54 protein-coding genes (2 of these 54 cut by a window edge) are annotated in these 57,671 nt (G+C 40.3%); 36 read left to right on the top strand and 18 right to left on the bottom strand.

The annotated features are described in order from the left end of the window. Together VOI17_RS16555 and VOI17_RS16550 are read left to right on the top strand one after the other, a co-directional pair. Positions 1-515, top strand: partial view of a DASS family sodium-coupled anion symporter gene (locus VOI17_RS16555; RefSeq protein ID WP_323758340.1) — the final stretch only. 937 nt of this gene lie to the left of the window's left edge; the window shows 515 of its 1,452 coding nt (coding positions 938-1,452); the start codon falls outside the window, past its left edge; it ends in the stop codon at positions 513-515. After that, positions 508-1,245 (top strand): nitroreductase family protein, encoded by a 738-nt coding sequence (locus VOI17_RS16550; protein ID WP_323758339.1) that lies wholly within the window; start codon positions 508-510, stop codon positions 1,243-1,245. Before VOI17_RS16555 ends, VOI17_RS16550 begins: the two co-directional genes overlap by 8 nt. A gap of 9 nt (positions 1,246-1,254) precedes the next feature. Here VOI17_RS16550 and VOI17_RS16545 read toward each other — a convergent pair whose 3' ends face one another. Continuing rightward, positions 1,255-2,307 (bottom strand): WD40/YVTN/BNR-like repeat-containing protein, encoded by a 1,053-nt coding sequence (locus VOI17_RS16545; RefSeq protein WP_323758338.1) that lies wholly within the window; start codon positions 2,305-2,307, stop codon positions 1,255-1,257. Further along, positions 2,304-3,107: a hypothetical protein gene (locus VOI17_RS16540; RefSeq protein ID WP_323758337.1), complete on the bottom strand. Its 804-nt coding sequence runs from the start codon at positions 3,105-3,107 to the stop codon at positions 2,304-2,306. The genes VOI17_RS16545 and VOI17_RS16540 overlap by 4 nt, the downstream gene beginning before the upstream one ends. Before the next feature lie 194 nt (positions 3,108-3,301). Here VOI17_RS16540 and VOI17_RS16535 point away from each other — a divergent pair, with 194 nt between their 5' ends. The 16 genes from VOI17_RS16535 (at position 3,302) to VOI17_RS16460 (ending at position 21,035) form a co-directional block, all read left to right on the top strand. Next, positions 3,302-3,640: a PadR family transcriptional regulator gene (locus VOI17_RS16535; RefSeq protein ID WP_323758336.1), complete on the top strand. Its 339-nt coding sequence runs from the start codon at positions 3,302-3,304 to the stop codon at positions 3,638-3,640. Then, complete coding sequence (locus VOI17_RS16530) at positions 3,634-6,267, top strand: ABC transporter permease (protein ID WP_323758335.1); 2,634 nt, start codon at positions 3,634-3,636, stop codon at positions 6,265-6,267. Before VOI17_RS16535 ends, VOI17_RS16530 begins: the two co-directional genes overlap by 7 nt. Before the next feature lie 331 nt (positions 6,268-6,598). Next, positions 6,599-8,764 (top strand): TonB-dependent receptor, encoded by a 2,166-nt coding sequence (locus tag VOI17_RS16525; protein WP_323758334.1) that lies wholly within the window; start codon positions 6,599-6,601, stop codon positions 8,762-8,764. Between the two features lie 449 nt (positions 8,765-9,213). Continuing rightward, a complete protein-coding gene (locus tag VOI17_RS16520) occupies positions 9,214-9,858 on the top strand; it encodes a hypothetical protein (protein ID WP_323758333.1) in 645 nt (214 codons plus the stop codon). Positions 9,859-9,924: 66 nt separating this feature from the next. Beyond that, positions 9,925-10,626 carry a hypothetical protein gene (locus VOI17_RS16515; protein ID WP_323758332.1) on the top strand — a complete coding sequence of 234 codons (702 nt, stop codon included), beginning with the start codon at positions 9,925-9,927 and terminating at the stop codon, positions 10,624-10,626. A gap of 5 nt (positions 10,627-10,631) precedes the next feature. Then, entirely contained in the window at positions 10,632-11,660 is a 1,029-nt protein-coding gene (locus tag VOI17_RS16510) for a sensor histidine kinase (RefSeq protein WP_323758331.1), read from the top strand. Beyond that, positions 11,657-12,427 (top strand): LytTR family DNA-binding domain-containing protein, encoded by a 771-nt coding sequence (locus VOI17_RS16505; protein WP_323758330.1) that lies wholly within the window; start codon positions 11,657-11,659, stop codon positions 12,425-12,427. The genes VOI17_RS16510 and VOI17_RS16505 overlap by 4 nt, the downstream gene beginning before the upstream one ends. Positions 12,428-12,451: 24 nt before the next feature. After that, entirely contained in the window at positions 12,452-13,174 is a 723-nt protein-coding gene (locus VOI17_RS16500; protein WP_323758329.1) for a hypothetical protein, read from the top strand. Between the two features lie 79 nt (positions 13,175-13,253). Then, positions 13,254-13,892: a YkgJ family cysteine cluster protein gene (locus VOI17_RS16495; RefSeq protein ID WP_323758328.1), complete on the top strand. Its 639-nt coding sequence runs from the start codon at positions 13,254-13,256 to the stop codon at positions 13,890-13,892. Positions 13,893-14,224: 332 nt separating this feature from the next. Continuing rightward, positions 14,225-14,905: a GNAT family N-acetyltransferase gene (locus tag VOI17_RS16490; RefSeq protein WP_323758327.1), complete on the top strand. Its 681-nt coding sequence runs from the start codon at positions 14,225-14,227 to the stop codon at positions 14,903-14,905. Beyond that, positions 14,895-16,097 carry an argininosuccinate synthase gene (locus tag VOI17_RS16485; RefSeq protein ID WP_323758326.1) on the top strand — a complete coding sequence of 401 codons (1,203 nt, stop codon included), beginning with the start codon at positions 14,895-14,897 and terminating at the stop codon, positions 16,095-16,097. The genes VOI17_RS16490 and VOI17_RS16485 overlap by 11 nt, the downstream gene beginning before the upstream one ends. Then, on the top strand, positions 16,090-17,043 hold the full coding sequence (gene argC / locus VOI17_RS16480; protein WP_323758325.1) for an N-acetyl-gamma-glutamyl-phosphate reductase: 954 nt from the start codon (positions 16,090-16,092) through the stop codon (positions 17,041-17,043). Before VOI17_RS16485 ends, argC begins: the two co-directional genes overlap by 8 nt. Positions 17,044-17,052: 9 nt before the next feature. Then, the gene (locus VOI17_RS16475) at positions 17,053-18,180 is read left to right on the top strand and encodes an aspartate aminotransferase family protein (protein WP_323758324.1); all 1,128 of its coding nucleotides are present in this window, start codon (positions 17,053-17,055) and stop codon (positions 18,178-18,180) included. Between the two features lie 59 nt (positions 18,181-18,239). Continuing rightward, complete coding sequence (locus VOI17_RS16470) at positions 18,240-19,193, top strand: N-acetylornithine carbamoyltransferase (protein WP_323758323.1); 954 nt, start codon at positions 18,240-18,242, stop codon at positions 19,191-19,193. A gap of 2 nt (positions 19,194-19,195) precedes the next feature. Beyond that, the gene (argB, locus tag VOI17_RS16465) at positions 19,196-19,981 is read left to right on the top strand and encodes an acetylglutamate kinase (RefSeq protein ID WP_323758322.1); all 786 of its coding nucleotides are present in this window, start codon (positions 19,196-19,198) and stop codon (positions 19,979-19,981) included. A 1-nt stretch (position 19,982) separates the two neighbouring features. Further along, positions 19,983-21,035: a M20 family metallo-hydrolase gene (locus VOI17_RS16460; RefSeq protein ID WP_323758321.1), complete on the top strand. Its 1,053-nt coding sequence runs from the start codon at positions 19,983-19,985 to the stop codon at positions 21,033-21,035. Positions 21,036-21,777: 742 nt separating this feature from the next. Here VOI17_RS16460 and VOI17_RS16455 read toward each other — a convergent pair. Continuing rightward, complete coding sequence (locus VOI17_RS16455) at positions 21,778-22,290, bottom strand: SixA phosphatase family protein (protein WP_323758320.1); 513 nt, start codon at positions 22,288-22,290, stop codon at positions 21,778-21,780. A 61-nt stretch (positions 22,291-22,351) separates the two neighbouring features. Here VOI17_RS16455 and VOI17_RS16450 point away from each other — a divergent pair, with 61 nt between their 5' ends. Next, positions 22,352-22,543: a cold-shock protein gene (locus VOI17_RS16450; RefSeq protein ID WP_068418728.1), complete on the top strand. Its 192-nt coding sequence runs from the start codon at positions 22,352-22,354 to the stop codon at positions 22,541-22,543. Positions 22,544-22,676: 133 nt separating this feature from the next. Here the strand turns inward: VOI17_RS16450 and VOI17_RS16445 are convergent, their stop codons facing one another. After that, complete coding sequence (locus VOI17_RS16445; protein ID WP_323758319.1) at positions 22,677-23,504, bottom strand: hypothetical protein; 828 nt, start codon at positions 23,502-23,504, stop codon at positions 22,677-22,679. A 219-nt stretch (positions 23,505-23,723) separates the two neighbouring features. On the opposite strand from VOI17_RS16445, the gene VOI17_RS16440 reads away from it, so the two are divergent. Further along, entirely contained in the window at positions 23,724-24,104 is a 381-nt protein-coding gene (locus VOI17_RS16440) for a hypothetical protein (protein WP_323758318.1), read from the top strand. A gap of 219 nt (positions 24,105-24,323) precedes the next feature. After that, a complete protein-coding gene (locus VOI17_RS16435) occupies positions 24,324-24,599 on the top strand; it encodes a hypothetical protein (protein WP_323758317.1) in 276 nt (91 codons plus the stop codon). A gap of 161 nt (positions 24,600-24,760) precedes the next feature. Here VOI17_RS16435 and VOI17_RS16430 read toward each other — a convergent pair whose 3' ends face one another. The 5 genes from VOI17_RS16430 to rlmD all read right to left on the bottom strand — a co-directional run bounded on the left by VOI17_RS16430 (position 24,761) and on the right by rlmD (position 30,600). Further along, positions 24,761-25,714, bottom strand: a complete 954-nt coding sequence (locus VOI17_RS16430; protein WP_323758316.1) for an aldo/keto reductase — start codon at positions 25,712-25,714, stop codon at positions 24,761-24,763. A 104-nt stretch (positions 25,715-25,818) separates the two neighbouring features. Then, entirely contained in the window at positions 25,819-28,413 is a 2,595-nt protein-coding gene (locus tag VOI17_RS16425; protein WP_323758315.1) for an FtsX-like permease family protein, read from the bottom strand. Beyond that, positions 28,410-28,736, bottom strand: a complete 327-nt coding sequence (locus VOI17_RS16420) for a PadR family transcriptional regulator (protein ID WP_323758314.1) — start codon at positions 28,734-28,736, stop codon at positions 28,410-28,412. The genes VOI17_RS16425 and VOI17_RS16420 overlap by 4 nt, the downstream gene beginning before the upstream one ends. Positions 28,737-28,881: 145 nt before the next feature. Beyond that, a complete protein-coding gene (locus VOI17_RS16415; protein WP_323758313.1) occupies positions 28,882-29,061 on the bottom strand; it encodes a ribbon-helix-helix domain-containing protein in 180 nt (59 codons plus the stop codon). A 117-nt stretch (positions 29,062-29,178) separates the two neighbouring features. Further along, a complete protein-coding gene (gene rlmD / locus VOI17_RS16410; RefSeq protein WP_323758312.1) occupies positions 29,179-30,600 on the bottom strand; it encodes a 23S rRNA (uracil(1939)-C(5))-methyltransferase RlmD in 1,422 nt (473 codons plus the stop codon). Between the two features lie 162 nt (positions 30,601-30,762). Here rlmD and VOI17_RS16405 point away from each other — a divergent pair, with 162 nt between their 5' ends. Then, a complete protein-coding gene (locus VOI17_RS16405; protein ID WP_323758311.1) occupies positions 30,763-32,352 on the top strand; it encodes a SulP family inorganic anion transporter in 1,590 nt (529 codons plus the stop codon). On the opposite strand, the gene VOI17_RS16400 is transcribed toward VOI17_RS16405, so the two are convergent. Further along, complete coding sequence (locus VOI17_RS16400; protein ID WP_323758310.1) at positions 32,349-33,260, bottom strand: carboxypeptidase-like regulatory domain-containing protein; 912 nt, start codon at positions 33,258-33,260, stop codon at positions 32,349-32,351. The two genes, VOI17_RS16405 and VOI17_RS16400, sit on opposite strands and share 4 nt — an antisense overlap. 72 nt (positions 33,261-33,332) lie before the next feature. On the opposite strand from VOI17_RS16400, the gene VOI17_RS16395 reads away from it, so the two are divergent. Together VOI17_RS16395 and VOI17_RS16390 are read left to right on the top strand one after the other, a co-directional pair. After that, positions 33,333-34,142: an SDR family oxidoreductase gene (locus tag VOI17_RS16395; protein ID WP_323758309.1), complete on the top strand. Its 810-nt coding sequence runs from the start codon at positions 33,333-33,335 to the stop codon at positions 34,140-34,142. A 142-nt stretch (positions 34,143-34,284) separates the two neighbouring features. After that, complete coding sequence (locus tag VOI17_RS16390) at positions 34,285-34,836, top strand: hypothetical protein (protein ID WP_323758308.1); 552 nt, start codon at positions 34,285-34,287, stop codon at positions 34,834-34,836. A gap of 45 nt (positions 34,837-34,881) precedes the next feature. Here VOI17_RS16390 and VOI17_RS16385 read toward each other — a convergent pair whose 3' ends face one another. Further along, positions 34,882-35,403 carry a DUF4924 family protein gene (locus VOI17_RS16385; RefSeq protein WP_323758307.1) on the bottom strand — a complete coding sequence of 174 codons (522 nt, stop codon included), beginning with the start codon at positions 35,401-35,403 and terminating at the stop codon, positions 34,882-34,884. Positions 35,404-35,477: 74 nt separating this feature from the next. On the opposite strand from VOI17_RS16385, the gene lepA reads away from it, so the two are divergent. From lepA to VOI17_RS16350, 7 genes are all read left to right on the top strand, one after another. Beyond that, positions 35,478-37,265, top strand: coding sequence for a translation elongation factor 4 (lepA, locus tag VOI17_RS16380; RefSeq protein WP_323758306.1), 1,788 nt, complete (start codon positions 35,478-35,480; stop codon positions 37,263-37,265). Positions 37,266-37,275: 10 nt separating this feature from the next. After that, positions 37,276-38,157 (top strand): bifunctional methylenetetrahydrofolate dehydrogenase/methenyltetrahydrofolate cyclohydrolase FolD, encoded by an 882-nt coding sequence (gene folD, locus VOI17_RS16375; RefSeq protein ID WP_323758305.1) that lies wholly within the window; start codon positions 37,276-37,278, stop codon positions 38,155-38,157. Between the two features lie 88 nt (positions 38,158-38,245). Continuing rightward, a complete protein-coding gene (locus VOI17_RS16370; RefSeq protein WP_323758304.1) occupies positions 38,246-38,863 on the top strand; it encodes a 7-carboxy-7-deazaguanine synthase QueE in 618 nt (205 codons plus the stop codon). Between the two features lie 9 nt (positions 38,864-38,872). Beyond that, the gene (locus VOI17_RS16365; RefSeq protein WP_323758303.1) at positions 38,873-40,750 is read left to right on the top strand and encodes an OmpA family protein; all 1,878 of its coding nucleotides are present in this window, start codon (positions 38,873-38,875) and stop codon (positions 40,748-40,750) included. An 82-nt stretch (positions 40,751-40,832) separates the two neighbouring features. Further along, a complete protein-coding gene (locus tag VOI17_RS16360; RefSeq protein WP_323758302.1) occupies positions 40,833-42,047 on the top strand; it encodes an NAD(P)-dependent oxidoreductase in 1,215 nt (404 codons plus the stop codon). After that, complete coding sequence (deoC, locus tag VOI17_RS16355; protein ID WP_323758301.1) at positions 42,037-42,702, top strand: deoxyribose-phosphate aldolase; 666 nt, start codon at positions 42,037-42,039, stop codon at positions 42,700-42,702. The genes VOI17_RS16360 and deoC overlap by 11 nt, the downstream gene beginning before the upstream one ends. Then, the gene (locus tag VOI17_RS16350) at positions 42,683-42,952 is read left to right on the top strand and encodes an acylphosphatase (protein WP_323758300.1); all 270 of its coding nucleotides are present in this window, start codon (positions 42,683-42,685) and stop codon (positions 42,950-42,952) included. Before deoC ends, VOI17_RS16350 begins: the two co-directional genes overlap by 20 nt. Positions 42,953-43,027: 75 nt before the next feature. Here the strand turns inward: VOI17_RS16350 and VOI17_RS16345 are convergent, their stop codons facing one another. The 7 genes from VOI17_RS16345 to VOI17_RS16315 form a co-directional block, all read right to left on the bottom strand. After that, positions 43,028-43,600: a DUF4411 family protein gene (locus VOI17_RS16345; RefSeq protein ID WP_323758299.1), complete on the bottom strand. Its 573-nt coding sequence runs from the start codon at positions 43,598-43,600 to the stop codon at positions 43,028-43,030. Then, on the bottom strand, positions 43,597-44,715 hold the full coding sequence (locus tag VOI17_RS16340) for an ImmA/IrrE family metallo-endopeptidase (RefSeq protein ID WP_323758298.1): 1,119 nt from the start codon (positions 44,713-44,715) through the stop codon (positions 43,597-43,599). The genes VOI17_RS16345 and VOI17_RS16340 overlap by 4 nt, the downstream gene beginning before the upstream one ends. Before the next feature lie 276 nt (positions 44,716-44,991). Beyond that, positions 44,992-45,198, bottom strand: a complete 207-nt coding sequence (locus tag VOI17_RS16335; RefSeq protein ID WP_323758297.1) for a hypothetical protein — start codon at positions 45,196-45,198, stop codon at positions 44,992-44,994. Next, a complete protein-coding gene (locus VOI17_RS16330) occupies positions 45,195-45,701 on the bottom strand; it encodes a tetratricopeptide repeat protein (protein WP_323758296.1) in 507 nt (168 codons plus the stop codon). The genes VOI17_RS16335 and VOI17_RS16330 overlap by 4 nt, the downstream gene beginning before the upstream one ends. 286 nt (positions 45,702-45,987) lie before the next feature. Continuing rightward, the gene (locus VOI17_RS16325; protein WP_323758295.1) at positions 45,988-47,145 is read right to left on the bottom strand and encodes a 6-bladed beta-propeller; all 1,158 of its coding nucleotides are present in this window, start codon (positions 47,143-47,145) and stop codon (positions 45,988-45,990) included. Positions 47,146-47,289: 144 nt separating this feature from the next. Continuing rightward, positions 47,290-47,799 carry a hypothetical protein gene (locus VOI17_RS16320; RefSeq protein ID WP_323758294.1) on the bottom strand — a complete coding sequence of 170 codons (510 nt, stop codon included), beginning with the start codon at positions 47,797-47,799 and terminating at the stop codon, positions 47,290-47,292. A 108-nt stretch (positions 47,800-47,907) separates the two neighbouring features. Further along, positions 47,908-50,472: a M14 family metallopeptidase gene (locus tag VOI17_RS16315; RefSeq protein WP_323758293.1), complete on the bottom strand. Its 2,565-nt coding sequence runs from the start codon at positions 50,470-50,472 to the stop codon at positions 47,908-47,910. Positions 50,473-50,930: 458 nt separating this feature from the next. On the opposite strand from VOI17_RS16315, the gene VOI17_RS16310 reads away from it, so the two are divergent. From VOI17_RS16310 to VOI17_RS16290, 5 genes are all read left to right on the top strand, one after another. Then, a complete protein-coding gene (locus VOI17_RS16310; RefSeq protein WP_323758292.1) occupies positions 50,931-53,489 on the top strand; it encodes a TonB-dependent receptor in 2,559 nt (852 codons plus the stop codon). Positions 53,490-53,507: 18 nt separating this feature from the next. Beyond that, positions 53,508-54,653, top strand: a complete 1,146-nt coding sequence (locus VOI17_RS16305; RefSeq protein ID WP_323758291.1) for a hypothetical protein — start codon at positions 53,508-53,510, stop codon at positions 54,651-54,653. Positions 54,654-54,787: 134 nt separating this feature from the next. Next, positions 54,788-55,576 carry an alpha/beta hydrolase gene (locus tag VOI17_RS16300; RefSeq protein WP_323758290.1) on the top strand — a complete coding sequence of 263 codons (789 nt, stop codon included), beginning with the start codon at positions 54,788-54,790 and terminating at the stop codon, positions 55,574-55,576. Positions 55,577-55,588: 12 nt separating this feature from the next. Then, on the top strand, positions 55,589-56,674 hold the full coding sequence (locus tag VOI17_RS16295; protein ID WP_323758289.1) for an efflux RND transporter periplasmic adaptor subunit: 1,086 nt from the start codon (positions 55,589-55,591) through the stop codon (positions 56,672-56,674). 3 nt (positions 56,675-56,677) lie between these two features. Beyond that, positions 56,678-57,671 carry the start of an efflux RND transporter permease subunit gene (locus VOI17_RS16290; protein WP_323758288.1) on the top strand. Its footprint extends 2,078 nt past the window's final position, so the window shows 994 of its 3,072 coding nt (coding positions 1-994); it begins with the start codon at positions 56,678-56,680; the stop codon falls past the right edge of the window.

Here is a 57,671-nt window from a genome sequence, read left to right as displayed (position 1 = left end):
TTATGTTTGCAACTCCTGTAAGTTTGAAAAGAGGAGAATTCCTGTTGGATTGGCAATACACCAAAAAATTACCTTGGGGAATTTTGTTGCTTTTTGGTGGAGGTCTCACTTTGGCTAAGGCAATGGAAACTACCGAAATTGTTCAGATTGTGGGTGAGGCTATAGCACAACAAGGGAATGTTAGTAGGTTGTTATTAGTTTTAGGTCTAAGTGCGTTTATGCTATTTATGACTGAAATTATGAGTAATGTGGCACTCGCAGTTATTTTTGTTCCAGTAGTTTTGGGGATTTCGCTAAGCTTAAATATTAATCCAATGTATCTTTCGTTGCCTGTAACTTTGGCGGCAAGTTATGCCTTTATGATGCCTATTTCTACCCCGCCAAATGCCATTGTTTTTTCTTCCGGAATGATCCCCATGAAGGAAATGATTCGAGCAGGCTTTATACTTAATATTGTGGCAATTCTTCTTTTGGCTATTTTATCAGAAACCTTGATTCCTTTAGTATATGGCTAAAATGAGTGAGCGTGCAGAAGTTTTTAATAGGATTGTTGATGAAAGAAGGTCAGTTAGGATTTACGACCAGCAGGCTGATTTTGATCCAGAAGCGGTTCAGCGAAGTATAGAAAGAGCAATACTTTCTCCTAATAGCAGCAATATGCAGCTCTGGGAGTTTTATAGAATTCGTTCTGAGGAAGCACGGGAGAAAATCAGTTGGATGTGCATGAATCAGAAAGCTGCTAAAACTGCCAGAGAGCTGGTCGTTTTTGTAGCGAGAAAGGACCTTTGGAGAACAAGGCAAAGGGCTTTGGTCAAAGAAATGAAGCAGGTTTATGGTGAGCCTAAAACTAAAGGGGCAAAAAGAGCACTCAACTATTACGAAAGCCTAATTCCTAAATATTACTACAACGACCCATTTGGTGTCTGGGGCTTTATTAAGAAATGCATCTATTTTTTTGTAGGTCTAAATAGGCCAATGGTAAGACACGGAAATGCCACTGATGTGCGCATCAGTGTTCATAAAAGTGCGGCCCTGGCTGCCCAAACTTTTATGCTCAGTATGAAAGCCGAAGGTTATGATACATGTCCTATGGAAGGGATGGATTCACTTAGGATCAAGAAATTCCTTAAACTTCCACGCAAAGCCGAAGTAACCATGGTAATTGGTTGTGGCCCAGCAGCTGAGGGAGGAATCTATTCAGAACGTTTTAGAATACCGAATGACGAAGTTATTTTTGAGGTTTAGCTCTTCGTTTTATTCTTTAAAACTTAATTTGGCTACTGAACCTCCTGGGCCAGAAGCATAGGCAGCTTTATTGTCTTTGGTTACGCTTACAGAATAATATTTACCTTCCATTGGTGCATAACCTTCCATTCCTTCTCTAAAGTAATCGGAGCTTTGTCTGCCTACGGCCAAAACCAAATCATTAAAAATAGCAACACCAGATCTATAGCCCTGTGGTTTTAAAGAAGCCATGACAGGAAACCATGATTTGCCTCGGTCTAAAGTATAGGCACTGTTAATTCGGGTGAGCGAATCTCCACGATAGTCACCGCCCACCATTAAGCCTTCATTTTCATTTTTAAAAGCGATGGAAAAAATTCCAGCAGTGGATTCACCTGACTGAAGTGGTGTAATAGTTTTCTCCCAAGTTTCTCCCATATCATATGAATAGAAAAGGCTTGCTTCATCTCCGCCTAGTCCGATGTACACATCAGACTCTCCATTTGTAATCATGCACGTGCCACTGGCGGCAAAACCGCCTTGCCCGTCTTTGGCAATCGGTCTTTGTTCGAAAGGAAGTTCTTGCCAAGTCTCTCCACCATCTTTGGTTTTCAGAATAAGCAATCGGCTATCTACCGCATCACCAAAAATGATTCCGTTTTGATCGTCCCAAAAGTCCATGGCATCATAAAAAGTGCCCTCTTTCATAGAAAGATATTTTTGCTGCCAGCTTTGGCCGCCATCCGTGGTTTTGTAGATAACAGCTGGTAATCCTGCGCTCAGCACGATGGCCGTGTTGGCATCAAAACCTTGAATATCTCTAAAGTCTATGGTGTCAGCTTCATCAATACTTACATCATTCCAAGTTTCTCCTCCGTTAATCGTTCTGAGTACGGTGCCTTTAGTGCCACTGGCCCAAGCTACATTTTCAGTTACGGCATTGAGCCCTCGTAAACTGGCCTTCGAACCAGAAGTTTGGGCTTGCCAATAAGGCGTGAGCGCTTTGCTTTCTTCTTCCTTTTTTTCTGAACTTCCGCATGAGAATAAAAAGAGAACGGGCAATAAGTAGATCAGTTTTTTCATGGTTTTTTCATTGCAGCCAAGTCTGGCTTTTCTTTCGACTTATACACTGAAGAAGGTAATTCATCAAACACCATAATATCGGTCAATTGACGTTCTCCACGATCTCCTGAAATTAAGATATTTCCCATCTGTTGGTAATTCTTGAAAGGAACATTGAAACCTTGTGATGTATCTGCAGCATTGCGGTAATAGGCCCACTGCTTAACCAAATGATCGGCCTTGTCTACCCATACCCAATAGCGGTTATTTGGTGTGTTACCCACACCTTCAAAAGTGAGTTCTAACTTATCCGACATTACGCCTTCGTTTGTAGCTTCTTCGCCTTTGTATTTTAAGGTTACACCAGAGTCTTTCAGTTTAAAAGGCATAAGCAGCCAGTATGAATCATTGATCCAAGCACCTTTACCTCTGCCAATCAGATTGTTCAACGTATCGGAATCGGTAATTTCCCTTCCGTCAATAAATGCTTTTCCAGTATTGTCATTAATGTTGATGAGGAACGTGGTGTTGCGCATATCAACACGAACATCTCCTGTCCATTTATCCCAGACTAAATCACGTGACCCAAAGAAATTCCATGCAATATGGCGGGTGTTATCCCAAGCTTTTCGTCCACCCATCGCTTCCATTACTTGATCGGCCACTTCAATGGCTTTAGCATCCGAACCTTCAACATTAAAGCCTTCTGCGGGAGGATTGCCATATTCGGCCTCAGTAGTTTCTTGCGTGCTACCGGAACCACAGCTTTGTATTAAACAGACAAAGAAGAACGAAAGGAATAATAAGGTCTTGGTTTTCATAAGGTTTTGATTTGTAAACTAAGGTAGTGGTGATAAATTAAAAAAACCATTGGTTTTCTATCGCATTTCATGAAAATCGAAAAATCATTAAAACTACATTTAGGAACTTTTATTTTTTTATCACGTAATTTAAAAACTACATTTAGGAAATTAATAACAAACCCTCTTGAGTTTGAGGGCAACAATTTTATAAAATGAAGAAATTTCAGCTCGGAGAATTTGAGGAAATCGTTTTGCTAACAGTGGGTGTCCTTTATGGAGAGGCTTACGGAGTGGCAATTAAAGGAGAAATTGAAACCCGATTAAAGAGAAAAATTTCGGTGGGAGCTTTACAATCGGCATTGCGCAGAATGGAAAAGAAAGGCTTTTTGATTTCTGAACTTGGAGAAACTACAAGTGAACGGGGAGGTAAGCGGAAACGCTATTTCAAAATTACAGCTTTGGGTAAAAAAGCCATAGACTATAACATAGAAACCCGCTTGGAGCTTAGAAGTCAGATTCCAGATATCGCATTTGATTTTAAACTATGCTAAAAAAACTTGGAGAATGGATTTTTTCATTCTACTGTCACCCTGATTTCCAAGAAGATATTTTGGGTGATTTGGAGGAGCATTACAGGTCAAACTTTAAGGAAGTAGGAAAAAGAAGAGCTGATTTGAAGTTCTTTTTAAATACGGTACTTCTTTTTAGGTTTTCGCTTCTTCGAGATACTTGGTTGAGTCATAACTTAATACATACAACAATGGTCAAAAACAACTTTAAGATGGCGTATCGCAGCATGATGCGTCAAAAATTCTACTCATTTCTCAACCTTACTGGGTTGGCAATTGGTATGGCAGCCTGTATCTTCATTGCGATCTTCGTAAAGGAAGAACTAAGCTTCGATAAACACTTTAAGGATTCGGAAAGGATTTTTAGAATTGCTTCAAATCTTAAATTTGGAGATAATGTTTTCAATCTTTCTTTTGCACCTGATCCTATGGCCAAAACGGTCAAAGAAGAATTTCCTGAAGTGGAGGAGGCCGCAAGAACGAGGGGTAATTCAACCCAATTAATATCCTATAATAATAACTACATCCGCCAAGATCATATCACCTGGGTCGATCAAGAGTTCTTTTCAATTTTTTCTATTCCGCTTTTAAGGGGAGATAGAAACCATTTGCTCGATGAGCCCAATACGGCAGTGCTTACTGAAACTACCGCCAAGAAAATTTTTGGGGAGGAAGACCCATTGAATAAAGTGATAAGGGTGAATGATGAATTGGACATTAAGATTACTGGCGTAATTGCGGACATTCCTGACAACACCCATTTTGACTATAATATGTTCATCACTATGCTGAATAGAGATGATGCCCGTAGAAATTCTTGGTTGAGCAATAATTTTACAACTTATCTAAAATTGAATTCGAAAGAGGTGAAGGAAGTGGTGGATGGTCGTTTTCCAGCTTTTCTGGAAAGGCATTTTGCCGATCAAGTAAAGCAAATGATGGGGGTGGACCTTAAGGACGCTGTGGCCAGTGGTAATTTGGCCGCTACCTATTATTTACAACCGATTGAAGATATCTACCTCTATTCCAACCTAGATTTTGAGCTCCGTTCTGGCGGTTCTATCGAAAATGTATATCTGTTCAGTATCATCGGCTTTTTTATACTGCTGATTGCCTGCATCAATTTCATGAACATGGCCACCGCAAAGGCTTCCATCAGGGCCAAAGAAGTGGGAGTAAGAAAGGTACTGGGTTCGTTAAAGGGGCAACTGATCAACCAATTCTTAACAGAATCTATCTTAAACAGTCTGATTTCGGCCATTGCCGCAATAGCCATTGTTACATTGCTTTTGCCCTATTTTAATCAACTTACCAATAAGGAAATAGTAAACCCCATTTTTAGCTTATACGGGCTCTGGCCTTATGTTGCTGTGGCCACGCTTATTGTTGGCTTATTGGCTGGAATTTACCCTGCATTTATTCTGTCCTCTTTTATGCCCTCAAAGGTTTTAAAGGGGGAGGTTACTCAAGGAAAAAGAGCAGGGTGGATGCGAAACATATTGGTGGTGGTACAATTTTCAACATCGATTTTTCTAATTATTGGCTCGGCATTTATCTATAGTCAATTGGATTATCTTCAGCATAAAGAACTGGGTTTTAATAAAGAACAAGTTTTAGTGATTAATGAAACCCAGCTTTTAGGTGATCAGATTCAGGTTTTTAAAACGGAGTTAGAAAGAAGCGCAGTAATCGAAAGTGCGACCATAAGCGATTTTATTCCTGCGACAAATACTTATAATGACTCTCCCTTTTTAAGTGAAAATGCTACAAGTGCAGATGAGGCGGTTTCACTACAAATTTGGTATGTGGATGAAGATTATGCTAAAACTTATGATTTGAAAATGGCAGACGGAAGGTTCTTTTCTAAAGAATTTGCCTCAGACTCTACGGCCATGGTGTTAAATGAAGCTGCCATTAAGCGATTTGGCTACTCAGAGAACCCAGTTGGAAGACAAATTAAATCGATGATGGAAGACGGACGGGCCTATACAATTGTAGGGGTGGCAAAAGATTTTCATTTCAGGTCTATGACCGAGGAAATTCAACCCCAAGTATTCTTTTTAGGCAATAGCACGGGCAGCGTTAGCGTAAAATTCAAAGCCAATATGACCAGCGATGTATTGGCGGCAAGTGAATCTATTTGGGATAAATTTAGTGGAGGGAAACCCTTTGAGTATGACTTTTTGGATGACATATTTGCCAACTCCTTTAATGATCAAATTAGGTTGAAAACCATTTTCTCAGTGTTTGCTGGACTGGCCATCAGTATTGCCTGTTTGGGCTTGTTTGGCTTAGCTGCTTATGTGACCGAACAGCGCAAAAAGGAGATCGGGATCAGAAAGGTTTTGGGTGCTTCGATGACTACTTTATTGGGTTTATTGTTTCGAAATTTCACTATCCTCATCCTTGTTTCTTCAATAATCGCCATTCCATTGGCTTGGGTATATATGGACGGCTGGCTCGCTGACTTCCCTTTTCGAATAGCGCTTAGCCCTATCATCTTTATTGTTTCTGCTGTCGGTACTTTGATTATTGCCTTACTTACAGTTGGGTATCAATCCATGAGGGCGGCCCGCAGAAACCCGGTGGAAAATCTAAGGTGTGAGTAAGTGAGTAAAGAGGTCTGACTCTGAAAATCACAAATGCCAGATCAACGTCTGGCATTTGTGATTAAATCAACTGAAGCAATTTAATACATTCTGATGATTAAAAACTCATGTCGGTTTGGAACGAAAAACTATGATATTTTTGGAATCAAATCCAAAATAAACATAATAATTTTGGAATACGGAGAGGAGCACCGTCCCCAGCTTTATGAAAACCAAACAACTCATCCCCCTAATTCTACGATTCGGTAAGACTAATTTCAATTCAGAAACGGAGCGTTGCACATTTGAGTCAACAACGAGCCCATGGGGCTAAACTCAAAAAACAACAACAATGCAAGGTTTCAAATTTATTCTTTTGGCACTACTCTTTTCAATGGGAGTTAGTGCGCAAACCGTTATTTCAGGAAAAGTAACAGACACTCAGGGAGCATCCATCCCTTTTGCCAATGTGTACATCAAGGATTCATTTGATGGTGCAAACTCTAAAAATGACGGTTCCTTCAGCTTCCAAACAAGCGAAACAGGACAGCGAACGCTATTGGTAAGTTTTATTGGTTTTAAAACTTTCGAAAAGCCACTTGAATTGAACGGTCAACCAATTAAGGTGGAAGTGATTTTAGAAGAACAAATCAATAAAATTGATGGTGTAACGATCACCGCAGGGGCGTTTGAGGCCAGCGATATTAAGAAGGTGACGGTACTCAAGCCGCTTGACATTGTAACTACGGCCAGTGCAGCGGGCGATATCATGGGGGCTATAAACACCTTACCGGGCACAGCCACAGTGGGCGAGTCGGGAAGGTTGTTTGTCCGTGGAGGGGAAGGCTACGAAACCAAGGTTTTTATAGATGGTCTTGAAGTTAGAAATGCTTTTGGCGCTACTGCTCCTAATGTACCTACGCGTGGCCGTTTTAGTCCATTTCTTTTTAAGGGCACCATATTTAGTACAGGAGGATATTCTGCTGAATATGGCCAAGCACTTTCTTCAGCCTTAGTTTTAAACTCCAATGATGTTGCCGAGAAAACTCAAGGAGATATTTCGGTAATGACGGTGGGTGGTGATTTGGCCTACACCAAAAAATGGGACAACTCCAGTATTTCGGGCAAGGTGCAGTATACCGACTTACGTCCTTATCAAGATTTGATCAAGCAGGATTTTGATTGGAAAGAGGCACCCAATGGGAAAGTTGCTGAATTGGTTTTTCGACAAAAAATAAGTGAAAATGGTTTGCTGAAGGTATACACCAACATGGACATTTCGAACTTGAGCATTCGCCAACCCAACATCAATAATGGTGGAGTGAAAGACACCGTTTCGATAGGGAATGATTACTTCTATTTGAATACCAGCTACAAAGATATGATAGCTGACCGTTGGACTGTTCGGGCTGGGATATCTACTACTTTGAACCAAGAGAAAATTGGGTTCAATGCTGATAAAATTGAAGAGGACGAAAAAGGTGTTCACACAAAACTGGCCTTTAACTGGGAAGCAGCCGAAAAGGTGAGCGTGAACATGGGAACGGAGTTCTTGGCTAAGAAATACACCAACAAATTCAACATAGAAAACGGGCCAAATGATGCCTTCGATTTTAAAGAAAACATCGCCAGCACTTTTGTTGAAACAGATTATTTCGCTTCGAATAAGTTTGTGGTCCGTACGGGTTTGCGTTTAGAGCATTCTTCCCTTTTGAACCAAACTTGGGTTAATCCGCGATTAGCAATGTCGTATAAACTGACAGAAAAAGGGCAGTTTTCGTTGGCCTATGGTCAGTATTTGCAATCAGCCCAAAACGACTATGCTTTGGTGAATCAGAGCTTAAAGCCAGAAAAATCAACACATTACATTCTGAACTATCAGTACATTCATGAGGATCGTGTTTTCAGAGTAGAAACCTATTTGAAAAAGTATGATGACTTAGTGAAGTTCAATAATGCCAATGATTTCAACCCCAATAATTACTCGAACGCTGGCTTTGGTGAGGCCAAAGGGGTGGATGTATTCTGGAGAGACAGTAAGACTTTTGAAAATACAGATTACTGGGTTTCTTACTCTTATGTGGATTCAGAAAGAGACTATCAAGATTTCTCAAGCCTGGCTACTCCTTCATTTGTGTCTAATCATAACTTCTCTTTTGTGGCCAAGCATTTTGTAGTGCCATTGAGAACTCAGTTTGGAGCGACTTATAATTTTGCCTCAAGCAGGCTGTTTCACAACCCAAACAAGTCTGGTTTTCAGAATGATGAAACTCCAACTTTTCACGACATAAGTTTGAATGCTGCTTTCCTTCTGAAACCTAATATTATTCTTTACATGTCTTCATCCAATATTTTAGGGCGTGATAATGTCTTTGGTTACCAGTATGCAAACCAAGCAAACAATCAAGGCATCTATGAACGACAAGAGGTAGGGCAAGGGGCAAAGCGTTTCGTTTTTCTAGCACTGTTCATCACCCTGACGAAAGATGGGCAAGAGAATCAGCTGGATAATCTTTAGTATTTAGAGGTTAGTGCTTAGTAACTAGTAGTTAGTATTTAGTCATTAGATACTAGGCTAAAGTCGAGGTATGAATTATTTTGCATTTCATTCATGGGTATTCAAACAGTGATTTCTAGTAGACGGTATACCTATGAATTGCGCAGCATAAATGATACTGCGAACACTCCTCCTTGGAGAAGGATGTTGGAAGATTGAGGGTTAGGGCCAATAAAGTTGTAATTCTAATCCCCCTAGCCCCCTTTTTCAAAAAGGGGGAATGACCCCAGTGTCAGCCTTTACTACCTGAAAAGCTCTTGAAATTTAAGTTTTGACCCCTTGAAATTTAACCTCCTACGATTCATCCTGAAGATTCTACGGTTCGGTAACACTTTTTTTCTAGCCGCAGTTTTTCACTGCACCTTAGTGTCATCATTAAGAAAAGAACTCAAAACTTAAAAAAACATAACATGAAAAAGCTAACAATCTTACTCGCACTTTTTATCACAAGTTTCACTTTAAACGCTCAAAATCAAGAGGCTTACATGAAAGCCATGGTGTCTGGATTACAGTCGATGGGGGCTGAGCGTAACGTAGAAAATCTACAAGCCTCTGCTGGCCAATTTGAACGCATCGCTGCCAATGCAACTGATCAATGGCATCCACAATACTATGCGGCTTTAAGCTATATCAACGCCTCATTATTGGCAGAAGGTGTTAAGGCTAAAGATCAACTTTTAGATAAGGCAAAGCCATTTCTAGAAAAGGCCAAAAGTCTTGCTCCAAACAACAGTGAAGTTGTGGCTTTAGAAGGGTTTTACTTTATGTCACAACTAGCGGCAGATCCCAACTCAAGAGGTCAATCGTTATCAGGTTTGGCATCGCAGACTTTTGGACAGGCGATGCAGTTAGATCCTAAAAACCCACGTGCAATGGCTTTAATGGCGCAAATGCAGTATGGTACGGCTCAGTTTTTTGGATCATCTACAGCTGGAGCTTGTGGTTTGGTACAGAAAAGCATCCCCTTATTCAATGCTGAAGAAAAAGGAAAGAGTTTTGACCCAACTTGGGGAATAGAAATGGCTCAGGAGTTAATGTCTAGCTGCGGAAAGTAAAACGTAATTAGTTGGGGCTTGCGAAAAGTGAGCCCTTCATTTTTTTTAATTTTAAAAGATTCAATTATGGAAAAAGCACTCATCTTATCTCACGTAACCGCAGGAGCTACCACTTTGCTTTCAGGTATTTTGGCTGCTTTCTTTGGAAGAAAAGGAGGGAAGATTCACCGCGCTGCCGGAAAGGTTTTCTTTTGGTCAATGGCTTGGATCTTCATCAGTGCAATCCTGATTGTGATCTTCGTGAGGTTCAATTTTTTCCTTTCTATTATAGCAGTTTTCAGTTTCTACATGACATTTGCAGGCCAACGCGTATTGAAACTTAAAAAGACGCTTAAGCCATTGCCCGTAGATTGGATTGCGGCTTTTATTGCCATCGCTTTTGGTTTGACCCTTTTTGGAGCAGGAATTCGATTTTTAGTCTTGAGCAACTTTTCGTCAACCATTGGCTATTTATCGGTTATTTTCGGTTTTTTTACAGCCAACACCGCTTGGCTTAACATCAAAGGATTTAGAAATGCCAAGCCTGATAAAATGTGGTGGTGGTTTGCGCATATGAATTTAATGAGCGGTGCTTTTATTGCTAGCATTACCGCCTTTTTAGTTCAAAATGGAGCCCTTTTTCAGGCTTTAGGAAATATGGGCTGGCTGCTTTGGGTATTACCAGGTGCTATTGGAGCACCATTGATTGCCTATCATGCCAATCGTTATAGAAAACAATTTGGTGTTGGTAAATATGCCAGCGCAAAGAATGCAAAACCAATAGTTTAGCCTAAATGGGATATCTTAAAACAATCAATTGGAAACGCGAGCTCAAGGAAATTGCACTTATCGCACTGATTGGTGGGCCTTCGGTGTATTTCTGGTGTGATACCTGCTTCAATACATGGGGAGTTGCCCTTAATGCCATGACGATTTCTGCTTTTCAGTGGATTTTACTTTGGCAAGGCAATGCACATGTTTCCACCTACCTTACCTACAAAATCCCTTGGTTAGAAAACCCTGGTAAACGATTTCTTTGGGGAGTAATAGGTGTAATTGTGTATACCCCATTGGCAGTTTATTCGCTGTATTTGGTATTGAAATATGGCTTCGATATTGATATGGGGGATATTAAGTGGACCTTATTGATCTCTGTTGGAATTACCTTTGTTATTTCCTTTTTCCTGAATTCAGTTGAGTTTTTAAAGAACTGGAAGAAAGCCAGTTTAGATGCCGAACGCTTGAAAAAGGAGCAGATGGAGGCCAAATATGAAACCCTAAAAAACCAGGTCAACCCACACTTTCTATTCAATAGTTTGAATGCGCTTACCAATTTGGTGTATGAAGATCAAGACCAGGCGGCTAAGTTTATTCGTGAGCTTTCTAAAGTGTACCGTTACGTTTTAGATACTCGGGCACAGGAAGTGGTCAGTCTTAAAACGGAAATGGAGTTTGTCAATTCTTACCTCTTTCTTCAGAAAATTAGATTTGACGAAAAGCTCCAACTCAACATAAGTATCGAAGGCTTTGAGCAAAAGATGCTTCCGCCAATGGCCATCCAAATGCTTTTAGAGAATGCCATAAAGCATAATGTAATCGCTGAAGAAGAACCGCTTAAGATTCATATTGAGATTGAAAATGGAGATAAGTTGGTGATTCGAAATAACCTTCAGAAAAAGAACATTCCAATAGAAGAAAGTTCCGGGATGGGACTTTCGAATATTAAATCCAGATATGAATTTTTGAGCCCAATACCAGTGGAGGTAATTGATGGCCCGAGTGAATTTCTTGTTAAACTTCCATTATTAGCCTTTGAGAAATGAAAGTACTGATTGTTGAAGATGAGTCGATGGCGGCCAAGAGGTTGGCTAGCTTATTAGAGAAAATTAATCCAGAAATCGAAATACTGGCCAAGCTTGATTCGGTAAAGCGTGCTGTAATTTGGCTAAAGGAAAACCCGCAACCCGATCTTCTGTTCTTCGATATTCAGTTGGCCGATGGACTTAGTTTCGAAATTCTGGAGCAGGTAGAAGTGTCTGCGCCAATAATTTTCACCACCGCGTTTGACGAGTATGCCATCCAGGCATTTAAGGTGAATAGTATCGATTATTTACTCAAACCCATCGATCCTGAAGGTTTAGTAAGCGCCTTAGAGAAATACGAAGCTCGATTTAAAACTAGCGTAGCTGAGCAGAAACCTGCAATGGACATGATGTTAATTCAACAGGCCATGCAAATGCTGACAAAGCAGTACAAAGAACGCTTTGTGGTAAAAATAGGTGAACACATTCATACCATTCCCACTGCGGATACGGCTTACTTTTTCAGCCAAGAAAAGGCCACTTACCTTCAAACCAAAGAGAAGAACCGATACATTATTGACTACACCATGGAGCAAGTGGAGCAGTTGGTCGATCCACAGAAATTCTTCCGCATTAACCGTAAATACTTGGTTTCATTAGAGGCGGTGAAAGACATTATTACCTATTCCAATTCTCGTCTTCGATTGGTTTTAGTTCATACTGATGAAACCGATGCGATTGTAAGCAGAGACAAGGTGCAAGATTTTAAAAAGTGGCTCGACCGCTAACTCCTTTTTCCCGTATATTCGGGCATGCGTATTTTACTATTCTTGTTTCTGATTGTTCTTTCGGCTTCCCTTAGCGCTCAAAACCTAAAAGGAAATTGGCTTTTGGCTTACATCAAGGCTTCCCCACCAGAAATGGTGATGGATGAAGATGGAGCAGTGTTGGAATACAATGAAGACGGTTATGAGGACGAACAAAGTTTCGTAGAGCCGGGGCTTATGTTATTGTCTGTTTTATCAGACATCAAGGCAGAAAGCTTTTATGCCGATGTAAAGGAAGAATGGAATGTAATTCAAGAAGGTAAGCAGGTTCGCTTCGAATCTTTAGAAGATACGCTTTATGGCGCCTTGAATAATGAAGGAATGTTGGTGCTTAAATCAACCATTGATGAAAATCCAACAGACTATTTCTTCGCCTCTTTTTCTCCAGAAACAGCTCCATTCGAGCTAGCAAATAGTTCATGGAATACCAACGGTAGTTCGGGGTTTTTCCAGAATAAAACCTTCGAATTTAGACCCAAAGGCGAACTGTTTATTTGGGAGAATGGCCAACACGAAACACGTGAATTCTACACCCATACATTAGGGAACTACATGGCCATAGAATTTTCTTCCGAAGTACTAACCGCTGGGTTTGGAATTATTTATGTAGAAAAAAGTGAAGGAAAAAAGCTGACTGGTATTTCATTTTTGAGTTTGGAAGAAGGCGCTCTACCAGTAAAGTCTCAAGTTATTTTTACAAAGAAATAACAGTTTGCCAATTCTGGACGAAGCGCTTGATTTTTAGGGACTAAGCCGAAAAGAAAATCTTGCGAGAAATGTAAACTCGATGCTTTTCTCCACTACCTTCGCAGCCCTTATGTCAATCGTCAGAAAAGTAAAATCGGTAGAAAAGATTTTTGCCGCCTTAGACCAAGAAATGAATACACTTCGCGATAGAAGTGGGCTTCATTGTGTTTCTGGCTGTGGAAAGTGCTGCTTCAAAGCCGATATCGAAGCTACTCCTTTAGAGTTTCTTCCTTATGCCTTTCATCTCTTTCTGACCAAACACATAGATGAAGTTTATCAAAATCTGTTGGCAAACGAAAGTTCCATGTGTACACTCTTCAACCCCGTAAAAGATTCTCTAGACAAGGGTGGTTGTTCACAATATGCTTACCGTGGTTTGATTTGTCGCCTATTTGGTTTTTCCGCTACACGCGATAAAAATGGGAAGGCTCAACTCATTACCTGTAAACTCATGAAAGCAGGTCAAGCTGATACGATTGCTAAGATTGAAGAGGAAATGGAAGCTGGCATTCCTTCACCAATGATGAGTGATTACTATTTTAGGCTCCGCAGCATCGATACAGAATTAGGCACCAGAATGATGCCAATTAATCAAGCAATGCGTCAGGCCATTGAAGAAGTAATGAGTTATTATGCTTATCGCAAGCCACCAGCTGGTTACGGAAAATTGAGTGCTTAATTGATTTAAAGTCAATAGAGCCTGTTCTATTTTTTAAATTACTGAATAAAACCGTTGTTCATTCCAAACTTTTGATTTCCTTTGTCCCTCATTTCAGAATGAAGAACGAAGCGAACATATCATCAGCCATAAGCATGACACTCCCCGTGTCTGAGGTTGCTGTGTATACACCTAAGTTTTTTAGGCGCTAGTCGCCTCATATATACAGACTACCTATGCGGTAGTCAAGTCCCCAATATTACCTATATTCTTTTCTAAATTTTAAATCATAATTCCTTTAAGGATTTCTGAAAACATTAAGTCGTTTTCTCGATCCAGAATTAATAGTGAAAATGGAATCAACAAAGTTCATAATTAGGGTAGCCACAGAAGAAGATACCCGCTTTACAGACGATATTATAGAAGAAATTGCTAATTCAGCCAAAATTAGAGGCACTGGAATTGCGCGAAGAACTCCCGAATATGTAGCCCTAAAAATGCGTGAAGGCAAAGCTGTTGTGGCGGTCACCGAAGCGGGCGAGTGGGCAGGTTTCTGCTACATCGAGGTGTGGAGTCATGAGAAGTTCGTGGCCAACTCTGGACTGATCGTAGCAAATCAATTTCGTGGATTAGGTTTGTCAAAACGTATTAAGGCAGCCGTGTTTAGGTTGTCGAGGAAGAAATACCCAACGGCAAAAATCTTCGGGCTTACTACAGGTGCAGCGGTGTTGAAAATCAACTCCGAATTGGGTTATAAACCCGTGGTGTATTCTGAATTGACCCAAGACGAGGATTTCTGGAAGGGCTGCCAAAGCTGTGTGAACTACGAGATACTAAAGTCCAAAAACAGGTCAAATTGTATTTGTACTGCCATGCTGTTCAATCCGGAATGGGAGAAGAATGTAAAGCCTAAAAGAACACAATGGGTGGAGCGCGAGTTGGACAAGGATTTCAACTTGTTCGAACGTTGGGTAAATTTTAAGAAGAATATTTTGTTGAAGGCAGAAGCCAAAAGAAGGAAAAATGATGAATAAGAAGAAAGTAGTTTTAGCCTATAGTGGAGGGCTCGACACCTCTTATTGTGTAAAATATTTAAGTGAAGAACGTGGTTTAGAAATTCACTCTGTATTGGTAAATACGGGTGGTTTTTCTCAGCGGGAACTAGACGAAGTAGAAAAGCGCGCCTATGCAATGGGCGTGACCAGCCATAAAACGATCGAAGAAACTTCGAACTATTATTCAAGCGTTATTAAGTATTTGATTTTTGGTAACGTGCTGAAAAACAGTACTTATCCGCTTTCTGTAAGTGCCGAAAGGGTAAGCCAGGCTATGGCCATTGCCAAATATGCCAAAACGCTGAATCCAGAATATATCGCGCACGGAAGCACTGGTGCCGGAAACGACCAAGTGCGCTTCGATATGATTTTCCAAACCTATCTGCCCGATGCAGAGATCATCACGCCTATTCGAGATATGAGGCTTTCGAGGGAAGAGGAGATCGCTTATTTACAATCGAAAGGTGTAGATATGGACTTTTCAAAATCTGCTTACTCAATCAATAAAGGCCTTTGGGGAACATCCGTTGGTGGAAAGGAAACATTGAGTTCTAAAGGTTATTTACCTGAAGAAGCTTGGCCAACTCAAGTAACCAAAACGGTTGAAGAGGATTTGGAGCTGGGCTTTGTTAAAGGTGAGTTGAAATCGATAAACGGAACAGAGTTTACGCATTCTTATGAAGCCATTCAGGCTTTGGAGAAAATCGCTGCTCCGTTTGGTATTGGTCGCGATATCCATGTGGGCGACACTATTATTGGCATCAAAGGAAGGGTTGGTTTTGAAGCTTCGGCTGCCATTCTTACGATTAAGGCACATCAGGCCTTAGAAAAACATATCTTGACCAAATGGCAGATTTACTGGAAAGACCAAGTGGCTGCTTTTTATGGCAACTGGCTGCACGAAGGACAGTTTATGGACCCAGTAATGCGCGATTTAGAAACCATGATGGAAAGCAGTCAGAAATTTGTGACGGGGAAAGCATTTTTCAAGCTTCTGCCTTACCGTTATCAACTCATTGGTATTGAGTCAGAGCACGATTTAATGTCGGCCAAATTTGGCAACTACGGAGAAATGAACAATGCTTGGACGGGCGATGACGTAAAAGGCTTCGCAAAGATTTTCGGTAACCAAAGTGCCATTTACCACCAAGTAAATCAAGGAAATGATTAGAGCAGGAATAGTTGGAGCAGCAGGCTACACTGGAGGTGAGTTGCTGCGTTTACTGATTCATCACCCTGAAGTAGAAGTCAGTTTTGCGCATAGCCGAAGTCAGGTGGGTTTGCCTATTCACAATGTACATACTGATCTTTTAGGAGACTCTGAACTCAGTTTCACGGATCAGGTACATTTCGATATTGACCTGCTTTTCCTTTGCATGGGGCATGGCGCTTCTTCAGAATTTATGAAGGAGAACCAAGTACCAGATACTGTGAAAATTATTGACTTGAGTCATGATTTCAGAATGAGTAATGAGGCCGTTTATGGCTTGCCAGAGCTCAATCGTGATGAAATTAGAAAGGCCCGTTTCTTGGCGAACCCTGGTTGTTTTGCCACGGCCATTCAGTTGGCATTGCTGCCATTGGCCTATAACGGAATGTTGAGAGAGGTGCACCTTTCGGGCATGACTGGCTCAACAGGTGCGGGAGTTCAACCTTCAGCCAGTACCCATTTTAGCTGGCGCGACAGTAATGTTTCGGCTTACAAAGTCTTCACCCACCAACACATGGAGGAGACAGCGAAAAGCCTTCAACAGCTTCAGCCTTGGTTCGATAAACCGATCAATTTTGTGCCTTATAGAGGGAACTTCACCAGGGGCATTTTTGTGACGGCTTACCAGCATTGCGAGTGGCCATTGGAAGAAGCCATTCAAGTGTATAAAGAATATTATGAAGACCATCCGTTTACTTGGGTAAGCGATGTGGCCATTGATGTGAAGCAAGTGGTGAATACCAATAAATGTGTGCTTCATCTTGAAAAACATGGCAGCTATTTGGTAATCCATTCTGCCATTGATAACCTACTAAAAGGTGCTAGTGGTCAGGCCGTTCAGAACATGAATTTGATGTTTGGTTTGTCTGAAAAACTAGGTTTAAACCTAAAACCAAGTGCTTTTTAATTGATAACTATGAAATTATTTGATGTTTATCCCCTTTACCCAATTGAGCCAGTGCGTGCGCTTGGAGCTAAACTTTGGGATAAGGAAGGGAAAGAGTATTTGGATTTATACGGGGGGCATGCTGTGATTTCGATAGGGCATACCCATCCGCATTATGTGAAACGAATCACAGATCAATTGTCGAAAATTGGTTTTTATTCCAATGCGGTTCAAAATTCACTTCAAGAAGAATTGGCCGAAGCAATGGGCCGAATTTCCGGCTACTACGACTACCAATTTTTCATGTGTAGCTCTGGTGCCGAAGCCAATGAAAATGCATTAAAACTGGCGTCCTTTCATACTGGAAATCGTAAAATTATTGCTGTGGAAAATGCCTTTCATGGCAGAACTTCTGGAGCGGTTGCCGCAACGGACAATCCTAAAATCGTAGCGCCATTCAACAACGGTCACGATGTGGTTTTTGTGCCTTTGAACGATTTGAAAGCATTGACTGAAGCTTTTGATGATGAGGTAGCAGGCGTAATTATTGAAGGAATTCAAGGCGTTGCGGGTCTTTATACACCAAACGATGCCTTTTTGGCGAAAGCCCGAGAATTGTGTGATAAGTATGAGGCCGTTCTGATTTTGGATGAGGTACAGTCGGGGGCTGGAAGAACAGGTAAGTTTTTCGCGCACCAGCATTCTATAGTAAGGGCCGATATTATTACCATGGCAAAAGGAATGGGCAATGGTTTTCCAGTCGGCTGTGTTTTGATTTCACCGGAAATTGAGCCTTGGCATGGCATGTTAGGCACCACTTTCGGAGGAAATCATTTGGCTTGTGCAGCTTCGCTAGCAGTTTTAGAAGTGATAGAAGAAGAGCACTTGTTAAAGAATACTGCTGAAATGGGCGCTTACCTTGAAACCGAATTGAAGAAAATTAAAGAAGTGAAAGAAGTCCGAGGAAAGGGCTTAATGATCGGTGCCGAATTTGATTTTGATGTGGCCGCTTTGCGCAAAGCATTGATTTTTGAATATGGTATTTTCACGGGTTCGGCTTCCAATAAAAACACGATTCGAATATTACCACCGCTGAACATTAGCAAGGCCGAACTGGATCAGTTTTTAGCCGCATTAAGTATAGAATTAAATAAATAGAGGGGTCAGAAAGACGCTCCCAAAATCCAGAAATTCATTTCTGTGACGAATTAGAAAGAATGAAAAATTTCACTTCAGTAAAAGACGTACAAAACATTAACGCATTGGTTGAAAAGGCTTTGTCATTAAAGTCAAACCCTTTTCAAATCAAACTGGCCGAGGGCAAAAGAATCGGTTTGATTTTCTTCAATCCTAGTTTGAGGACACGCTTAAGTTCACAAGTGGCGGCTCAAAATTTAGGAGCACAAGCCATTGTGCTAGATATCGGGAAAGATGGTTGGGCATTAGAGTTCGAAGATGGCGTGGTGATGAATGGAGATAAGGCCGAACACATTAAGGAAGCTGCAGCCGTGATGGGACGTTATTTCGATGTGTTAGGCGTGCGTACTTTTCCTGAACTGAAATCGAAAGAAGCAGACTATTCAGAAAAATTGCTGAATGCCTTTATCAAATATGCGGGCGTGCCGATTGTGAGTTTAGAAAGTGGCACCAGACATCCATTACAGAGTTTGGCCGATTTAATTACGATCAAAGAGCAATGGACAGCAATGCGCAAACCCAAAGTAGTGCTGACTTGGGCGCCCCATGTAAAGGCTTTGCCGCAAGCCGTTCCCAATTCTTTTGCGGAATGGATGGGAAAAGCTGAAGTTGATTTCAGTATTGCCAATCCAGAAGGTTATGATTTAGCGGAGGAGTTTCGTCAAGGTGTTCCTGTTTTCCATGACCAAGCAGAGGCGCTTAAAGATGCCGATTTTGTGTATGTAAAGAACTGGTCGTCCTATGATGACTATGGACAAATTTTGTCTCAAGATGAAATCTGGACTTTTGGTTCGAAGCAATTGAAATTGACTGATAACGCAAAAGTGATGCACTGTTTGCCTGTGAGAAGAGGTTTGGTGATTAAAGACGAAATTTTGGATGGCCCAAATGCTATTCATTTAGAACAGGCGGAGAACAGAGTTTACGCTGCTCAAGCGGTGTTTCATGAATTGTTAATGCCCCAGATTTATTGAATATGAAAAAGCTTACCATTGTTAAAATTGGTGGAAAGGTCATTGATGAATCATCGGCTTTGGATGCCTTTCTAAAATCGTTTTCAACTTTAGAAGGAGAGAAAATTCTAATTCACGGTGGTGGAAAAATTGCTTCCGACTTTGGTAAGAAGTTAGGCGTTGAACCCAAAATGATTGACGGACGAAGAATCACCGATGCGGAAACCATCGACTTGGTGACCATGGTTTATGGTGGCTTGGTGAGCAAGCGGATTGTTAGTAAACTTCAAGCCTTGAAGGTAAACGCTATTGGCCTCACTGGTGCGGATGCCAATGTAATTCCAGCCACAAAAAGACCCGTTGGAGCCATTGATTATGGATTTGTGGGCGATGTGAAGCCAGAAAATATCAATACTGAGATCCTCAAAAAACTTATCGATTCGGGGCTTGTTCCGATTTTGGCGCCTTTGACCCATGATGGTAAAGGTCATATGCTGAATACGAATGCCGATACCATTGCGGCTTCGGTGGCAGCTGCTTTAGCCCAGCAATTTGAAGTGAAATTGATTTACTGCTTCGAGCAACCTGGTGTGCTTTCTGATTTTGAAAACAAAGTGGTGATCGCAGAAATTAGAAGAGATGAAGTGGCTGGTTTGAAAGAACGAGGAGTGATCAATGAAGGAATGCTTCCCAAAATGGATTGCGCTTTATTGGCATTGACGCATGGCACTAAATCGGTAAGAATTGGTTCTTTTGAAAACTTACCAGCCTTGGCCAATGATCAATCTGGAACCCTAATCAGCAATTAAAATGCAGTTATTCAACGAAGCACTCGATTTACTAAAGCAGCTTATTGCTATTCCCTCTTTGAGTAAAGAAGAGGATAAAACGGCTGATTTGATCCAAACCTTTTTTCAGGATAAAGGAATTTCAACCCAAAGAAAAGGCAACAACATTTGGGTGAAGAACTTACATTTCGATGCAGGGAAACCTACCATTCTGCTCAACTCGCATCACGACACGGTAAAACCGAATGTGGGCTACACCAAAGATCCATTTTCTCCTGAGGTAAAAGACGGTAAGCTTTACGGATTAGGAAGCAATGATGCTGGAGCGAGTCTGGTTTCTCTCATGGCTTGTTTTCTGAATTTCTATAATCAGCCTGACTTAAAATATAATTTGATTTTGGCGGCTTCGGCCGAAGAAGAAATTTCTGGGAAGAATGGGGTGGAAAGTATTCTAGAAGAACTGGGTGATATTGATTTCGCCATTGTAGGTGAGCCTACTTTGCTTGATTTGGCAATCGCAGAAAAAGGATTGATGGTGTTGGATTGCGTGGCTACGGGGAAATCAGGCCATGCAGCCAGAAACGAGGGGGAGAACGCCATTTACAAAGCCATGAAGGATCTTGAATGGTTCCGTACCTATAGCTTTAACGAAGTTTCGAAAACCTTGGGGCCAGTGCAAATGTCGGTGACAATGATTAATGCAGGTCAGCAGCACAACGTAGTGCCAGATGAATGCAAGTTTGTGGTGGACGTGCGTAGTACGGATTGTTATTCGAACACCCAAATTCTGGAAATTGTCAGAGCGAATGTCAAATCCAAGGTGGAACCAAGGTCGACCAGGCTGAACCCTTCCTCCATTCCAGTGGACCATCCAATTGTTCAGGCGGGAATTGCTCTGGGGAGAAGAACTTATGGCTCTCCAACAATGTCCGATCAAGCGTTGATGCCTTATCCTTCATTAAAGCTCGGTGTTGGCGATTCTGCACGATCACATACAGCCGATGAATTCGTTTTCATCCATGAAATCGAAGAGGGTATTGAGTTTTACATCCAACTTCTGAAGCAGGTTTTGTGATTTAGTTGGTGTTTAAAATTTAGAGCCTTCTCCGAAGCCTAGGAGCTCAGGGAAAGAAAGGCGTGATTGTGGTTTTAAGCGCTCTTTCTGCCTTGATAATGAAGCGGTATCTATGCATTATTTTCCCTGAACTAGAGATGCTTTAACAGCAATTTACGGGTCGCCCCGATGGGGCTTAAGGTTTGTTCGTTAGCGGTTATTCTACAATCAGGTCACCTCTACGAGGTTGGGTTCCTTGGAAATTATGGTTGCTTTTAATGAGGTTTATGCAATAGGAATTAAAATGAGGGCGTAAAGCTAAAAGAATCGAGAAGTTTGATTTTGAAAGATTGCTGAAGCTGTAATGGAGAAAGCGCAAATCACATCGTCCTGAAATAGGTTAACTATTGTATTATCAAGATTTAATGGATTGGCTTTACCCTCAGGCAAGATTGAATTTTTGGAACTAGGGTATGCTTTGACTAACAGGTTTAACGGGCCGCCCCGATGGGGTTTATGGGTATTAGTGGGTTATGTTACAAACAGGTCACCTCTACGAGGTTCGTTTCCTTAAAATCATGGATGCTTTTAACTGGGTTTATGCATTTTAAATGTGTAGCCTTTACTCTCTGGCAGGCTTGAATTCATAGATTCGAGAATACAAACTACTCTAGTCCCAGCGGGACTTACCGTTTGTAGCTTAATATCAAATGAGCAGATAATTAAGCTCCGTAGGAGCGACCCGTTTTATAAGAGAAGATCATTATTGCGATTTCGGGTAATCGTAATAGAATTGATGACCTCGGGTGGTTTGAATATCTTTCCAGCTTTCCATTTGGAATTCAATACCACAGACCGCAGAGGTGGGTAGATTGTCTAAATCAAAATCACTGATTTCGTTGATCAAGTAAGTTAACCCTGGATTATGGCCAAAAATCATGATTGAATCGTGTTCATCATCCACTCGGCTTAAGAGCGTTTTTATAGTTCCGGTAGACGCATGATAAAGCCTTTCTTCTTCCATAATGTCGGTGACAGTGTAACCGATTTTAGGAGAAATCACTTTGGCTGTCGTTAATGCCCTGTTGGCAGGAGAGGATATTATAAGCGATGGTTTGACGCCTTTCATGGCCAGTCTTTGCCCCATATCTGGCGCATCATTTTCACCACGATGATTTAAAGGTCGCTCAAAATCAGATAGATGCGCATTTCCCCAACTAGATTTGGCATGTCGGATGATATACAGTTTTTTATTGCCTGTTTTATTGGATTTCATAACTAATGGCTACATTTGTCGTAATACAAATAAAATTATTAATTACTTATTACAATTTACAATGAATACAGGAGTAGTAAAATTCTTCAACAATGACAAAGGCTTCGGCTTTGTTGTTGATGACGCAACAGGCGAAGAAATTTTCATTCACGTTTCTGGTACAATCGATGCCATTGACAAAGATGACAAAGTTGAATTCGAGAAAGCAGAAGGTCGTAAAGGTCTTAACGCTGTGAATGTCAAGAAAATATAGTTAAAAATTATAGATTTTTGATTACAGAACCCCGACTAGTCGGGGTTTTTTTATGTCCTAGAAACTGAGTGAGCACTTAACGCTAAGTGCTCACTAATGTGGTCGCAGCGAGGGGCTACGACCCGTGGAAGGGTTAGCCTCCACAAACTTCGTTTTGGAAGTTTGCATTCCAGCAGAACCAATCTCCGCTATTGAAATGTGCTTCCGATTTAACACGCCCTACTTTTGTATCGTTGTTAAACAGAATGGAAACGTCATAATCTTCTTCGGTTGTGCTTACAATCGAAACGTCATAGAAATGGGTGTAAGCATCTTCATCCGTAGAGCCATATTCAATATAACTTCCTTCCTTATCTGATTGAGTATCGTTAAGGCTGTAAGTCAACTTAAATTCAGCATCACTCTCTTTTTCCCAGTCAATTTGAAGTAGTTCTCGTGGTGCTTCAGGGCTTTTAAATAAAGTCCATTCACCGCTAGTATTGTCTAAGCGCGAAGTTCCGCTGAACCATAAGAAGTCTTCAAATCTTCCTTCAGAAGAGAGGTACATTTTCCACGAAGCACTTGCTCCCGTTTTTTCTGCATATAAAGTGGCCGTGATGGTTTGGTCACCTACAACAACTGAGTATTCAGATTTCCATCGGTCTTCATCATTCTGGTATTCAAAATTATGGTTGAAGGCTTCTTTATAGGCCGCAACGGGTATCGCTAAATCTACAGTAAGCATTGACTGCCAGAAAATGACATTTAAGGCAGCAAAGCCAAAGTTCGATTGGTCTTGCCCTTCTAAGTTTGCAGCGCCCGATTCTTGATTTGAGGAGAAATTCCCCATATCTGGAGCGATTGTGGACTCAGGCGGTAATGTTGGAGCCGATGGGTTGGTATCAGAATCCTTTGAACAGCCTACAAAAAGCACTGATAAGGCCATTGTAAGGCATAAACTAAGTGTTTTAAGATTTTTCATGGTCTTATAAAATTTGATTTCAGACCATATTAAGCCAAACACTGTACCACCAATTGAAGCTCTTAAGCTTGTATGGCGATGGATTTAAAAATCAAAAAGGTAAAATTGAAATAAGCTTTTATATTAGGAATATGTTTTGGTCGTAGCCGAGACGCTTCGACCAGTGGGAGGCATCATTTAGGCGATTTTTTTGCACACGAGATTTAAAAATTAAGTAAAATGAATAAGGTGAATGGCAGAAAGAGTTGGCTATTTCTAGTTCTCATATTAATAGTGATACTTTCCTATTATGCTGGAAGAGACTACTTACGATCTCTCCCCAAAAATTATGGTATTGCGGAAATAACAGAGATATATTTTCCGCTCAAGACTGGCGCAGAAGCTATATTCTCATACGTAGTTGCAGGAAAGGAATTCCATGGCTCTCTAAGAACAAAATACTTTGAAGAAGAGCCAAAGGTAGGTATGTTTTATATTGTGGAATTCCCTGAAGCATTCAATGGAAGATTTGGACGCTTATGTCCAGATCTTAAAGTTAAGGATAAGAGTATTGTGCAGCCAGATGAAGGTTGGGATGAATTACCTGAAGACATCCAATAATGAGCAATGCCCTTGCGCCCAATTACCCGCTGCTGTAGTTGCTGCTTACCTGCAGTGAGTACCTATTTATTATGCGCTCTAAGTGCATCATTTAGGCTGGAGTTTTTCTAGCACACGAGCTTTAAAAATCAAAAAGGTAAAATTGAAATAAGGTTTTTATATTAGATAATGAAAGTGGTCGCAGTGAGACACTTCGACCAGTGAAGAATAATTAAGACTATGGATTACATAATTGCTGCTGCCGCTTTATTTTTTGTTAGCAATATAGCCTTTCGAGTCCTATGGACTGTTTTGGACAAGCGATGTAATGGAGAGTTAAGAGCTAAAAGAATTGGGAGTTATAATCTAGACTCTTCAAATGTTAAAAGAATAATCGGTCAAACGCATGATGCTAAATTAAGGAGTCAGTTAAGGCTTCTTTTATTTACTCACTGGCTTTCTGGTTTTTCATTCTTAGTAATGATAGTAGCAATGTTTATAGGTTTCTTTTTTTAGTCCCCAACTGACGCTCACTTGCCCACTGCGATAACTGGTGCTTACCTGCGGTGAGTACCTATTTTGTTATGCACTTTAAGTGCATCATTTAGAATAAAACAAAAAAACCAGCCTTGTCTCCAAAGCTGGTTTTCAAAAATTTAAATATTTGCTAAGCTAGACTAGTTATTCCAAAGTCCTTCAGCGGTGTAACTTCCGCCTTCACGTTCCCAAAACTTACCGTTCAGGAATCGGTAACCTTTATCAAGCTTGTTGAGTTTGGCTATTTCTTCATAACTCAACTCAATTTTAGCCGACTTCAAATTCTTCTTTAACCTTTCTGGGTTCACCGATTTTGGAATTACCGCAGTACCTCTGGCTTCCGCCCATTTGATTAAAATTTGAGCGGGATGGACATTATGGGCTTCAGCGATTTTCTTCACCACTTCATTTTCAAACATATCAGGCTCGTCATCTCCCTTCATGCCGGCACTTCGATCTTTAGAACCTAAAGGAGAATAAGCGGTGTAATGAATGTTGTTGTCAATGCAGAAATGCAATAAATCATTTTGAGCCAAATAAGGATGCGACTCTACTTGGTTCATTTCTGGCTGAATGATGGCAGTTTCCATTAGTTTTTTCAACTTAGGAATATTGAAGTTTGAAACGCCAATATGCTTTACCAAACCCTTCTCTACACAGGCTTCCATGGCTTTCCAAGTATCGGCAATGGGCATTTCATCAATTGGAATAAAGTCGTCAGCAGTTTTTGGGTTGATGGCTTCTTTCTTATGGGCAATAGGCCAGTGGATTAAGTACAGATCCAAATAGTCTAATTGGAGGGCTTTCAAAGATTCTTGTAAAGCAGGTTCCACATCTTCGGGAGCGTGGAATGAATTCCAAAGTTTAGAAGTCACAAAAAGGTCTTCGCGCTTCACATCACCTTCGGAAAAGGCATCGGCAAAAGCATTTCCAATTTCGGCTTCGTTTTGGTAGATCCATGCGCAGTCAATATGGCGATAACCTAATTTTATGGCTGTTCTAACGGCTTGATAAACTTCGCCCGGTTCAGACTTCCAAGTTCCGAGTCCGATGGCTTCTAATACATCTCCGTTCTTAAATATCAGTTGGTTCATAATGCTTCTAAAGAAATTTCACTCCCTAAACTAATGAACTACGCTGTCAGTTCATTGGTTTTTGCATTTCTAAAGAAATGTTTTTTCAAAATTACCACCAACGGCTACTCATTTCTTAGATTATGAACGGGGTTTGTTCTCATGATCTTCTGCGTTTGCCAAAGAATAGCCAAAGCACCAATACCAACTGTAAGCATTGAACTAATGAGTATTTCAAGAAAGCCTACGCCACCACTGAATTTATTGTAGATGCTCACAAATACTGAGTCGTAAAATAAGTAGGCAGCGGGTACTGCTATGATTAAGGCGATAACCCACATTTTGAAGAACATACTGGACAATGATTTTAAAAGGCTCAAGCCATCCGCACCCAAAACCTTTCTAATGGCCACTTCTTTGGTTCGATTCTCGGTAGAATAGATGACCATACCAAGTAGGCCAAGGCTGGAAATGGTTACTACGAGGAGGGCTAGAAATCCGAAAATTTTCAACCCAATCATAAAGTATTCATAGGCGCTTTCAATTTCAGTATCTAAAAAAGTGGCTTTGAAGGGCTGGTTAGGATAGAGTTGTTCCCACCCACTTTCTAGGCTACTCAATGTTTTGGGTAAGTTTTGTGATGTGATTGAAAGTAGGGCATAGTTTAGACCAGAGTTGCTAAGGCGCATGACCATTGGCTCTATGCTTTCATTTAATGGCTCATGATTATAATCCTTGATCACACCGACAATCTGAACTTTCTGGTCATTTTGAAACTGACTCAAAAGGCTGTCTTTTTTGGATGGGTTGAGGATGCTTAACTTAGTCATCAGGCTCTGATTCACCAGTATTTGCTCTATTTGATTGGTCAAAATTGTCCCATCGCCCCAAACCATTTCAATTTCCATATGGTCTATAAACTGATGGTCTATAAATACTTCTCTGGCCCTAGTGGAGTCTAGTTTGTTTTGGCTATAAAAATAAACTGAACGTGACAATGGGGTGCCTGGAATACTCGATGAGAAGCTAATGTCGTTCACTTCGGGATCAGAGAGAAATATATTTCTAAGAAGGTCGGCTTGGCTGGATTCAATAGGCACCACCAAAATGTTCTCTTTATGAAAGCCTAAGTTATAAGTGAGAGTATGCTGATATTGCCTGACCAATACACCAATGCCAATCATGAAAATTAAGGATACCATAAACTGAAAGACCATCAAACCTTTTCTGATTCCAGAAATAGATACTTTGTTGGTACCTATAGTGTTTCTTAATGCAGCAATTGGGCTTGTTCTGGCATAAAAGAATGCAGGAACCAAACCTGTAAGTAGTCCGGTGCCGATGGCGAAAAGAATAAAGATGAAGACGAGTTTAAAGTTTAATGCGAAAGTGAGGGATGATGCCCCGACTAGTGATGACAAAAACTCATCTCTGATAAGGGAAAAGAAAATTGTACTGATGCCCAAAGCAATGAGGCAAATGAGTATCGTTTCAACCAGAAATTGATGAATGATCTGCTCTGATTGCCCACCCATTACTTTTCTGATGCCAATTTCTTTTGACCTTTTGAGCGCACTCGCGATGGCCATATTTACATAATTGATGCAGGCGGGCAATAAGATTAAAAGGGCTGTTCCGAAGAAAAGTAGCAGTCCGGCTTTGTCAAATACCAAACCTACTTCATCATCGAGGTCTGGTCCTGGGTTGATGTCGAGAATGGATTGTATTCGATAGTTTGCTTCTGTGTTTTGCGCTTCGAAGAAGGACGCGCCTGTATTGCCAAGGGCATTGATCTCTTTTTCAAGAGAAGCGATTGATTTATCTGATTTGAAGTAGTAAAAATTACCATGAAAATCGTCCCATTTTTTATTGTTTGATATGCTGCTCGGGATGGCTGCTAATAAGTCAAAGGTGAAATGCGTGTTTTTGGGAAAAGGCGCCAGTACACCGGCTACCTCTAAGTTGCCCCAATTCTCAGTCTTGAGTATTTGATTCATGGCCGGTTTTTGCCCGAAAAGTTTTTCTGCTAACTCGGAGGTGATAATCACTTTTCCAGGCATGTTTAGGGCACTTTTATTTCCTTCTATTAAGGGAAACGAGAACATATCAAGGAACGCAGGCCCTGTCAAATAACCTGATAGTCTGAATGGGTCTCCGGTGGTTTTTACTGTAGGGAAGAACTTATCGTTAATATGAACCTTATTGGTGATCGAGGGGAGGGCGTCATCACAGAGGTAGGCCAAAGCACTTGGTATAGATGCAAATCGGCTGGTGCTTTCCAAACCAGTCACTTCAGTGGTGACTCGGTAGATCTTTGAGGAATCCTCATGAAATTTATCGAACTGCTTAAGTTCGACCATCATGGTGAGGGCCAAAAGCGCAATGGACATGCCTAATGCCAAGCCAAATACACTTAAAAAGGTAAAACTCTTCTGTTTGATAATGTTTCGAAACGATATTTTAAAGTAGCTTTTGAGCATGGCAATGGAGTTGTTGTTTTGTGGTTGAGAATTTTTGTGTTGTTTTTTCCTTTTTGTAATCGCATAAGAAAAGGACAGCCTTATCATTTGTAGCCAATAGAAACACTTGGCATAGCCTTTTCCGTGCTCCACAGCATTGATCTGATAGAGCTCTTCTAAATCTCCCAGTAAGTCTTCAACAGCTGCCTGACCGCATAGTGCTGTGAAGATTTTTTCTGCTAATTGTGGAGGTTTATTCATTTAAGTGAAAGGTTAATTTTAGACACCGACCAAAGCTCATCTCTTAAGGACTTCATGTCGTTGAGTGAGATGATGGCTTTCTGTTGAAGTTCAAAGTAACGCTTTCTTCTACCACCGCGTGTGGCAGTGGGTTCGCCTAAGTAGGAAGTGATAAGTCCTTTTTCTTCTAGGCGGGTGAGTGTAGAATGGAGCGCTCCAAGGCTTAGTGTCCTATTTGCTCTTGATGCAATATTTTCAAGGATAGCAACTCCATAGGCCTCCTCACCGAGGTGTGCAATGGTAAGCAGAACAAGCTCTTCGAATTCACCTAAGTAGCCTTTCATATTTCTATTAGTTTCTATTTTTAATATTAAATAAAAGTACGGCTGTTTTTCAGATATGTTTCTGTTTTTAATAAAAAATAATTTTGGGGTGGGTTATACTTGGGGGAAAGGGTAAGTTGAGACTTAAGGAGGGGAGGTATTTTATTTATTGCGTTTTTGCTTTGATTATGTCCTGAACACTACGGCCACTGACAGGCGCTTCCCAACCCTTCTCGATTTCCATGCGAAGGGCATCACGCATAAGTTCACTCGCATTTTGGTAATCACCCGCCTCAATTTGAGAGGCAATATATTTCTCTTGATTATTGCTCAAACTGACATTCATGGTTTTCTGCTTCCTTGAACATTCAATATAACCAACATGTCGATATATAGTAAATATAGACACGATGATTGATCGTTTCTCAAGGTTAATCAAGGTTTAGTCACCCATGAAAAGCCCTCATTTCAATTCCAACAAAACCACATTCTCCACATGATGCGTCTGTGGAAACATATCAACGGGCTGCACTTTTTTAACGGTATATTTTGCATCGAGTAAAGCCAAGTCACGCGCTTGTGTGGCGGGGTTACAACTTACATAGACAATCTTTTTAGCCTCAATTTTGAGCAGCATTCCAATTACATCTTCATGCATTCCTGCGCGTGGAGGGTCGGTGATGATCACATCAGGCCTGTCATGATTGGACATAAAGTCGTCATTCAGTAATTCTCTCATGTCACCAGCATAGAACTCGGTATTCGTTACTCCATTGATTTCTGAATTCACTTTAGCATCTTCAATGGCTGCTTCTACATATTCTAAACCAATTACCTTTTTTGCGTCCTTGGCTATAAAGTTGGCAATGGTGCCGGTGCCAGTATATAAATCATAGACAACTTCGTCACCTTTTAAACCAGCAAAGTCTCTGGCGATTTTGTAGAGTTCATAAGCCTGGGAGGCGTTGGTTTGGTAAAACGATTTTGGCCCAACCCTGAACCTTACATCTTCCATGGCTTCGGTAATGTGGGCTTCACCATAATAAAGCATTACCTCAAGGTCATGGAAAGTTTCGTTGCCCTTGTCGTTGATCACGTATTGTAGGGAATGAATATGAGGGAAGGCGGTTTTGATGTGCTCCATTAGTCCCATATTCTTTTCATGCTCCCTGGCAAACTGAACAATGACCATCCATTGGTCCAGCGATGAATTTCTGATGATCAGGTTTCTGAGGTTTCCAGTTCTTCTTTTTAAATCGAAGAAAGGCAAGTCGTTTTCAAGGCAATATTTTCTTACCGAAAGCCTTATTTCGTTGGAAGGATCAGGCTGGTGATAACAAGTTTCAATGTCTAATATTTTATCAAAACTGCCAGGAACGTGGAAGCCCAAAGCTCTTCGGTCTGCATCTTCACCAGTAGCAATTTCTTCTTTGGTAAGCCATTTCCAGTTCGAAAAAGTGTATTCTAGCTTGTTTCGGTAATACTTGATTTTTGAAGAGCCTAAAATCGGGCTGATTTCAGGCAAAGGAATTTTGCCAATGCGCTCCAAATTATCAATCACCTGCTGGTGCTTGTATTTTAGTTGAATGTCATAAGGAATGTGTTGCCATTTACAGCCACCACAAATGCCAAAATGCTTACAGAAAGGCTCTATCCTGTCTTTTGAATATTCATGAAAAGTAAGGGGCTTACCTTCCATAAAGTTCTTTTTCTTTCGGGTCACAAGTACATCTACCACATCACCGGGCGCTACGCCTTCCACAAAAAGCACTTCATCGTTTACACGGGCAATGCACTTTCCTTCTGCCGCAATGCCTTCGATTCTCACTTGTTCTAGTACTTTTCTTTTCCCCCTGAATTTTGCCATGCGCGAAGATAATTTCATTCTCTGAAACTCTAGTTACTCTGCTGAAATTTTGCAGGGGCAAGACTGTATCATTAGGCAAACTTAATGGATTCATAATTTCTGTTGAATGAACAATTCATAGGCAAGTCTTTCTGTCTTAACGAAATGCCCTACCTTTGCAGCCCTATTAGAAAAGTGAATATGAATTTTAGAGAAACCTTCTCAATTGTTGACAAAAACAGAGTCAGTGCCAAAAGCGATATTTTTTCAGGCTTAACGGTGGCTTTGGCCCTTGTACCCGAGGCTGTTGCATTTTCCTTTGTAGCCGGTATTTCTCCAATCGTTGGGCTTTATGGCGCTTTTATGATGGGGATTATTACTGCCATTTTTGGTGGAAGACCCGGAATGATTTCAGGCGCTACTGGTGCTTTGGCCGTAGTGATGGTTTCATTGGTGGCAGAAGGTGAACTTATGGGAGATGGGCAAGGCCTTCAGTTCTTGTTTGCTACCTTGATCTTAACAGGCATTATTCAAATGTCTGCTGGCTTTCTAAAGCTGGGCAAGTTCATCAGAATGGTACCTCATTCAGTAATGATGGGCTTTGTGAACGGCTTGGCGATCGTGATTTTTATGTCGCAATTGGGCATGTTTAAAATAGGTGGAGAATGGCTAACGGGTTCTTCTTTACTTATTATGCTTGGCCTGACGCTATTGACCATGGCCATTATGGTATTCCTTCCCAAAATCAATAAAAATATTCCAGGTGCACTAGTGGCCATTGTGGTGGTTTCGCTGATTGTGATTTTTGGAGGAGTAGAAACAGAAACTGTAAAGAGCTTTATTCAAGCTGGTGGAGGCGATGGCATTAAAGCCGGACTTCCTTCTTTTAATGTGCCAGTAATCGACCTCAACTGGGACACGCTAGCGTTTATTTTACCTTATGCGATCATCTTAGCCGCTATTGGCCTGATCGAGTCATTGATGACGCTTAACCTTTTGGATGAACTGACTGAAACCCGTGGAAGCGGAAACCGTGAATCGGTAGCGCAAGGCTTGGGTAATTTGGTCAATGGATTCTTTGGTGGAATGGGCGGTTGCGCCATGATCGGTCAAAGTATTATCAATGTAAAATCTGGTGGTAGAGGTCGTCTTTCAGGCGTTGTAGCCGCATTGGCTTTGTTAGGCTTTATCCTTTTTGCTTCCGAATACATTGAAATGGTGCCTATCGCAGCATTGGTAGGCGTAATGTTTATGGTGGTCATTGGCACATTTGCTTGGTCAACTTTTAAGGTATGGAACAAAGTACCAAAGGCCGATGTCATCGTGATTCTGTTAGTGACAGTGCTTACTGTAATTTTCGATTTGGCCATTGCCGTATTTGCTGGGGTAATCATTTCAGCCTTGGTGTTTGCATGGCAAAACGCATTGCGCATTCGAGCCCGCAAATCAATTGACGAGCATGGTATTAAGCACTATGAAATTTACGGGCCGTTGTTCTTTGGTTCTATCAGCCTTTTCAATAGCAAATTCGATATCAAAGAAGATCCAGATGAAGTGGTCATTGACTTTGCTGAATCAAGAATTGTTGACCAATCTGCCATAGAGGCGATTAACAAATTGGCAGAAAGGTATCAGAAAGAAGGAAAAACCATCCACTTGCGTCATTTAAGTAAAGATTGCTTAGCGCTAATTAAACGTGCCGAAGAAATTTGCGATGTGAATGTGGTGGAAGATCCAGATTACTTTGTAGCCATTGATAATTACAATAAGAAAGTGGCGGCTGAGGTTTAGTATTCGTTTTTAGCCCGTTTCCATAATCTGATTGAGCTTCCAACTGTTGCTATTAACGAATCAAAGCTTCGATAATGCTGATAGCTCAATCCAAGCTCAAAATATCTTAGGACTTTATATTTTAATGAAGCATTAAATTCTACGTTTTTACCCCAAAAGGTTGAAGAGAACTCAAGAGGGATGTAGTGATATGAGCCAACTCTAATTTCTTTTCTTGCCCCAAGAAGGATTCCAAAAGTCTTCTTGGAATTTAAATCATGATTACTAACTCCAAACCCAATGTTACCATCAAAATATCTCAATTTTGGTTGAAATGAGAATGTGGAATTTTTGAAACTGTACTCTTGGAAAGAGATTTTTTGGTATCGAAATGTAGTGCCAATGCTTATGTTAGGATATGAGTAGATAAGATTGGAAGCTTCTATTTTTGAGTCGAGAAAATCAGCTTGGCTAGTAAGGTTTTTTACGACTGAAGTTCGGATTGAAAACCACCCAATTTGGTCTGAAACGTAGCTAAGCTTTCCTATAACAAACCTGTTCTTCAGATCATATCCTGCATCAAAATGAATACGATTCTGGCCAAAATCATCTTGAATGATATATGGTTTGAGCTCAATTAGATAAAATTTGTCTTCAGTAATTTGAACTTCCCTTTCGACTAACCCAACGAATTTAAAAATAAGTGTTTGTCCGAGTTCAACCTCAATTTCAAAATCACCATCAATAGTTGTTAGTGTTTTTTTGTCAGTTTCTTTTGCTTGAATGCTCACAAAGCGCAATGGCAATTCATCATCTGAAGCTATAACTTTCCCTTTAATAACCATTTGAGCCTTACTGTAGCCAGTAATCAATAGTAGAAAGGTAATTATGTATACTAGCTTTTTCATTAATTTATTAACAGCCATCATGTATTAAGCCCTTAATATCATGAATTATTTAAGAGAGTTCTAAAAGCTGATATCTTTGCGTAAATATTAAGCATGAAAAACAAAGTTGTCATCATCACAGGAGCTTCTTCGGGTATTGGAAAAGCATTGGCCATTGAGTTTGCTAAACTGGGCGCACATATTGTCATTACTGGTAGAAATGAAGCACGCCTCAATGAAGTGGCCGAAATGCTGGATGGCATGAAAACCCGAAATCTTTGTCTAAAACTAGATGTAGCCAAAGAAAAAGACAATAAAATTCTGGTCAACGAAACCGTAAAAACCTTTGGTAAAATTGATATCCTAATCAATAATGCGGGTATTTCCATGCGCGCACTTTTCGAAGAAATCGAAATGGATGTTTTCAAAAAAGTAATGGACATTAACTTTTACGGAACCCTTTACGCCACCAAATACTGTCTTCCTGAAATATTAAAAACGAAAGGCTCCATTGTGGGCGTGTCGTCAATTAATGGTTACCGAGGTACACCAGCCAGAACCGCTTACACCGCTTCAAAATACGCGATGAATGGCTTTATGGAATCACTACGTACAGAAGTGATGCACAGAGGTGTTCACGTACTCGTGGCCTGCCCTGGCTTTACTGGAACAAATATCAGAAATGCGGCACTTACCGCTGACGGTACTTCCCAAGGTGAATCGCCTCGTGATGAAGGAAAAATGATGACGGCAGAAGAAGTTGCGCAAGGCATTATCAAGGCCATTCAAAAAAGAAAGCGCGACATTGTATTTACCAGCCAAGGTAAATTGGCCGTTTTCCTCAATAAATGGATGCCCGGCCGAATGGATAAAATCGTATTCAATGTTTTCGCGAAAGAACCCGACTCTCCCTTCGGGAAGTAGTTATTAGTGTATTGGTTATTAGGGAGGAGTGATCAGGGAATCAGTTATGGGTATATTGGTTAGGGGGTATAGTTGATCGGCATATCAGAAATCAGTCATAAGTGCATTCTTTTAGTTTAGGTTTTTCATAAATTCAACCCTGATGAAATTAGAAGGGAAAAAGGAAAATTTTTGGCACATAATAAACTCTACTGACTTTATAGAAATTCCGATTGATCAGTCTGTTGAAGAAGAAAAACCACCTTTAATCCTGCGTAACTCTAAGACTTATTATAAGGGTTATCTATATGTTATGCTTACCATGTTTGCAGTGCTAAATTTGGTTCTTTTATTTAATCATCTATTCCGAAACAAGCCTTATGAGATTACGGAGTTCCTGCAAGTGATAGCGTTTTTTTTAATTATCTCCTTGGTTGGTATCATTCCAATTTTGGATAAAAGACCAAAGCTCACCATTAATTCTATGGGTATTGAAACAAAGAGTCAGTATATATCGTGGCGTGTGGTTAGGAATATGTACGTGAGAAAGTCTCCCACTAATTATGATGACAGATTGATTCTAATTATAGAGAAGGATTATAAAGAGAAAGAAGAGATTGAGCTAACAGCAATTGAAGGAACTCCAGAAGAATTAGCAATACTTATTGGCGGATACTATTCAACTTACCTTAAACGCCAAGATAAATTGAATTGACAACTCCCTGATCTACTCATTCCCTCTTAACTAATCACCCCTTAACTAATAACTAATCTTCACCGACAGGTAAGAAAGTACATTCCCAAAATGATCAAGCTGTGCTAAGGTGTCGTCTAGAATTTCTTTTCCGTTCATTCTGGCGATCAGTAGGCCCAAAATACCATTAAGGCAAGCTTGAATGGGGTCGTTAATTAAGCCATTGGACTCAACAATAGAAGCACGAATAGCAGGGCGGGCACGGTTGAAAATTGCACGATAGTTTTCGTCATTCACCTGAAGTTGTAAACTGAGGTCGGAAAGGCGTTTTACTTCCTCCTGAACAAAACTCAGGTGGCCTTCGCGTTCCAGCGCTTCCTCCTTCATTTGAGCAATTATGACTTTGTACCACTCGGTCAATTCCGCTTTTCCTTCCGCATTTAAGCTTTCTTCAGGAATATTCTTTACCACATGGTTCTCAATTTTTTGAATATCGAATTCAAAATTTCGAACCAACATTTCGGTTTGGTACATGTAAACGATGTATTCCGATAGGTTCTGTCTCTTTTTCTTGTCTGCCAATAACATAGTGCAAAATTAATGGTTATCCCCACAAAGCAAATGCATCATAATTTTCTATTTTTGCACTTCTTTTAAAAACTATGGAGAGAATCAGGAATTTCTGTATTATCGCACACATCGACCACGGTAAGAGTACTTTGGCCGATCGTCTACTTCAGTTCACTGGAACGGTTGGCGATCGCGACATGCAGAATCAGTTGTTGGACAACATGGACTTGGAACGTGAACGTGGTATTACTATCAAGAGTCACGCAATCCAAATGAAATATATGCATAAGGGCGAGGAATATACCCTCAACCTTATCGACACCCCCGGACACGTGGATTTTTCATATGAAGTATCTCGATCAATTGCTGCCTGCGAAGGCGCATTGCTTATTGTAGATGCTTCTCAGGGTGTGGAGGCGCAAACCATTTCTAACCTTTATTTGGCTTTGAATCACGACCTGGAGATTATTCCAGTGCTCAATAAAATAGATTTACCAGGCGCCATGCCTGAAGAAATGACGGATCAGGTGGTAGAGCTTATCGGCTGCGATCCCGAAGACGTCATTAGAGCAAGTGGAAAAGAAGGTTTGGGTATCGAAGATATTTTAACGGCCATTGTTGAAAAAATTCCAGCACCAAAAGGTGATCCTAAGGAGCCTTTGAGAGCGATGATCTTCGATTCAGTTTTCAACTCTTTTAGAGGGATCGAAGTAATTTTCCGTGTTTTTGACGGTACAATCAAAAAGGGAGATAAGATTAAATTCGTGAATACGGATAAGATCTATAATGCCGATGAAATTGGTGTGCTGAAACTGAAACAGCAGCCAGAAAAAGAAATTAGCGCAGGAAATGTGGGCTACCTCATTTCAGGTATTAAAGTGGCCAAGGAAGTGAAAGTGGGTGATACCATCACTCATCCAGATCGACCAACGACCAAAATTATTAAAGGCTTTGAAGATGTGAAGCCAATGGTTTTCGCAGGTATTTACCCTGTGGAAACCTCTGAATTCGAAGAATTGAGGGCTTCAATGGAAAAGCTTCAATTGAATGATGCTTCCTTGGTTTGGGAACCTGAAACTTCTGCCGCTTTGGGCTTTGGTTTCCGTTGTGGTTTCTTGGGGATGCTCCATTTGGAGATTATTCAGGAAAGATTAGAGCGTGAATTTGACATGACGGTAATTACTACCGTTCCTTCAGTTCAGTTTCACGCAGTAAGAACAGATGGATCGATTCTTAAAATTAATGCGCCATCTGAAATGCCCGATGCGTCTTCCATTTCTCATTTGGAAGAGCCATTTATTCGTGCTCAAATCATTTCTAAGTCTGAGTATGTAGGTGGCATCATCAATCTATGTATGGACAAAAGGGGCTTGATTAAAAATCAAGTTTACCTTACGAGTGATAGGGTTGAACTGAGTTTTGAAATGCCATTGGCTGAAATCGTTTTCGATTTCTTCGATAAACTCAAAACGATTTCTCGTGGTTATGCATCGCTTGATTATGAGTTGATTGGTTTCCGCCAGTCTACCATGGTGAAACTGGATATTATGCTCAACGGAGAAAAAGTAGATGCACTTTCGGCCATTGTACATAAAGACAAAGCCTATGATTGGGGAAAAAGACTCTGTGAGAAATTGCAGGAGTTGATTCCACGCCAAATGTTTGAGATTGCCATTCAGGCCTCCATTGGCACCAAGATTATTGCAAGGGAATCAGTAAAAGCTTTACGTAAAAACGTATTGGCAAAATGTTACGGTGGTGATATTTCCAGAAAGCGTAAGCTTTTAGAAAAGCAGAAAAAAGGTAAGAAAAGAATGCGTCAGGTAGGTAATGTGGAAATTCCACAAGAAGCCTTTATGGCGGTGCTTAAGTTAGACTAAAGTAAAAGTAATGGCATATCAATTATTGGACGGAAAAGGTACAGCTCAATCCATAAAAGATGAGTTGAAAGAAAAAGTAGCACAGATAAAGGCTGAAGGAGGTAAAGTCCCTCATTTGGCTGCTGTTTTGGTGGGTAATGATGGCGCAAGCCAAACTTACGTAAACGCCAAAGTAAAAGCCTGCGAGCAAATCGGCTTTGGCTCTACTTTGATTCACCTCTCTGAAGAGACTTCTGAAGCTGAAGTTTTGGCTACTGTTCAAAAATTGAATGATGACCCTGAAATTGATGGCTTTATCGTTCAAGTGCCGCTTCCAAAACAAATTGATGAGCAAAAAGTAGTGGAGGCCATTCTTCCCAATAAAGATGTGGACGGATTCCACCCAGTGAATTTGGGTAAAATGCTTTTGGGTTTACCTACGCTTTTACCTGCCACACCAAAAGGAATGATGCTTTTGCTCGAGCGCAACGGTATTGAAACCTCAGGAAAACATTGTGTGGTGATTGGCCGAAGCAATACGGTGGGTACGCCTATCAGTGTATTGATGTCTAGAAACGGCAATCCCGGAAATGCTACCGTAACCCTTTGCCACAGCCGAACCAAAAACTTAGCTGAAATCACTAAGCAAGCCGATATTTTGATCGTTGCGATTGGTAAGGAAGGCTTTGTTTCTGCTGATATGGTAAAAGAAGGAGCAACCGTAATCGATGTTGGAATTCATAGAGTTCCATCTGATCAAACCAAGTCGGGCTTTAAGTTGAAAGGCGATGTAAAGTTTGATGAAGTAGCACCAAAGTGTGAGTTCATTACACCAGTACCCGGTGGCGTTGGTCCAATGACGATCGCGTCATTGCTCTGGAACACTTACCTTACTTCACAAAAATTAGTTTAACCGCCTCGAAGTCATCCTGTCCCGAGTGTTCGCGATCAGGATCCGTCAAACAGGGCTGCAGTTTCAACTCCTGCTTTAAAAAATTGGAATGTCAAAAACAAAGGAAATCATACAGCTTCCTATCATGGAAGCTTTTTATACAATTCAGGGAGAAGGTCATTTCTCCGGAAATTCAGCATATTTTATTCGATTGGGCGGCTGCGATGTAGGTTGCGTTTGGTGCGATGTGAAAGATTCTTGGGACGCCAGCCAATGGCCAAAAGAATCGGTGGAGGAAATCGTTACTAAAGCTTCGGCTCATCCTGGTCGTTTGGCTGTGGTGACGGGTGGAGAGCCTTTAATGTACGATATGACGGAGTTGACAAGCCAACTTCATGCAGCAGGTTTTCAAACGAATATTGAAACTTCTGGTGCACATCCGCTTTCAGGCCATTGGGATTGGTTGTGTTTTTCTCCCAAGAAATTTAAAGCCCCAAAAGACGAATTTTATGCGGAAGCCGATGAGCTCAAAGTCATTATTTACAATAAAAGTGACTTTAAATGGGCGGAAGGCCACGCTGCGAAAATGAACAAGGACTGTATATTGTACATGCAGCCAGAATGGGATCAGTCGGAGAAAATGTTGCCTGAAATTATTGAGTATGTAAAAAATAACCCCAAGTGGAAAATATCTTTACAGACTCATAAGTTTATGAATATACCGTAGTTTAGCTATTTGAGGTTTTTCATTATCATATCCCTACTCTTTTGTATTCTTCTGGCCAACGGCCAAGAGGAGGATAAACTTCATACCCGAAATAAGAAAGCCATTGAGCTTTACAAAGAGGCGCAATCGCTCGATCACGTTGGCAATTACTACAAGTCTTATAACCTTTTACTCGATGCTTTAAAGCGTGATGATAGCTTTGATGAAGCCGTTTTGCTGACACATCAGATCTTGATCAAGAGGGGAGAGCTTGAAAAAGCGCTTCAACTTTATGATGAATATGTGGAAGAGGTTGATCAACAATTCAAAAATAGAATGCTGGCCGATGCTGCTTATGCCTTGTTTTCTGAAGGAAAATATGAACAAGCCAAAGGCCTTAAAGATCAGATTGAGGGCAGAGTGGAGGGCTTAGATGATGCACTTTTTGAAATCGTTACTTCCTCCATTGATTATGCTCTTCAAGGAAGTTCCAATCCCCGAAACATTGATTTTGAAGAACTTCCTGCCCCAATTAATAATCGGCCGCAACAGTATTTCCCTTCCATTACGGCTGCTGGTCTTTTGGTCTATACCGTTCGCGATAATTACGGCAGGGGCGATGAAAACCTTTTCTTTAGCCAGAAGGATGGCGAGGCATGGAGCCCACCGCTGGAAATTTCAAAGAAAATTAATACTGAAAGAAATGAAGGAACTGCCTCCATTTCTGCTGACGGAAATACTTTGGTCTACACCGCTTGCAATGCGCCAGACGGCCTTGGAAGCTGCGATTTGTACATCAGTTATAGAGAAGGGAATGATTGGTCGAAGCCGAGAAATTTAGGGGAGACGGTGAATACACTTCATTGGGAATCACAACCTTCGCTTTCTCAAGATGGGCGTGAACTCTACTTTGTCAGTGCCCGACCGAAAGGCGAAGGCGGGCAAGACATTTGGAAGTCGACCAAACAGAATGGGAAATGGATGGAAGCCGTGAACTTAGGGCCAAGCATCAACACTCGTTTCGATGATTGCTCTCCGTATATTCATCCCAATGGGGTCAATTTATTCTTTGCTTCACGCGGCAGATTGGGCTTTGGTGGCTATGATTTATACGGAACAGAACAGCTTGGACAGGGAGAATGGTCGGAGCCAGAGAATTTGGGTTTTCCCATCAATAATCACAGAAATCAAGTGGGCTATACCATCAGCATTGATGGCTGGGCCTATTACAGCGACAACCTTTTTGATGGTTCTTCGAGCTTATATCGGTTCAAACTGCCAGACGATTTAATCCCCAAACAACTGGTGGATTACAAACGAGGTTTAGTGCTCAGCGCTGCTGATAGCACTCCTCTTTTCTCTGAAATCTATGTGGCTGATATCGCCAAAGATTCCATTCGATCACGCACCTATTCCGACTTTGAAAGTGGCCGATTTAATCTGGTTTTGCCGCAAGTGGAAGATGCCAATCTGTATGTGAAAAAGAGGGGTTATCTGCTTTATAAAGAAGAAGTGGATGCGCTATGGAAAAGTGGAAATGAAGCCGCCATTTATCTTCGACCTATGAGAAAAGGGGAGAAGGTAATTCTAAACGATATTTTGTTCGAACTGAACAGCGCTGAACTCAGCACGAAGGCCACCAAGGAACTGGATATCGTAGTAGACTTCATCAGGGATAACCCTGAAATCATTGTAGAAATTGGGGGGCATACAGACACCTCAGGTGAGGAAGGCTATAACATGAATTTATCTACCGAAAGGGCAAAATCAGTGCTTAACTACTTTATAAATAAAGGATTACCAATAGGAGCGTTTGTTTATAAAGGTTACGGTGAAAGTAAACCCATTGAAGCCGGAATTTCTCCCAAAAACCGCAGAATAGAAATCTCTATTCTAGACATCAAGTAAGTCTTTTGCCTTCAGCGATTCTGGACAAAATAAGTCCGGCAAATCCAGTTTCGAAGCTTTCAACTAATCATTAACTTTGGGCATGCAAGAATTGAAAATCGGAATCATAAAAGAAGGTAAAGTGCCAGTAGACAGGCGCGTACCGGTTACTCCAACTCAAGTTGAAACGCTATTGAATACTTATGATAATGTGACTGTACATTGTCAGCGAAGCGATATTCGTTGTTTCGAAGATTCAGAATATCAGCAGGCGGGAGCTATTTTGGTGGATGATGTATCTGATTGCGATATTATTTTGGGCGTAAAGGAAGTTCCGGTTGAAATGCTTGCCGATGGAAAAACCCATTTCTTTTTCTCGCATACCATGAAGAAGCAAGAGTACAATAGGGGCTTGCTTCAAACCATTCTTCAAAAGCAAATCAGACTGATTGACTGGGAATGCCTGACCAATTTGCAACATCAAAGGTTAATCGCTTTTGGCCGCTATGCGGGAATTGTTGGCGCCTATAATGGAATTCTGACTTTCGGAAAACGCTATAACCTTTTTCATTTACGGCCTGCCAACGAATGCTTCGATATGGAAGACATGCAGAAGGAATATGCCAAGGTGAAATTGCCAGCCATTAAAATTGCGCTTACCGGTGGTGGTCGTGTTTCTAAGGGAGCGATGGAAGTACTTACTGGAATGAAAATAAGAAAAGTAAGCCCTGTGGAGTTTTTGACCGAATATTTCAACGAGCCTGTATATACCCAACTCAATACCAGAGATTACAACCAACGCATCGATGGCGGTTCTTTTAGCCGAGATGAATTTTATCAGAATCCAGCGAATTACGAGTCGAGTTTTGGGCAATATGCTAGAAAGGCGGATATACTAATTGCTGGTGCTTTTTGGGACCCGAAAGCTCCCGCGCTTTTCACTAAAGAGGATGCCAACAGAAGTGAATTTAAGATTCGAGTAATTGCAGACATCACTTGTGATATTGAAGGTTCGATTCCTTCTACAATCCGACCTAGCACGATTGCTGACCCTGTTTACGACTACAACCCAAGCGATAACAAGGAAGAGTCTGCTTTTGCTGATGAGGGAAATATTACCGTGATGGCGGTGGATAATTTGCCTTGCGAATTACCTAGAAATGCCTCTGAAGATTTCGGGAAGGAATTTCTTAGGCATATTCTGCCCAACCTTGTGGGTGACGACAAAGATCAAATTATTGGAAGGGCTACCATTTGCCAAAATGGTAAACTGATGCCTGATTACGCGTACCTCCAAGATTTTGTAGATGGACATTAATCATTACCTAGAACACACTAATCTTAAGCCGACCATTACCGCAAACGACATTGATCGTTTGGTGGCTGAGGCTAAGGAACATCAGTTGTTTGGGATTTGTGTTCCACCCTTTTGGGTGAAGAAAGCCGCTAGAGAAATTGGTACTGCCGATATTCAGTTGGTAACGGTGATTGGTTTTCCTTTGGGTTACCAAATGACAGAAGCCAAAGTAACCGAGATTGAAAAGGCGATTGAAAACGGTGCCAATGAGTTGGATATCGTCATGAACATTTCGGCTTTTAAAACGGGTTTGCCTTGGACGAAAATAGAACTGGCCAAGTGTTCTAAAATAATTCATGAGGCTGATTGCCTAATGAAGGTGATCATTGAAACTTCTTACTTGACCGATGAAGAAATTGTGTTGGCCTCTAAACTTTGTGCCGATGCCGGAACCGACTTTGTAAAAACCTCTACGGGTTTTTCTGGCGCAGGTGCAACAGTAGAACACATTGAACTGATGCGTAAAAGTTTGCCTTCGAATGTAGGGCTAAAAGCCTCTGGAGGTATTAAAACTTTAGCCGATGCTCAAGCGCTCATTAATGCCGGAGCCGATAGACTGGGTGTTTCCTCCGCAGTTTCCATTATGGAAGAATACTATGCAAGCCAAAAGAATTAAGGTAACAGGTAAAGTTCAAGGCGTCTATTTTCGAGCTTCATCCCAAGAGCAAGCAAGGCGGCTTGGCATCAAAGGTTGGTGTAAGAATGAACCAGACGGATCTGTTTTAATTATAGCCGAGGGCTCTGATGAAAACTTAAATGCTTTGGTGAGCTGGTGCCATCATGGGCCATCCAATGCGAGCGTTGAAAAAGTACTTGTAGAAAGTATTGAAGCGAGTGGATTTGAGGGGTTCGAAATAAAGCGGTAAACCTTCTCAGCGCACTTGTCGTGACGTCTCGTTGAGATTCTGGTTTTTTAATTGACTTTAATGTCCAACTAAAATCTATTCTATTATTAAATCTATCCCTTTGTATTCATGAAGCAGCTCAGGTAGTGTCAGATTTTGAATACCTAATTGTCTACAAATGGCAGGTATTTTCTTGAAAGCTTTATTGTCGTTGGCAAATTCCGTCTCTTCAGTGACAATCCTAATATCTAAATTCTTCTCTTTATGAATTCTATTAAGGACATAAATAATCATTCTCATATCGGCAGAGTTTAAAAATTCTGCCTTTCTTACTTCAAATTGAGCAGATGTAAGAGTTTTAGCTCTCGGAGTTGTAAAATTATTATCAACAAGATTCAAAAATTTGGTTGGAGCCGGAGCGATCATATTAGCAGTTCGAGTTGGAATCTTATTCTCCTTTTGAAAATTTTTATCATCCAGAAAATCGAGTTTCTTAATCACTAGACCCTTCGATGTTCCTTTACATTCACTTAATACTTCATCTATTATGATAAGATCTCCATCGATAATCTTTTGTCTGAAAAAGGAATATATTTTTTGTTCTTTGTCGAAATGACCATAGTAACGAACCAAGGCCAATAGAGAGCTTGTATCGATTACCACTATCATTGAATATACTTTTCTAGTTTTTCAGGTTTAATATTTAACCTTTTACTTACCTCATATTCATTAAGAATACCTTCATAAAATGCTGTTTGAATTGTTGATATAAAAAGTGGTGAAGGAATTGGTTGTGCCACAGAACCTCGCTGTTTAATCCCTTGCTCTTTCAGCAGTTGTTTTTCTCTTTCCTTTTCTTTTTGCCTTAACTGAAACTGTTCTTGGTAATCATTTCTAATATTACTGTAACTGGTCGGACTTATTTGTTTTTGATAAAGCAATCTTGTGAAAATTGCCATTTCACTCAAATGAGTTTTTTTTGAAATTTGTTCAACTTCACTAATATGATAGTCATTTGTCGAGTTGGCTACTCCTAAAGAATTTAAAGTGGTTAGATAGGGACCTGCCAAAAATGCAAATGCAAAATCATTGCACCACCTTTCTATTTTTGAAATGTTTTTTTCAGCCATTCCGAAGTAATCAATTTTTTCCACTTCTTCTTCATCCAATAAGTAGTGACCAAGTTCATGAGCAAGAGTGAAAATCTCTCTTCGAAATGATTGGTGTCTCTTAAGAACTATAAAGTTTGGCTTTAGGAAAAAGCCATCAATATTTGCTTTCTCCTTTTTATTGTGTGTTTCAATAAACTCAAATACGAGTACATTCATTTCTGCTAGCTTTGAAATAAGCAGCTTTAAGAAGTCTCTTCTTTTCTCTGTAAAAACTGGATTAATTAATTCTCTAATCTCAAGTGCAGCTCTCTGCGAATTTTCATTGATGTTATACTTTCGAATTTTTCTTGTGTATTCAATTTCAGAAAGGGTAGCAATTGCCTCTAAAGATAGTTTGAGCTCTTCAAATTTGTTAACAGTCTTGACCGCTCCAAGACTTAGTTCATCTGTAGCAAAGCTTGTTTTTCGAAAGAAAATACTAGCTTCTTTTGAATCCTCTGGAGCTTTTGGGTCAAGGTAATAATGAAGCCCTTTTTCGAAGATTTTATCAATTCTCTTTAGATAATTTAGCTTGATATCTTTTGAAAACAAGTCTGACCTAGCCAGAGGAGTTTTAAATCCTTGACCAACTTGAGTCAATAGATCGTCTTCTGTTAGACGATACATTTGCATTAGATGCTTTAAGCGCGATATGTTCTGCTCTATTTTCAAGAAGTTCGATACTACATTATTTTATAAACGAAAACAAAGATATGCTTAATATAATTTGTATATCAGTTATGTTATAAATGCAAAACGGAAAGTGTTAAATATGCGCCATATTGGTGGCGTATGTATCTCCTGTAATTTATGAAAACTTCGATATAGAATGCATATAATAATGTTTATGAAGTTGGTTGATGGTTTGTATTTTCAATAATCTACTTTCATTTGCAGAAGTATAAACCGTTAAAACGGTTCTGAGCGAGCAGTCCAAAACATAGCCCACGGTTTAAACCGTGGGCTATGTGTGAGAATGTTTATCTGTAATGGTTTTAACCATTTTCCGCCAGAAGGAGGTATTAAATCCTCTATGAAATTCAAAGCCCTAAGGCTGCTAAAAGCTTCGGCACCGCCATCAGCCGCATTTGTAGCCACATCTGTTGCTTTCTTCAATTAGTCATATAATTAATCAATTTTGCGCGAAAATTGATCAACTTTTTATCGTTTGGAGAATAATTGATCGCCAAGTTAATATTGTCCAAAGCTGCCTGATATTGCCCTAGATCTGATAAAATGCCAGCTTTTTCCGTATATGCACCTGAATACTTTGGGTTTTTTTTGATTAATATTTCAAGAACTTCTAAGGCATTCTCTGTTTTTCTTTGTCTTCTATAAATGTTGGCTATACGAATTTCGACCTCTTGCTTTTCCTCTTTCATTAGTTTTGGAAAAGCATTTTTATCTGCATTGATTAACGCCTCATTAAAATCCTTTAGTGCCTCATCATATAGCTTCAAATGCGTCTTGCATTGTCCTCTATAATAGAAGCTATAAAAATCATTTGGTGTCAACTCGATTTGCATATTGCATAAGTCTATACATTCATAGAATTTTTTCTCAGTTAGAAACTCTCTAGCTTTAGATGCTGATTTGATATTCTGAATGATTTTTCTCAAAGTAAGTTGCGACTAACATTTATACACCTCGTTTGTGGCGTATATCTCATGTAATTTATGAAAACTTACTTATAGCCTGTAGATAATAATGACTATGGGGAAGTTTTAGGTGTTTATTAATTGAGCGGTGAGATTGCTTCACGTCAGTATGGTCACTTTTAAAGACTTTAGCAGGTTCGTAATGACGGTGAAATAAGGCTTTCACGGCAATTTTCAGCTATTTAGCCACTGGTCGTGGCGTCTTGCTGTGGTCTCTCGTTTAAACTTTTCGATGGCTCACTTTATACTATTTAAACTTGATAGAAACTAACACTGGATTTTCGGAAGACTCAATTTCTTCTAGTGTAGTACCTTCGGTAAAGGAATATTGTTCTGGATCAAGCTGTTCTAAAAGGTGGGTAAGATGGCTCGATCTTAAAGAAATTAGAAATTCATCCCCGTTCCAGTCGATTGCATAAAAATCTAACTTCTTATTAGGCGAAATTCTCCAATCAATGCTTGTGCTGTGCTTGGTTTCTCTATCAATAAGGAAATCATAGTCCATCCGGGGACCTAAGGTGGTATATAAGTAAATGTGGCTCTCACCTATATTGTTAAGCACAAACCAAACTTGTTCCTTTCTATTTGATTTTTCATAAAACCTAGATTCTACCTCAACATCTGGTTTGAAGTACCAATCCTCCTGAAAGTCATAGTGAATGAATGGCTCAACTGAATCAGCGGTTATTCTATAGACAGTATCAGTCATACTATGTAGGTAAAACAAATCATCATCTAAAGTGAAAAATGAATTAAGGAATTGAGGATTTCGAAAACCAGGGTGCTTCTCAAATGGTAAAAGTGTCTTGTCGAGTTTCATCTCATTATCCACGGTCACAAGAGAATATTTAAGTGAATCCTGGGTGTATACAAAATGCATATCTAGTGCATAGCCTGATTTGTATGGGTACACATATTCAGCTCGTTCGTTCAGCCGATCTCGACTAATGAAATTGCCTTCTAAATCATATCGATTGATGGATTTGCCATAGATATAAATGCCTATTAAACCGTTCTCAAGCCAAACATTAGTCCACCTTGAGTATTCTTCTGGACCCTCCCCTTTTCGGTTAAATTTATTTAAAAACTCACCTGTTTTTGAATAGATGTAAATTGTTCCATCATTACTAGGGCTAAGGATTATCATCTTGTCCTCATGAAATTCGACTTGAGCAACAGCCCTCAGCAGAGATTCTTCCGTCTCTTCTAACCGAGTAATTTCAATGGATTGGATTAGATCGGCAACTGGTGTTTTATCTTCCCTGATATCCAATTTATAGGATTGAAGTCCGTCTTTAGGAACGGATTCAGTTTCTGTAACTTCTGTCTTACTACCACAACCTAGACAGCACACCATTAAGATCAAGAGGGTGAAATAGGGGATTTGCGTTCTGACCTTGTTCATGATTTTTTGTTTTGACCAATTTCAATCTACGCACAAATGTGATAATGAACCAAGCGACTAACTGAGGAATAGATGATTTTCGTCCACTGGCTTCAGTAATGTGGAAATAGAGGTGGTTTAGGTCAGTGAAATAAAGCGATAAGGTTATGCGCTTTTGCTGATGTATTTCTGAATGCCTTTGTATTTGTAAATCTTAAGGCCGAAATGCTCAAAAGTACACACCTTCATTCTGTTTTGGGCCAGTTCTAGCCTTTTCTCAGGGGAATGAAAAACGGTGAGTTCGAGGCCTGCTAGGATAAAGCTTTTCTTCTGGCAAAGCTCCATTACATAAGCATGAAAACCTTCTTTCCAATCGGCTGTGTATTTTTCGTAATGACTTCTTCCGTCAAACAAAAGTTCTAATTGATTGCCTTCCACCTGATAGCGGTAGATGCCCGCCATGGTGTTATAAAGTTCGTCAAAGAAAGATAAATGGGTAGGACTGAAAGCGGCTACTTTTTCCGAGAGTTCATCAATTAAGCCAAGTGGGTTATAGAGGTTAGAATAACCTTTCTTGACTTCCTCAATCAACTCCGTTTGGAGCTCAAGTTTCAGGTCTGCCTGAACTTGTTTGAGGATGTAGTTTTTATCAAGAAGGAAAAGTCTCTGATTCAACGCTTAATATTTCAACAAAAATAATACTTTTTCTAAAACGATTGGCTTAAAATGTAAATAAGGTGGCTTTGTTCGAGCCACCTTATTCATCTTCTATGATTTGATCAATTACTTTGCTGCGGAGGAGTTTACTATTCTGCCAAAGAAAATGGCATTCATCATAAGCTTATTGGTACCATACCAAAAGGCTCTGAAGTTAGGGTCGTCCACCAAAGAAACTATTCTTCCCTGGCCAAAAGCACTTACTCTAATGGTAGAAGTACCTTTTAAGGCTTCTAGGTTGGGCTTGTTAATCCAGCCACTCATTAGGGGTTCTTCCGTATATCGGCCAGGATTAGAGAATTTGTCTTCGGAAGCTTCAATCATTAGATTTCCTCTTCGCATGGTCGGAAGCTCCTTGTTGTAATAGCCGTAAGCCATTGGGTGTGATAATTCGAGTTCGCTCATATAAACCCCTCCAGGGATGGATTGCCCACGTTGGAAGTTTGAGATTTGATCATAAGTGATTTTTTCTCCAGTGTATTGTTCTACATCTACAAATTTGAGCTGTGTAAGTTTATTTCTGGCCGCCCAAGCTGTAGCGCTACTGTTACTGGCGATCAGCGTGCCTCCATTTCTGATCCATTGTTTAAGATTTTCCATTCCTGATTCAGATAGGTCAACCCCGCCTGTAATCACGATAGTATTGTAACGGCTAATAACAGAAGACCCAAGTCTATCACCTGGTAACTTGGTGACTCTCATGTCCATTCGGGTGTCTAATAAGTGCCAAACTTCGCCCGCATCGCCACTGCTTCCTGATTCCACAATGAGCGCGATTTCTGGCTTATCTACATTGATGAAAGAATTGCTGCCTAATGAAACACCATCCGTCAATCCAGTATTCATGGCATACACATCAATTCCATCTGTATTGGCAATGGTTTGCATTTCTAAGTAAAGATCGCGCTCTGAAAGACTCTGATTGCTCACAGGCACCATGATGGCTCCGTAATCGAATTTTACTTTTTCGCCATTGCCAAAGGGGCTAGTGGCTACTTTAATTCTAATTCCTTTTTCGAGCAAACGGTTTGCTGCTCTCGGGGCGTAATATCCATGCCATTCAAATACATAGGCATAAGCACTTTGTCCACCAATCACGCTTCCTCTAGGAAATTCAGGCTTCATAACTTTGTCTCCCAATTGGTTTCTGCCATAATCTCGGCTGCTCAGTTCGCTATATTCAAGATCGAAGGCCAATGGGTAGGTCCAACCAGAAATGTCGTAGAAGAGACTGTCTTCAAAAGTGGTTCTCTTCTCAAACATACCTTTGATTAGCTTGTAATTCCGCTGCTTTAAAGGAATGATATAGCTATTCTCTGGGGTGTATTCTTCGTTATTGAACTTCAGCTTTCTAGATGGGCGATAAAAGTCAACTTCCTGTTGGTCTAAGATATCGGCCAAATGATATGACCTAGCAGGGTCTTTTTCCGCCTTGAAGATGTAGGCTTTAACGTCATCGTTATCCGCATCTCTCAATACACGCTTATAGAAGTCTCTTTGATATTCAAGTAATTCTTCGCGCATATCAACTGTGGCTTTCCATGTAGAAAGGGCAGCGGTGAATTGATTCTTTATAGTAAAAGGGAATTCCAAAATGCCATTGTCACTTTCTTGCGCATGACCCCTTGAACTCGCTTGCTCGAACAAAATACCTACACCACCATTAATATCGGGGAAGGTTGAGCCTTTTCCATAATAGAAGTCATCGTATCCTTCTTTGGTGAAATAGAGAGAGCCGATATTATCCAGTGCTTCTGCATGGAACTGACCAATCTTTTCTGTCAATTCTTGATTCTCTTTTGGTGTAAGCGGATGTGTTCTAGCAGGAACACCCGGTTGGAAAAAGAAGGTGGAATTGGTACCCATTTCGTGATGGTCAGTGAATACATTTGGCTTCCAAAGGTGGTATTTTGCTACTCGGTTTTGCGATTCTGGTTGCTGAACAGGAAGCCAGTCACGGTTGAGGTCGAACCAATAATGATTAGTTCTAGCACCTGGCCAAACCTCATTGTATTCCCTATCATTCGGGTCAGGGTTGATGTTTTTTGATTTATGAATGTTGGCCCAAGTTGAAAAACGATTTAAACCATCAGGGTTCAGCGAAGGGTCCAATAGAATTACGGTATTTCTAAGTGCTGTTTCAATTTCTGGTCCTTGAGCAGCAGCCATATAATAAGCCACAAGCAAGGCAGCATTTGAACCAGAAGATTCATTTCCATGGATGCTAAAGCCCATAGAAACAACAGCAGGCATCTTCTTAATGTCAAATTTATCCGACTCATTAGGATAGGTGAGCCAAACGTGGTCTGTTCTTATTTTCTCTATTCCTACTTGATTGTTAGGGTGAGTTATGGTAAGCATTACTTGCATGCGGCCTTCATGCGTGCGGCCAATGTCTTCAATGGTAATTCGGTCTGAGGCAGCAGCGAGTGCTCTCATGTACAAGACCAGTTTATCATAAGTTACATGCCATTCGCCCACTTCATGCCCTAATACCGATTTAGGTGTGGGGATATTTTGATCATAAATCACATTCGTTGGCAAATAATAGCTCAAATCTTTTTGTGCTAAGGCAGAAAAAGAAGTGCATAGTAGACTAAGTAAAAAAAACAGGGGGGCAAAAACCTTCATAGTTCACTTTGTAGTGTCATTTTAATCGAATATAGCGATCGGATTGGTTAACAAAAAATAGACTATTATTTTTTACATTATACACACCGAGTTCTGAGATTTTTTGAACGGTTTTAAATAATTATGAAAGGAAAATTTACTTTACATTTTTTTAACATTTACTTTGTACCAAGAAACAAACAGACAAATACTGAATACTGATTCTTTCAAAAAGTAGCCTAGTGTTTTATTAAGAATAAAGAGTTGAGATAAAGGGTTTTGACCCTATTTTATTTGGTGAATTGATCTAAATGTAGAATCAAAAAATGAATATTAAGTTTACGTTAAGCATGGTTGTCATTCATAGCGAAACGTTAACATTTGTTAAAAAGCCTTGACCTTTCTAATGCATTACTTTTGTCTTGAAAAACAAGTACGATTTCTAATATCTAATCTAATCTATATTTAAAATTTCGTTTATGAAAAGATCATTACTTCGAAGTATTATGGCTTTTGCACTTGTGGCTGTTAGCACATTTGCTTACGGTCAGGGTACGGCTTCCGTTAAAGGACGGTTGCTTGATTCAGAAAATGGAGAAGGCGTGTATGGCGCAACCATTTTTATTGTAGGTACCACTAGAGGAGCTACCTCTGATGTGGATGGTAACTTTAGAGTTACTGGGTTGTCAGGAAATGTAACCCTTAAGATTAGCTTTATCGGCTTTGAAACAATTGAAATCACTAGAGAGGTAAGTCAAGATATTGACCTTGGGGATATCAATTTGGTTTCAACTACTCTTGGTTTGGGTCAAGTAGAGGTAATTGCATCTGTAGCGACTGAAAGAAAAACGCCTGTGGCGATTTCTACAATCAATGCAGGTCAAATAGTTGAAAGAGCAAGTAATCAGGAGTTTCCTGAGCTTTTGAAATCTACTCCAGGTGTTTATGCTACTAAGTCTGGTGGTGGGTTTGGAGATTCTAGAGTTAACATTAGAGGTTTTAATGCTGAAAACGTTGCTGTATTGATTAACGGTGTACCTGTTAATGATATGGAGAACGGAAGAGTATACTGGTCTAACTGGGCTGGTTTAACTGACGTAACAAGCTCTATGCAGGTTCAAAGAGGACTTGGAGCTTCTAAAGTAGCTGTGCCATCTATTGGTGGTACAATCAACATTTTGACTAAAACTACTGATGCTACTGAAGGTGGAAACGTTTCATTTGCTACAGGTAATAACAACTATAAGAAAACTTCTTTTGCTGTTTCTACAGGTTTAACAGAAACTGATTGGGCCGTTTCATTAGCTGCTGCCAAAACAACAGGTGATGGTTTTGTAGATGGAACTTGGTTTGAAGGTTACAACTACTTTTTCAATGTAACTAAGAAGATCAATGATAATCATATCCTTTCTTTGACTGGTTTTGGTGCTCCACAGAAGCACGGGCAGAGAGAATCTCGTAAATCAATCAACTATTGGAGAAATGCTCCAAACAAGTTGACTTCTAACCCTGATTACGGTATTCTAAATGGAGAGATACTTTCTGTAGAAGATAATTTTTACCACAAGCCACAGGTTTCATTAAACCACTACTGGACAATTGACGAAAAATCAGAACTGTCTACGGCCGTTTACGTGTCTAAAGGAACTGGTGGAGGAGGCGGTAGCCTTGGTTTCAGTACTAGTAGTGCTCCAAGAATTGCTGGAGAATATAGCCCTCTTGATTTCCGTGCTCTTATTACTGAAAACGAGCAAAATGTTGACGGAAGTGCTACTAATGCTTTGAGAGCTTCAAGAAACGATCACGAATGGTATGGTGTTTTGAGTACTTATTCTACAGAGTTGAACTCTAACTTAACACTTTTAGCTGGTCTTGATTTAAGATCATACAAAGGTATTCACTTCAGAGAGGTAACTAACCTTTTGGGAGCTGATTACTACTTAGATGATTCAGACATCAATAACCCAAACAAAGCGGTTAAAGTTGGTGACAAGTACAGCTACTACAATGACGGTATTGTGAACTGGACTGGTGGATTTGGTCAATTAGAATATTCAAAAGATAAATTGACTGCTTTCTTCTCAGGTGCGATCTCAAATACGGGTTATAAGAGAATTGATCATTTCGTTTACTTAGATTCTGATCCAGCTAGAGAGTCTGACTTCCAAAATTTTATTGGTTTCCAAACAAAAGGTGGTGTTAACTACAATTTGACTGCTAATCATAATGTTTTTGCTAATGTTGGTTATTTCGAAAAAGCACCAATTTTTGATAACGTATTCCAGAACTTCAAAAACGATGTTAACCCTGATGCGGTTAATGAGAAAATTTTGAGTTATGAATTGGGTTACGGATATAGAGCAGGTGCATTTTCTGCAAATGTTAACGTTTATAGAACACAGTGGAAAGACAGAGCTTTTGTTAAAGGTCTTCCAAGCACCAACGGTGGAGATTACTTTGCTAACCTGACAGGAGTTAACGCTGTTCATCAAGGAGCTGAGTTTGATTTTGTTTACAAGCCAACTACAAGCTTTAGATTAACAGGTATGTTGTCGCTTCAGGATAACGAGTGGCAAAATGACTTATCTAATGTTCAAGTTTTTGAAGGACAAACCCCAATTGGTAACCCTTTTGATTTGAATATTGCTGGTTTGAAAGTAGGAGATGCTGCACAAACTACTGCAGCCCTTGGTGTTGAGTATTTCTTAGTGCCAGATGTTAAAGTGTCTCTTGATTATAATTACTATTCAAACCTTTATGCCCAGTTTGATCCTTTGAGCCGTGAAACATCTGATCTAGGTGGTGGAACTGCCGCCCAAGCTTGGAAAGCACCTGCGTTTAGCACTCTTGATTTAAGATTGAAATATGATTTCAAATTCGGAGATTTTGATGCTACTCTATTCGGTAACGTGAATAACGTATTAGATACTGAGTATATCATGGATGCCATTGATGGTTCAGACCACAATGCAGCAACTGCGTCTGTATGGTTTGGTCAAGGTAGAACTTGGACAGCCGGAATTAGAGTTAAATTTTAAGCATTAAATAGAAACGTTATGAACTTCAAACTTTCTTTAAAATATATGGTGGCATTATTAGCTCTAGCTTTAGTGTCATGTGATCCACTTGATGATGTGTACGATGAACTGGACGCCACGTCAAATACGGATATTTCAGCTGATTTAGTAATTACTTTATCTGATGATGACTATGAACTGGTAGAAGATGAGACCGGAGGAGCAAACATTGCTAATTATAAAAACTTTGATGCTCCAGATGAGCCAAGTACATTTATTCCTATCATTCTTAAAAAGGCTTATGGTCATTTAGGAAAGGGTTCTTCAGCATTAGTAACTTATAATTACTACGATCCAATTAAAATTTACCATGCCTATAGCTTTACAGTGTCTGCACAGGACTACACGGACCTAGGGCAACGTTTCGGTAATTTTAACGATGAAGGTGATATTATTGCTGCTGTTAAGTTCAAATACCCTAATGCTGTTAATGAGGATTTGGTAACGATTACCTATCAATACTACGATGGTTCAACTACTGGAACTAGAACCAGTAAAGTAGCTAAAATTGAAGGTTCTTGGTATGTATCGTATCTGCCAACTCAGGATGACTACAGATTTATGGGGCAGAGCTTCAATAATTTTGATAGCAGAACTACTGGTAGAGATAGAACAGCTAAGTTGCTTGATAAATTATATCCATTTGCCGATAAAGGTGACTTAAGAACTTCTGTATTTACTTATACTTATGTGCCAAGTGGCGGTTCTAGAGTGTACGAGGACTTCTTAGTAGCTTATGAATTTAACGGCTCAAATTGGGTTGGAATTCAGGATGTTACAGCAAAATCACTTCAGTTAGGTCATGATGGCACTACTTGGGTTCCTGATAACACTATTAAGTATGTACTTACTACTGCTGATTACACTGCCATTGGTGCTGAGTTCGCTGGTACTCCAAGAGGAGATAACTTGAGTAATTATGGTAACTTCAGCAGAACTGGTGGAGGGTCTTCATGGACTGATGAGCAAGTAATAGAAGCCTTAGCGTTCTTATTGAACAGCGGTGGGTTCATTACAACAGATGGTCAAAAGTATTTAGTTTCCATCTCAGTATACAATGGATCTAATGCCACTGAAAATTGGCACTTGATCCGTTCTAATGGAGCTTGGGTAAAAGTTCAGTAAGACGTAATCATAAATATTTAAAAAACCGCTTCCATTTCGAAAGCGGTTTTTTTATGTCTTTTAGAAATTAACTTTTTCAAACGGTTGAACAAAAATTAAACCTTTGAGTTAGTTTTGTCTCTAATTGCGAAGTCTTGCTCTATTATAAAACATATCGAAATAATCAGTCTGACGAATGGGTCGCTTTTATCCATGGTGCTGGTGGGAGTTCTTCCATTTGGTTCCGTCAGATCAAAAGCTTCAAAAGCGAATTTAATGTGCTATTGATTGACCTGAGAGGGCATGGTAAATCTCAGGAAGCGTTCCAGAGGTACTTTTCAAATGATCATAGTTTTGAAAATATAAGTAAAGATATTCTTGAAGTATTGGACCACCTGAAGATCAAGAGTGCTCACTTTGTAGGCATATCCTTAGGTACAATAATTATTAGAACACTTTGTGAAATCGCTCCCGAGCGGGTTAAAACGCTTATTTTAGGTGGTGCGGTGACTCGCTTAAATATAAGATCCAAGTTTTTGGTGAGTGTGGGCAATGCCCTAAAAAGGTTTGTTCCATTTATGTGGCTCTATAAACTGTTTGCATGGATCATTATGCCAAGGAAACGAAATGCCGAATCGCGAGACTTATTTATTGGGCAAGCAAAAAGAGTTTGTCAGCATGAATTTATGAAATGGTTCAAGTTGACAAATAACATCAACCCATTATTAAAATATTTTAACGAGAAGGAAACAACAGCTCCAACCCTTTATTTAATGGGAGATGAAGACTATATGTTCCTTCCACAAGTGCACAAGTTAGTTTCACATCATAAAAATGCGTGGTTGAATATATTGGATAACTGCGGCCATGTGTGCAACGTTGAGCAACCCGAAGAATTTAATAAGCTTTCAATAGAGTTTATAAGAACACATTCCTTATCCTAACTATTTATTACAATGAGCAAAACATCAAGAATAATTGTAGTCTTGATAATCATTTTGGCGGTGGCTGCATGGGCAGTTTACCCTCGAATCGATGAAATTACGGGTAGTAACTCAAGTGCAGAAGCCTCGGCACAAAGTGCATCAAGGGCAAAATCTGCACTTCCAGTCAGTGGCGTAGTAGTTACGCCAAGGCTTTTAGAAAATAAGATTAAGGTTACGGGCTCAATTTTACCCAACGAATCTATCCAGCTTAAAAGTGAAGTGTCTGGCTTAGTCACCAAAGTTCATTTTAAGGAAGGCCAAAAGGTAAAGAAAGGAACATTGTTGGTAAGCCTTAAAGACGATGAGCTTCAGGCGCAACTAGAGAAGTTACGTTTCAGTAAGAAGCTGGCAGTTGGCAGCGAAAACCGACAAAAACTCTTGTTAAACAAAGAAGCCATCAGTCAAGAAGAATATGATATTTCCTTCACAACACTGAATACCATAGAAGCCGACATTAAAGTGGTTGAAGCTCAATTGGCTAAAACTTCCATCATCGCGCCTTTTGATGGTATTTTAGGGTTGAGAGAAATCAGTGAAGGAGCATACATCACAAACAGTACTATAATCACCAAATTTTACAGTATCGATCCTGTTAAAATCGACTTTGCCATTCCTGGTAAATACGCATCAATTGTGAGTGTTGGCGATGTTATTCAGTTTGAAACAGAAACGTCAACAGAAGTTTTTAAGGGAACTGTTTACGCCTTCGAACCTCAAATAGATCAAAACACTAGAACCTTAAGAATGAGAGCGATTTCTAGTAATGAAGAGGGTAAGCTTTTGCCTGGTCAGTTTGCTAAAATCGAATTGATCATGTCATCGGTAAACGATGCATTGATGGTGCCAGCCATTTCTGTGATTCCTGAACTCAACGGGCACATGTTATTCGTAGCTCATGGAGGGAAAGCTCAAGCTGTGCCTGTGAAAATTGGACTTAGAACCGAAAGTTCTGTTCAAATTTTGGAAGGGCTCAGCCCACAAGACACGGTAATTACCTCTGGACTATTAGAGATAAGACAAGGGTCTGCTATTTCTATTTCATCTTTAACACAATAAAGTATGTCAAGTTTATCAACCATCAGTATCAAGCGGCCAGTGCTTGCCATGGTGATGAATATCATCATTGTGATTTTTGGAGTTATTGGTTTTAGCTACTTGGGAGTACGTGAATTTCCGAGTGTAGATCCACCCGTAATTTCTGTTTCTACAAGTTACTCTGGTGCCAATGCGCAGATTATTGAAGCGCAGATCACGGAACCCATTGAAGAAGCGCTTAACAGTATTGCAGGTATCAAAACACTGACCTCAACAAGTCGTGATGGAGGGAGCTCCATTTCTGCGGAATTCGATCTAGGAGTTGATCTAGAAGCAGCAACCAATGATGTTCGTGATAAAGTAGCTGGAGTAGTAAGGCGTTTGCCGCCTGATGTAGAGCCTCCAACCGTGCGTAAAGCCGATGCCGATGCCAGCCCTATTATCTTTTTAACCATTGCGAGTAAAGAAAGGAACCTCCTTGACCTTACGCTATTGGCCGAAAATATTTTTAAAGAACGAGTACAAACCATTCAAGGCATCAGCTCAGTTCAGGTTTGGGGTTCAAAACGATATTCAATGCGTTTATGGATGGATCCTGATAAACTGGCCGCTTACCAGCTTACCCCATTAGATGTTCAAAACGCTGTAAGCCGGGACAATGTAGAATTACCATCAGGTGCTGTGGAAGGAACAAGTACCGAAATCGCAGTGCGAACGATAGGAAGGATTAATTCTCCAGAGGAATTCAATAACCTGATTGTAAAAGAAGACGGAGGAACAATTGTTCGTTTTAGGGATATTGGTAGGGCTGAACTTGCTCCAGAAAATGACAGAACCATTCTGAAGAGAAATGGGGTGCCAATGGTGGGAATTGCGGTAGTGACGCAACCAGGGTCGAATAGTATCGAAATAGCTGATAATTTTTACGAAAGAATTGAATTGATCAAAAAGGACCTTCCTGCGGATATTGAGTTGGGAATGGGCTTTGACAACACAGAATATATTAGAGAGTCCATCA

It is taken from the genome of Roseivirga sp. (assembly GCF_034669765.1).
Taxonomy (GTDB): domain Bacteria; phylum Bacteroidota; class Bacteroidia; order Cytophagales; family Cyclobacteriaceae; genus Roseivirga.
Note: the sequence above shows the minus strand (reverse complement) of the source record. Positions and strands in the feature narration are given on the sequence as shown.

Bases quoted from the DNA above. Each gene is read 5' to 3' on its own strand.
- VOI17_RS16550 (WP_323758339.1), top strand. From the start codon at position 508: ATGGCTAAAATGAGTGAGCGTGCAGAAGTTTTTAATAGGATTGTTGAT.
- VOI17_RS16545 (WP_323758338.1), bottom strand. From the start codon at position 2,307: ATGAAAAAACTGATCTACTTATTGCCCGTTCTCTTTTTATTCTCATGC.
- VOI17_RS16540 (WP_323758337.1), bottom strand. From the start codon at position 3,107: ATGAAAACCAAGACCTTATTATTCCTTTCGTTCTTCTTTGTCTGTTTA.
- VOI17_RS16535 (WP_323758336.1), top strand. From the start codon at position 3,302: ATGAAGAAATTTCAGCTCGGAGAATTTGAGGAAATCGTTTTGCTAACA.
- VOI17_RS16530 (WP_323758335.1), top strand. From the start codon at position 3,634: ATGCTAAAAAAACTTGGAGAATGGATTTTTTCATTCTACTGTCACCCT.
- VOI17_RS16525 (WP_323758334.1), top strand. From the start codon at position 6,599: ATGCAAGGTTTCAAATTTATTCTTTTGGCACTACTCTTTTCAATGGGA.
- VOI17_RS16520 (WP_323758333.1), top strand. From the start codon at position 9,214: ATGAAAAAGCTAACAATCTTACTCGCACTTTTTATCACAAGTTTCACT.
- VOI17_RS16515 (WP_323758332.1), top strand. From the start codon at position 9,925: ATGGAAAAAGCACTCATCTTATCTCACGTAACCGCAGGAGCTACCACT.
- VOI17_RS16510 (WP_323758331.1), top strand. From the start codon at position 10,632: ATGGGATATCTTAAAACAATCAATTGGAAACGCGAGCTCAAGGAAATT.
- VOI17_RS16505 (WP_323758330.1), top strand. From the start codon at position 11,657: ATGAAAGTACTGATTGTTGAAGATGAGTCGATGGCGGCCAAGAGGTTG.
- VOI17_RS16500 (WP_323758329.1), top strand. From the start codon at position 12,452: ATGCGTATTTTACTATTCTTGTTTCTGATTGTTCTTTCGGCTTCCCTT.
- VOI17_RS16495 (WP_323758328.1), top strand. From the start codon at position 13,254: ATGCTTTTCTCCACTACCTTCGCAGCCCTTATGTCAATCGTCAGAAAA.
- VOI17_RS16490 (WP_323758327.1), top strand. From the start codon at position 14,225: ATGGAATCAACAAAGTTCATAATTAGGGTAGCCACAGAAGAAGATACC.
- VOI17_RS16485 (WP_323758326.1), top strand. From the start codon at position 14,895: ATGATGAATAAGAAGAAAGTAGTTTTAGCCTATAGTGGAGGGCTCGAC.
- argC (WP_323758325.1), top strand. From the start codon at position 16,090: ATGATTAGAGCAGGAATAGTTGGAGCAGCAGGCTACACTGGAGGTGAG.
- VOI17_RS16475 (WP_323758324.1), top strand. From the start codon at position 17,053: ATGAAATTATTTGATGTTTATCCCCTTTACCCAATTGAGCCAGTGCGT.
- VOI17_RS16470 (WP_323758323.1), top strand. From the start codon at position 18,240: ATGAAAAATTTCACTTCAGTAAAAGACGTACAAAACATTAACGCATTG.
- argB (WP_323758322.1), top strand. From the start codon at position 19,196: ATGAAAAAGCTTACCATTGTTAAAATTGGTGGAAAGGTCATTGATGAA.
- VOI17_RS16460 (WP_323758321.1), top strand. From the start codon at position 19,983: ATGCAGTTATTCAACGAAGCACTCGATTTACTAAAGCAGCTTATTGCT.
- VOI17_RS16455 (WP_323758320.1), bottom strand. From the start codon at position 22,290: ATGAAATCCAATAAAACAGGCAATAAAAAACTGTATATCATCCGACAT.
- VOI17_RS16450 (WP_068418728.1), top strand. From the start codon at position 22,352: ATGAATACAGGAGTAGTAAAATTCTTCAACAATGACAAAGGCTTCGGC.
- VOI17_RS16445 (WP_323758319.1), bottom strand. From the start codon at position 23,504: ATGAAAAATCTTAAAACACTTAGTTTATGCCTTACAATGGCCTTATCA.
- VOI17_RS16440 (WP_323758318.1), top strand. From the start codon at position 23,724: ATGAATAAGGTGAATGGCAGAAAGAGTTGGCTATTTCTAGTTCTCATA.
- VOI17_RS16435 (WP_323758317.1), top strand. From the start codon at position 24,324: ATGGATTACATAATTGCTGCTGCCGCTTTATTTTTTGTTAGCAATATA.
- VOI17_RS16430 (WP_323758316.1), bottom strand. From the start codon at position 25,714: ATGAACCAACTGATATTTAAGAACGGAGATGTATTAGAAGCCATCGGA.
- VOI17_RS16425 (WP_323758315.1), bottom strand. From the start codon at position 28,413: ATGAATAAACCTCCACAATTAGCAGAAAAAATCTTCACAGCACTATGC.
- VOI17_RS16420 (WP_323758314.1), bottom strand. From the start codon at position 28,736: ATGAAAGGCTACTTAGGTGAATTCGAAGAGCTTGTTCTGCTTACCATT.
- VOI17_RS16415 (WP_323758313.1), bottom strand. From the start codon at position 29,061: ATGAATGTCAGTTTGAGCAATAATCAAGAGAAATATATTGCCTCTCAA.
- rlmD (WP_323758312.1), bottom strand. From the start codon at position 30,600: ATGAAATTATCTTCGCGCATGGCAAAATTCAGGGGGAAAAGAAAAGTA.
- VOI17_RS16405 (WP_323758311.1), top strand. From the start codon at position 30,763: ATGAATTTTAGAGAAACCTTCTCAATTGTTGACAAAAACAGAGTCAGT.
- VOI17_RS16400 (WP_323758310.1), bottom strand. From the start codon at position 33,260: ATGATGGCTGTTAATAAATTAATGAAAAAGCTAGTATACATAATTACC.
- VOI17_RS16395 (WP_323758309.1), top strand. From the start codon at position 33,333: ATGAAAAACAAAGTTGTCATCATCACAGGAGCTTCTTCGGGTATTGGA.
- VOI17_RS16390 (WP_323758308.1), top strand. From the start codon at position 34,285: ATGAAATTAGAAGGGAAAAAGGAAAATTTTTGGCACATAATAAACTCT.
- VOI17_RS16385 (WP_323758307.1), bottom strand. From the start codon at position 35,403: ATGTTATTGGCAGACAAGAAAAAGAGACAGAACCTATCGGAATACATC.
- lepA (WP_323758306.1), top strand. From the start codon at position 35,478: ATGGAGAGAATCAGGAATTTCTGTATTATCGCACACATCGACCACGGT.
- folD (WP_323758305.1), top strand. From the start codon at position 37,276: ATGGCATATCAATTATTGGACGGAAAAGGTACAGCTCAATCCATAAAA.
- VOI17_RS16370 (WP_323758304.1), top strand. From the start codon at position 38,246: ATGTCAAAAACAAAGGAAATCATACAGCTTCCTATCATGGAAGCTTTT.
- VOI17_RS16360 (WP_323758302.1), top strand. From the start codon at position 40,833: ATGCAAGAATTGAAAATCGGAATCATAAAAGAAGGTAAAGTGCCAGTA.
- deoC (WP_323758301.1), top strand. From the start codon at position 42,037: ATGGACATTAATCATTACCTAGAACACACTAATCTTAAGCCGACCATT.
- VOI17_RS16350 (WP_323758300.1), top strand. From the start codon at position 42,683: ATGCAAGCCAAAAGAATTAAGGTAACAGGTAAAGTTCAAGGCGTCTAT.
- VOI17_RS16345 (WP_323758299.1), bottom strand. From the start codon at position 43,600: ATGATAGTGGTAATCGATACAAGCTCTCTATTGGCCTTGGTTCGTTAC.
- VOI17_RS16340 (WP_323758298.1), bottom strand. From the start codon at position 44,715: ATGCAAATGTATCGTCTAACAGAAGACGATCTATTGACTCAAGTTGGT.
- VOI17_RS16325 (WP_323758295.1), bottom strand. From the start codon at position 47,145: ATGAACAAGGTCAGAACGCAAATCCCCTATTTCACCCTCTTGATCTTA.
- VOI17_RS16315 (WP_323758293.1), bottom strand. From the start codon at position 50,472: ATGAAGGTTTTTGCCCCCCTGTTTTTTTTACTTAGTCTACTATGCACT.
- VOI17_RS16310 (WP_323758292.1), top strand. From the start codon at position 50,931: ATGAAAAGATCATTACTTCGAAGTATTATGGCTTTTGCACTTGTGGCT.
- VOI17_RS16305 (WP_323758291.1), top strand. From the start codon at position 53,508: ATGAACTTCAAACTTTCTTTAAAATATATGGTGGCATTATTAGCTCTA.
- VOI17_RS16295 (WP_323758289.1), top strand. From the start codon at position 55,589: ATGAGCAAAACATCAAGAATAATTGTAGTCTTGATAATCATTTTGGCG.